Source organism: Yersinia rohdei ATCC 43380, assembly GCF_000173775.1.
Taxonomy (GTDB): Bacteria; Pseudomonadota; Gammaproteobacteria; order Enterobacterales; family Enterobacteriaceae; genus Yersinia; species Yersinia rohdei.
In genome coordinates, this window is sequence record NZ_ACCD01000003.1 from 57,672 (window position 1) to 115,342 (window position 57,671).

Consider the following 57,671-nt stretch of genomic DNA (forward strand, 5'->3'; position numbering starts at 1 on the left):
TGAAAACGGCCAGGCATGGAAGGAAGAATGCGGCAGGCGCAAGCAAATTCAGGTGCGCGATGCATTGCCGCCACTGGTGGTGGTGAGCCGCTCTCACACCGATGCAGAGCTGGAAGATTATTTATCACAACTGGGTGAACATCAAACCGTCGCGGTGGGGTCATCACTTAAATTTTGCTTAGTGGCGGAGGGCAGTGCGCAGTTATATCCGCGTTTCGGGCCAACCAATGTGTGGGATACCGCTGCGGGGCATGCTGTGGCCATTGCTGCCGGGGCGCAGGTTCATGATTGGCAAGGTAAACCGCTGTGCTATACCCCACGTGAATCTTTCCTAAACCCCGGTTTTAGAGTGTCGCTGTTTTAAGGTTGCAACAATTGGTGCAGTTGGGCGATGACCTGCTGCACCTCTTCAGGGGTCAGCGCCCCATCTTTGACAAATTTCACATTGCCTTGCTTATCCAGCACCACAATCGCCGAACCCTTCTCCGCTAATCCCCAAGCCTTCTGGACACTGCCATTACTGTCGACCACAAATTGTGACCAAGGGAATTCGCGCTTGTTACTTTCAATGCTATTACGGACAAAAACGGCGGTGCCGATAATCGCGTCATCGGTATTGACGATTGTCGTCGTTTGGTAATCTTCGTGTGGCAGATTGGCGTGCTTGATGGCCTCCACCAGTGGTGCATTCAGCTCTTTTGCCGAGCTGCGACCGGCAATATGCTGGACGACTCGCACTTTGCCGGGCAATTGCGAGCTATTCCAGTTTTTATAGCTAAACTGATCAGTAGCCTTATCGTAATTTAACTCGCCTTTATCGCTGACACCCACGGGCGGCACCCGCTGTTCAATTTGGAGGCTATGAGCGCTGGCAATGAAGGGGGTGAACAGCAGTGATAGTATTAGCAGGCTATTTTTTATCATGGGATGTCCTTGTGGATCTTATGAGTAATGTCGGGCACTTATTCCTGCAACCCTTCCAGTCTGCAGCTAAGTTTTCCAATAATAGGTGCTGATCAGAGGTCTGTCCTGTTTGTCTCTAAATAATTATTTCTGCCATTTACTAGAAGGTTATTCTGATCTAACCTCACATTTCCTGATTGTGACTCTGTAATATTATGTAAATGCAGCATCAATGACTAGTTTTAGCGGAACTTAAGCCCATACTCTAGGTCTACTACTCTGCAATTAACTTACGCTACCTGTGATCTTGGTCGCGAAGGCGGCAGAGGGGGCGTACTGGTGTCATGGGAGGAAAGTAAAACAATGAGGATCTTCCAGCGTTACAACCCGGCAAAAATCGCGATGTATGTCAAAACGTTATTTCGTGGTCGGTTGTATATCAAAGATATGGGGGCTTTTGAGTTTGATAAAGGCAAGATTTTAATCCCGAAAGTTAGGGATAAACGCCATTTTGAGGTGATGTCAGAAATTAACCGGCAGGTGATGCGTTTGCAAACAGAGAGCTAACATCCCTTGGATTTGATGTTATAGCTCGGGTGGTATTATCACCAGACTGATTTAATTACGGCCCCTTTATAGGGGCCGTTAATGTTTAAAACGTTAATTAATTCAAATGGTGCTGATGCGGACTATGCATCACTGCTTTCATGCGGCGCTTTTGGCAGTATTGGGGCCGGTTGGTCACTAAGCCGGGTAACCAGTAATTGATCGATTTTGTAGCTATCGATATCAACCACTTCAAACTTGTAACCGGCATATTTGACGAAATCGGTGCGTTTAGGAATTTTACGCAGCATATACATCATAAAACCGCCGATGGTTTCATAATTGCCCGACTGAGGGAATTCGTCGATATGCAACACGCGCATGACGTCCTCAATTGGTGTACCGCCCTCAATCAACCATGAGTTTTCATCACGGGCAACAATTTGTTCTTCTTGGCCCTGGCCGACTAAATCACCCATCAATGTGGTCATCACGTCATTTAAGGTAATTATCCCAACCACCAAAGCATATTCATTGAGGATAACTGCAAAGTCTTCACCGGCGGTTTTAAAGCTTTCCAGCGCCTCTGAGAGTGTCAGTGTGTCCGGCACAATCAGCGCCGAGCGAATCTGTACGCCACTGCTCAGCACCAAGCTCTGGTTACCCAACACCCGGTTCAGCAGGTCTTTGGAGTCAACATAGCCCACGACTTGATCAATATGTCCATCGCAGACCAAAAATTTGGAATGCGGATGAGTCGAAATCTTTTCTTTTATGCTGTCTTCACTTTCTCGCAGATCAAAGAAAATCACACTTTCGCGCGATGTCATCGAAGAAGGAACAGTACGAGATTCCAATTCAAAAACGTTTTCAATCAGTTCATGTTCTTGCTTACGTAGCACCCCAGCCAGAGCACCGGCTTCCACCACCGCGTAGATATCATCCGATGTTATATCGTCATTCCGAACCATTGGTAACTTAAATAGCCGGAAGATGAGATTAGCCATCCCATTGAAGAACCAAACTAATGGGCGACAAATCATCAGACAGAAGCGCATCGGATTAACAATTCGCAGGGCAACAGCTTCAGGTGAAATCATTCCGATGCGTTTCGGGGTTAAATCTGCAAACAGAATAAATAAGCTGGTTACCAGCACAAATGAGCAAATAAAGCTGATTTGATCAGCCATCTCCGGTGACATAAAACGTTCAAATATCACTCTGAAAGAAGGAGAGAACGCGGCGTCGCCGACAATCCCGCCGAGGATGGCGACGGCATTTAAGCCAATCTGAACCACGGTGAAGAAAATCCCCGGGGTCTCTTGTAATTTAAGTACCCGTAAGGCGTTGATGTCGCCGTCGTCGGCCAAAAGTTTTAACTTAATTTTGCGCGATGCTGCCAGTGAAATCTCGGATAACGAGAAAAAGGCACTCACGGCAATTAAAAAAAGAATCAGTAAAATACTGTTTAACATAATCTATCCGTGTCGTACCGACCATAGTGTCGGCGATCATAAGGAAGGGCCATTCTATTAGTTCACATTGATTATTAAGAGACGGCAGAAAACCGTCATCGGGCTGAATGAACAGCCCGGCTAGTATAGCAGCAGCGATAAGAGTGCCGCTAGCCTTACAGGTTTGGCGGCATACAAACGCCAATGCCACCTAAACCGCAATAACCGTGCGGATTTTTATATAAATATTGCTGGTGGTCATCTTCGGCGTAGTAAAACGGCAGCGCGGTTGCCAGTTCACTGGTAATCACCCGGCGGTCACCGGCTTTATCCATTGCTTGCTGGAACAGGTTTTTGCTCTCTGTTGCTTGTACTTCCTGCTCGGGTGTTAGCAGGTAAATGGCTGAACGGTATTGTGTTCCGACATCACCGCCCTGACGCATTCCCTGTGCCGGATCGTGATTTTCCCAGAAAATCTGTAATAGTTGCTTATAACTAATGATGGCAGGGTCGAAAACCACACGAACCACTTCCGTATGCGCAGTGCGACCGCTACAGACTTCGTGATAGGTAGGATTTGGCGTATAACCGCCACTGTAGCCTGCTGCGGTGCTGTAGACCCCCGCTTGTTGCCAAAACAGGCGCTCGACCCCCCAGAAGCAGCCCATGGCGAAGAGGGCAATTTCCATGCCTTCAGGAACATGTGTCATGGAATGCCCATTAACCACATGGAGAGTAGCGACCGGCATCGGTGTTAGTCGCCCCGGTAGAGCATTTGCCGCATCAATGACGGCGGTTTTATCAAAATTTTGCACCACGATAGACTCCGATGTTGACAGTGAACCCTAAGTTTACAGTAAATTACTAACAAGATGTTTACAGTGAATAGCGTTAGACAGTTGTATCTGATGGCGAGTTTGCACACAATAAGAACTATTCCGCGTTAATATCGCGGCTTAAGGGAGAGTTTTAGGGGGAGCTGGCTTAAATTGGCCTTTGAATGCGGGATGATAGTGTGAATATCACCACTTTCCCTTGGTTATTTGTTATTGCAGCAGTGTTGGCGGCACTTATTCACCCCGAATCATTGAACGGGTGTTAGCCCAGCGGAGTTTATCCGTTCGTTTGCTGCCTGGCTGCGACACCAATGACTTTGGGTATATTTTTCAACTGCCCGTAGAACGTTTTACAGGAAAGTAAAATTAATTAGGAGTACGCGTGCCACGATACCCTATTCTTTGTTTTTTGTGTGTATTGCTCGCCACACCTATCGCCTATGCTGCCAATGTACGGTTGCAAGTCGAAGGTCTTAGCGGGGATTTAGAGAGAAACGTCAGGGCGCGTTTATCAACAATTGATACTGATGAAGTCAGTGCTGATGGGCGTTTCCGGTCAAGGGTGGATGAAGCTATCCGTCAGGGGCTGCGTGCCTTGGGCTATTATGACCCGACCATCACCTTTGAATTGCAACCGCGCCCGGCACCTGCCCGCTCAATTTTAATCGCCAAGGTGGTGCCAGGCGAACCCGTCTTGATTGCGGGGGTGGATATTGTGCTGCAAGGCGGGGCAAAAACTGATCCCGATTATCTGGCATTGGTTCGTCGGGATACCCCAAAAATCGGCTCCATCCTTAATCATGGCGCTTTTGATGATTTTAAAAGCTCGCTGACCGGGCTGGCATTACGCCGTGGTTATTTTGATGCCAATATGATCAAAAGCCAGTTAGGTGTTGCCGCTGAATTGCGCCAGGCTTTCTGGGATATTGATTTTGACAGCGGGGAACGCTACCGCTTCGGTAAAGTTATCTTTCAGGGGGCACAAATCCGTGAGGATTTCCTGCAAAATTTGGTGCCATTCCACGAAGGGCAGCTGTACTCCGCAGATGATTTAGCCGAACTGAACCGGCGTTTGTCAGCCACTAACTGGTTTAACTCGGTGGTGGTTTCGCCGGATTTCCACGATGCCAAAAAGACCAAAATCTTACCACTGGATGCGGTCGTGACCCCTCGAACAGAAAATACGGTTGAGCTGGGGGGCGGCTACGCCACGGATGTCGGCCCGCGCCTGACGGCCAGTTGGCGTAAGCCCAGGATTAACTCTTACGGGCACAGCCTGACCACCAGCACCACATTGTCGGCCCCCGAGCAGACCCTGGATTTCAGCTATCGCATTCCCCTATTAAAGAATCCGCTTGAGCAGTATTACTTGTTGCAAGGCGGGTTTAGACGCACCGATTTAAATGACACTAAATCAGACACCACGACACTCAATGTTGCTCGATTCTGGGATCTTTCCAGTGGCTGGCAGCGGGCGATAAACCTGCGCTGGAGTCTGGATCACTTTACTCAGGGTAGCGTAACTGACACCACCATGTTGCTGTATCCGGGGGTGAGTATTAACCGCACCCGTCAGCGCGGTGGGGCCATGCCGGTCTGGGGGGATAGCCAACGTTATTCTATTGATGTGTCGGATACTACCTGGGGTTCGGATGTGGATTTTGGTATCTTCCAGGCGCAAAACGTGTGGATTCGTACCCTGGCTGAGAAAAACCGCTTTGTCGTGCGCGGCAATTTGGGCTGGATTGAAACCAATGATTTTGACCGTGTTCCGCCGTCACTGCGCTTCTTTGCGGGCGGTGACCGCAGCATTCGTGGCTATAAATTCCGCGATATTTCCCCGCGCGACAGTGAAGGCAAGTTAACCGGGGCCTCTAAATTGGCCACCGGTTCTCTCGAATATCAATATAACGTTACTGGCCGATGGTGGGGGGCGGTATTCATCGATACTGGTGAAGCTGTAAATGATATTCGTAAGAGTAATTTTAAAACCGGTGCTGGATTTGGTGTGCGCTGGGCATCTCCGGTTGGCCCTATTAAGTTGGATATCGCGCGGCCGATTGGCGATAACGAAGAACATGGCGTGCAATTTTACATCGGTTTGGGGCCTGAACTATGAGGTGGATAAAGAGATTATGTATCGCATTTCTGCTCATTATCCTGCTGCTGTTAGGGGCTCTGGCGGGGTTGCTTGGCACCACCAGCGGTTTGCATTTTGTTATCAACAGTGCCGCCCGTTGGGTGCCGGGGCTGGATATTGCCAGTGTCAGCGGTGGCTGGCGTAACCTCACCTTGCAAGGTATTCAGTATCAAATGCCGGGTGTCACCGTCAAAGCCGGGCAATTTCATTTGTCATTGCAGCTCTCTTGTTTGAAACGCAGTGAATTGTGTATTAATGCGCTGACGGCCCAAGATGTGGATGTGGTGGTGGACACCAAAGCTATGGCCCCCGCAGCCCCGGCACCTGCCAACTCGGAACCTATGGGTGAGTTAAGTACCCCATACCCCATCACCCTGAGAATGTTGTCACTTAATAATGTCAAAGTGACAGTCGATGACACGGCGATTTCACTGGCTGAATTTCGCACCGGTGCACATTGGCAGCAGCGGGCTTTAGATTTGATGCCCACTAAAATCAGTGGGTTACTGATAGCATTGCCCAAAACTGTCCCGGCCATCGTTCCGGATGCGGCGAAGCCGGTAGTCGAAACCGCCATCGCCGCCAAAGAAGCGGTTGAACAATCAGCAGCGGCGCCAGTGGAACCAGAAACTCCGCTCGGCGAGACGTTAAAAGCCATGTTTGCCAAGCCGTTGCTACCCGAGTTGCCCGACTTCCGTTTGCCACTGGATATCCAAATTAATGAGATTTCAGGGCAGCAACTCCGGTTAACCGGTGATACTGATGTGCTGGTCAGCAGTGTCTTGCTGCGCGCTAATATCCAGGAAAACCACATAACACTCGATACGCTGGATATTAAATCGCCACAGGGTGGGTTGTCAGCCCGTGGAGAGGCAAAGTTGGCGGATAAGTGGCCACTGACTATGGTGGTCAACAGTGCGTTGAACATAGAGCCGCTGAAAGGCGAGAAAGTAAAGCTAACTGTCGGTGGCGCGCTGCGCGAGCAACTCAAGGTGGCAATCAATTTATCCGGCCCGGTCACCGCCCAGTTAGAGGCAGAAACAGCACTGGCGCAGGCGGGTTTACCGCTCGCCTTAACCCTGCAAAGTAAGCAACTGCGCTGGCCATTGAGTGGCGAGCCTCAGTTCCAACTTGATAATCTAAGAATGCGGCTTAACGGGCAAGCCACTGATTTTGCACTATCAATTCGGTCTGATTTCAAAGGCACTGACCTGCCGCCGGCAGTATTTACTCTGGATGGCAAAGGGAATGTCGAGCAATTCAATTTGACGCGCTTACGTCTGGCGGCATTGCAAGGTAACACTGACCTGACCGGCGTGGTTGATTGGAGCAAAGCCATCAGTTGGAATTCGGTATTAACGCTATCAGGGATTAATACCGCTAAGCAATGGCCAGAGTGGCCAGCCAAACTGGATGGCAAGATTGTGACTCGCGGCAGTCTCCACGGCGGCAGCTGGCAATTGCAGGTACCGGAGCTGATGCTGGACGGTAATGTAAAACAGAACCGTGTCATCGCGCGTGGGTCATTGACCGGGAATGCTGCGGGTCAGTGGAATATTCCGAGCATCAATCTGGCATTAGGCCGTAATAAGCTGGATGTGAAAGGCAGTCTGGCCGACAACTGGCAGTTAGATGCCAATGTCGATGCGCCGCAGCTTGATGGCGCGTTACCGGGCTTGGGCGGGGTGGTTAAAGGGACGCTGAAGTTACGTGGCAACCTGAAAGCACCGCAATTGCTGGCAGATCTCACCGCTAACCGCCTGCAATGGCAAGAATTGACGATTAATCGAGTCAAGGTCGATGGTGATGTTCGCTCGACTGATCAAATTCAGGGCCAACTGGCCATTAGGGTCGAGCAGCTTAAACAAGCTGATTTGCTTATTAGCCTCCTGACACTGGATGCGCGCGGCAGTGAAAAACAGCATCAGTTGCGCCTAAATATGCAGGGTGAGCCGGTTTCTGGGCAGTTAGCGCTGGAAGGCAGCTTTGACCGGCAGCAGGAGCGCTGGCGCGGTACGCTGAATAATACGCGCTTTGATACTCCAGTTGGTGAATGGCGTGTAAACCGCGCGGTTGCATTGGATTACCAAAATACCCTGCAACGAGTCACTATTGGGCCACATTGTTGGCTGAATCCGAATGCCGAACTCTGTGTTCCGCGCGCCATAGAAGCTGGCCCAAGTGGGCAGGCGACAGTGGTACTCAATCGTTTTGATTTGGCTATGATTAAACCTTTCCTTGGCCCGGATACCACCATGAGCGGTGTGTTCACCGGGCGGGCGGATGTCAGTTGGAAAGCGGGGGGTAAATTGCCGGATGTGAAGGTTTCACTTGCTGGCAATGGGGTGAAAGTGCAGCAGATGGTGCAGGGCAACCCGCTGCCAGTGGCTTTTGAAACCTTAAATCTGAATGGTGGCCTGACCAATGGGCAAGTGCGGGCTGATTGGTTGATTAAGCTGGTCAATAACGGCCAGTTCTCCGGACAGGTGCAAGTGGCTGATCCAGAAGGGCGGCGTAATTTATCCGGTAATATTGCTATCAGTAATTTCTCGCTGGCAATGATTAACCCGATTATGAGTGATGGCGAAAAAGCCTCTGGCCTGTTAAATGCCAATTTGCGTTTAGGGGGGAATGCGAAAAGCCCATTAGTCTTTGGTCGCCTGGCGCTGGACAATGTGGATGTTGATGGCAGTTGGATGCCATTTGATATCACTGAAGGGCGGCTGGTGATGAATTTCGACGGAATGAGCTCGACCCTGGAGGGTTTGATCCGCACATCTCAAGGCCAACTCAATCTTTCTGGCGATGCGGATTGGCGTGATATTAATGCCTGGCGCGCCAGAATTGCGGCTAAAGGGAATAAGTTGCGGATCACCGTGCCGCCGATGGTGCGAATGGATGTGTCACCGGACATCGTCTTTGAAGCCACACCGCAGTTGTTTACCCTTAATGGCTCGGTGGATATTCCTTGGGCGCGTATCACGGTACAAGAAGTGCCAGAAAGTGCCGTTGGTGTCTCGCCTGATGAAGTGATGCTCAATAACGAGCTAAAACCTATCTCGCCACGCAGCGCCAGTATCCCGATTAACAGTAATCTGGTGATTCACATTGGCAATAATGTTCGTCTGAATGCCTTTGGTCTGAAAGCGCGTTTGCAGGGCGATTTGAAAATGGTGCAGGATCAGCGCGGCTTGGGGCTCAATGGGCAAATTAATATTCCGTCCGGTAGCTTCCGTGCTTATGGTCAGGACTTGATAGTCAATAAAGGTGTATTGCTGTTCTCCGGCCCGCCGGATCAACCGCTACTTAATATTGAAGCTATTCGAAATCCAGATGCCACTGCGGATGGTGTGACTGCAGGGGTGCGGGTGACGGGGATGGCTGATTCACCACGGCTGGAAATCTTCTCAGATCCGGCTATGTCCCAGCAGGAAGCATTATCCTACTTGCTGCGAGGTCAAGGATTGGGCAGCTCAGGGGCAGACAGTGGCCTGATGACCTCAATGCTGGTTGGCATGGGGGTGGCGCAAAGCGGCAAACTGGTGGGTAAAATCGGCGAGGCATTTGGTGTCAGTAATCTGGCGCTGGATACTCAAGGGGTTGGTGATAGCTCACAAGTGGTGGTGAGCGGCTATGTCACAAAAGATCTGCAAGTAAAATACGGTGTAGGTATATTTGACTCGCTAGCTACGTTAACATTACGTTATCGGTTGATGCCCAGGTTGTATCTGGAAGCGGTGTCTGGTATTGATCAGGCACTAGATGTGCTTTATCAGTTTGAGTTCTAACAATGCGAATTATTGTCTACGGCAGTTTACGGCGCAAGCAAGGTAATAGTCACTGGATGACGGACGCCCAGATGTTGGGCGAATATGACCTTGAAGGTTATGATATGTACAACTTAGGTCATTATCCGGCAGTTGTCCCCGGAGATGGCACTGTGCATTGCGAAGTTTATCGAATTAACTCATCAATTCTCAATGAGTTAGATGAACTAAAAAGCAATACCAAGGATTACCGGCGTGAGTTGATCCAAACGCCTTATGGCAGCGCATGGATATACCTTTATCGTTTGCCGATTGAAGGGCTACCACGTATTCGCTGTGGTGATTGGTTAAAACGCCATGAAGAAAACGAGAAGCCGTAAAATAATATAGCCATAAAAAAACACCGCGCGGTGGCGGTGTTTTTGCTTCTCGTGCAAAAAGCAGATCTTCAAGAGATGCTTTTTGTCACGCGAGATAAAAAATTACTTTTTCGCGCGCTCGAAAGAGGACACAATCTCGGCTTTAGCCGCAGCTGCATCTTCCCAACCGTCAACTTTCACCCACTTGCCAGTTTCCAGATCTTTGTAATGCTCAAAGAAGTGTTTGATCTGAGCTTTCAGCAGTTCTGGCAGATCCTGCACGTCTTTAACATGATCGTATTCTTTGGTCAGCTTGCTGTGTGGAACCGCAACCAGCTTGGCATCTTCACCCGCTTCGTCGGTCATTTTCAGCACGCCAACTGGGCGGCAACGAATTACTGAACCCGGCTGCAACGGATAGGGAGTTGGCACCAGCACATCAACAGGATCCCCATCTAAAGACAAGGTGTTATTGATGTAGCCGTAGTTGCATGGATAAAACATTGCGGTGGACATGAAACGGTCGACAAACAAAGAACCCGTCTCTTTATCAATTTCATATTTGATAGGGTCTGCATTTGCAGGGATTTCAATCACAACATAAATATCTTCTGGCAGGTCTTTACCTGCGGGTACTTGGTTCAAGCTCATGTCGGTTTCCTTTTATCAAACCAGAAATGGAGTGACGGCTATTATAGCCAAGTCTTATGTGAATTCCTGTCCTTTTCACTGCTTGATGGCGGTGAGATTGCCTGAAAGCAGGCTATTTCATTGAGATAAAATACTGTCATTATTTAAATGTATCTATTTTAAGCTGTTTTTCCGGTACGGGTTCAAGACGACATTTCTACAGCCGATAACATAATTAAACAATAAGACCGTCCGCTGTAATGCTAACGATTTGTAATCTTAACCATTTGCACACAACCGGGACAAACCGATGTTAAAAAAGATTACCATTAAAAATGGGCTTATTGCTCAACTCAGCCTTATGTCATTGATTTTATTAATTGTCAGTGTGATTGGATTTAATTCAATTCAGGAGAGTTCGCGTTCGTTACACATAATAAATCAAATCCAAGGAGAGGAACTGGGGTCGCTCTCAAATAGCTTTAATGCCACATTGAGCGCCAGAACTGAGGCCGCGCTGGCAATCCATCAATTAGAAATAGGTTTGATTGATGAGTCCCTGCAAACTGCAAAGCAGGCTGAGGCTATGCTGGCATTATCGCAAACAGAAATGGCACATTTTGTCAGTGCTGTATCTGAACAGGGAGAGGGTCAGGAGCTGGCCGATAATATCCAAAAAAGTTATAAAAATTATGTTGATAAGGGCGTAATTCCTATGCTGGCAGCCATTAAGGCTGGGTATGCAGATGAATATTACGAGGTGCTGGAAAAAAGCATAACCGATATCAGCACCGCTTTTAATAATGATGTCGCGGCGTTTCGCAGTTATGCACTGAATGCGGGTCAGCTGAAAATTGCAGAGGCCAACAGTGCCGCCAAAATCAAATTGGCAATTATTGTGATTGCAGGGGTTATCACCTTACTTTCTGCGGTATTAGCCTGGTTTGCGCTTAAATACATTATCTTGCAGCCGCTTGAAGAATCCATTCATCAACTTGAATATATCGCTGATGGTGATTTAACTCACAATATCAATAGTGAGGGAAATACGGAATTGGCTCGGCTGGCAAAAGCATTGCAAACCATGCAGCAATCACTGGTGGTATCCGTCAGTAATGTGCGAGATGTCGGTGGGCAAATTGGGGTCGGTTCGCGGGAGTTGGCGGCAGGAAACCATCATTTAGCTGCACGTACCGAAGAATCGGCATCTTCATTGGAGCAGACTGCGGCCAGTATGGAACAGTTAACCGCGACAGTAAAAATGAATGCCGAAAATTCGGATCAGGCAAATCGTCTGGCGATGAGTGTTTCGGACATCGCCAACAAAGGAAGTAAGGCCGTCAGTCATGTGGTCGATAAGATGCAGGCCATCACCACCAGTTCACGGCGTATTTCTGACATTATTGCAGTGATTGACGGCATTGCGTTTCAGACAAATATTCTGGCACTTAATGCTGCGGTTGAAGCCGCCAGAGCCGGTGAACAGGGGCGTGGGTTTGCTGTGGTCGCCGGTGAAGTCCGCAATCTGGCACAGCGCAGTGCGCAGTCAGCAAAAGAAATCAAAGATTTGATTGTGGAATCACAGCTTAGGGTGCGAGAAGGCGCGGATATGGCTGAATCCGCAGGGAAAACCATGAATGAAATTGCCAGTGAAGTGAGTCATGTCACCGCTTTAATGCGCGAGATATCAGCTGCGACTTATGAGCAAAGTAGTGGAATCGAGCAAGTGAATGTGGCGATTGCTCAAATGGATCAGGTTGCTCAGCAGAATGCGGCATTGGTTGAACAGGCCGCAGCCGCGACACATTCATTAGAGGAACAAGCCGATGCCCTGTCTGCCAGTGTGGCGGTGTTCAAATTGCAAGGGGATAAACTGGCCGGGTTAGCATAATAGAAACAGTGGGTTAGCAGCCGGTTCTGTTTGCTGACAAAGCATTTATGGTGAGAGAAAAGTATCTGCTACTAGAGAAAAGTGGGTATAGCGGAGAAAACAGGCAGAGAGTAAAGGCGCTGTAAATAGGTATTGCCAGCTCGTTCCGCGCCATTCCAGGCGCGGACACTTTACTCTTTATTGGTAGTTACTTAGCGGCGTCATCCGGGAATTGGGCAATAAAGTCTTCTGCTTTCTCAACCATAGATTTTGTCCCGACGAAGAAAGGTGCGCGCTGATGCAGTTTCTCCGGCACAATCTCCAGAATGCGGTTAACCCCATCCGTTGCTTTCCCACCTGCTTGTTCTGCCAGGAAGGCCATTGGGTTGCATTCGTACAGCAAACGCAGTTTCCCTTGTGGATGGCTAGCAGTACTTGGATAAATATAAATACCGCCTTTCAACAGGTTGCGGTGGAAATCGGCAACCAGTGAACCAATATAGCGCGAGGTATAGGGGCGCTTGGTGGCTTCATCTTGCTCTTGGCAATACTTGATGTATTTCTTCACACCCAGTGGGAATTTAATGTAGTTCCCTTCGTTGATGGAATACATGCAACCGGTTGCGGGATAGCGAACCTTTTCATGGGATAAACAGAAAACACCCAGGGAGGGATCGTAGGTGAAAGCATGGACACCAAAACCTGTGGTATACACCAGCATGGTTGACGAGCCGTAAACTACATAACCTGCTGCAACTTGTTTGGTGCCCGGTTGCAGGAAGTCAGCTTCGGTAATTGGGGTGCCAAATGGAGTAATACGACGATAGATAGAGAAAATAGTCCCAACGGACACATTCACGTCAATATTTGAAGAACCGTCCAGCGGATCCATCAAAACTACATACTTAGCATTTTCTGCACGCCCACCATCAAAGATAACAATGTCATCTTCTTCTTCAGAGGCGATACCCGCAACTTCACCGCGTGCTTTTAGGGCCGCTTTCAATTTTTCATTGGCGAACAAGTCCAGTTTCATCTGGTCTTCGCCCTGAATATTAGAAACACCGCTAGCACCTAAAATATCAACCAGGCCGGCTTTATTGATATCGCGATGAATGATTTTTGCGCCGAGCTTGATTGCTGAAAGTAATGCAGTTAATTCGCCGGTAGCGTGAGAGAAATCTAGTTGTTTCTCGACGATGAATTCGCCTAACGTTTTCATGACACAATCCCTGAATCTACGGTTAAATATCGAGTTAATAGGACACAAAATACTTTATGCTCGCAGTGTAGCCCAAAGCCGAGAATGATTCATAGGCAATTCCATTTCTTCTCTTTGATTCTGAGCGGTAGAATGGTTACAAACTCGAAGCTTATTAATACGGAAAATTTATGCGCATTCATATATTAGGTATCTGCGGCACCTTTATGGGCGGCCTTGCGATGCTTGCCCGCTCATTAGGTCATGAAGTGACAGGTTCGGATGCTAATGTGTATCCACCGATGAGCACGTTGTTGGAGAATCAAGGGATCGACTTGATCCAGGGATATGATCCCGCGCAACTCAATCCGGCACCGGACTTGGTCATTATTGGTAACGCCATGACCCGTGGTAATCCATGCGTTGAAGCCGTATTAGAACAAGGAATCCCTTACGTTTCCGGCCCGCAATGGTTGCATGACCATGTGTTGCCAGAGCGCTGGGTACTGGCGGTTGCCGGCACCCACGGTAAAACAACCACTGCTGGAATGGTTGCCTGGATATTAGAAGCTTGCGGTTATGAACCCGGTTTTGTGATTGGTGGCGTGCCGGGGAACTTTAATGTTTCTGCCCGTTTAGGTAATAGCCCTTTCTTTGTGATTGAAGCTGATGAATATGATTGCGCCTTCTTTGATAAGCGCTCTAAATTTGTTCACTACAGCCCAAGAACATTGATCATGAATAATCTTGAGTTTGATCATGCAGATATCTTTGACGATCTTAAGGCTATCCAGAAGCAATTCCACCATCTCGTGCGCATTGTCCCAGGGAAAGGCAAAATCATTGTTCCGGATAATGACAATCATCTTAAGCAAGTGATGGCGATGGGGTGCTGGAGTGAGCAGGAGTTGGTGGGTGAAACGGGCAGCTGGCTGGCGCGCAAAGTGTCAACCGATGCCAGTGTCTTTGAAGTGCTGCTCGATAATGAATTAGTCGGCGAGGTGAGTTGGTCACTGGTGGGCGAACATAACATGCATAATGGCTTAATGGCCATTGCGGCTGCCCGCCATGTCGGTGTTTTACCCGCTGATGCTTGCCGGGTGCTGGGTGATTTTATCAATGCCCGTCGCCGGTTGGAATTACGTGGCGAAGCCCATGGTGTCACGGTTTATGATGATTTTGCTCATCATCCCACCGCGATTCTGGCCACATTGGCCGCGCTGCGCAGTAAAGTTGGTGGAACTGCCCGAATTTTAGCGGTGCTGGAACCCCGCTCTAACACGATGAAGTTAGGGATGTGTAAGAATGAATTGGCACCTTCACTGGGTCGCGCAGACGAAGTCTTTTTATTCCAGCCGCAGCATATTCCTTGGCAAGTCGTCGAAGTAGCTGAAGCCTGTATTCAGCCAGCACATTGGAGTGCTGATATTGATACGCTAGTAGATATGGTTGTGAAAACGGCTCAACCAAGCGACCACATTCTGGTGATGAGTAACGGCGGTTTTGGTGGTATTCATGACAAGCTTTTAGCTGCTCTAAGTAAAAAAGCTGAAAAAGAAGCGGAATCTCAGGACTGAGTGGCATAAAAAAAGCCCCCGCAGAGCGGGGGAAAAGGTTCGTCGGATAGACGACGAGGGATTATTTTGTTGTGGTACTGACGTAAGTCAGCAATTCAATCAATACTCTATTCAATATGCTGAAAATTAATGTTTTAACTAATTAGTGTTTTAACGAACTAATATTTCAACCGATTGGATAAACCATCGAGCTGGAAAGCATGCCCCTGTGAGTGGGGCATCGGCTTTCAGGTTATCGCTTTATCTTATTTGTAAATCTGCGCAGTAGCGTACCAGCCGTTATTATCATTTATACCAATGATTTTATAAGCGGTTGCGCCTTTACTTTCTGCTTTATTGGCAATTGCCTGTTCAATATCTGAAGGAGAGCCCGTGATCCGGCTAACACTAACAGTCCCCAAATCAGTCATTTTGCTTGCTTGAGCTGCATCAACTGATTCGGCTGCTGATGCACCGAAAGCAACAACAGAAAGTAAACTAAGCGCTGTCAGAGTCGTTTTGATTTTCATGATTTTTCCTCAATAATATTCAACAAGCCAAAAGCGCTTCTTATGGATTCTTGCGCTTTTATTTTGTTGTTTTTACAGTTTATTTGATTTTAAATTCGATTTTTTATGCAGTTATAATGGACTGCGGCCACTCAGAACTTACTGATAAATTTTAGCGGTGGCGTGCCAGTTATTGTCTGCACGAGCTTCAATCACTTTGTAAGCTTTAGCACCCATAGCATCAGCTTTATCAGACAGTGCCTGACGAATATCAGAAGGTGCGCCATTCAGGCCACTGACGGTAATTGTGCCCATTGGCTGTAAGCTGGCTGCTTGATTTTCGTTAATGGAATCAGCTGCAAAAACACCAAATGACAGTGCAGATAGGATGCTCATAGTCGCGATAGTAGTTTTAACGTTCATGTTACTCCCTCTATTTATTATTTTATCACTTCGAAAGAAGTGTGACTCACATCACGGAAATGAGTATACATCTAGTAACTTAAAATATTAATAGCTGACTAATAATATTTAATGTCACTTTATCGGGGGTTACTACTTTTTAAGAACCAAAAGGAATAAAAAAAGATTAAAAAATAGTCAGTTTGAGTGAAAATGTAATGTTTTCAAATTGATAAGTTTTTTTAACTAAAAGTGCGAAATACCATGGTGTCTTTGACCAATGGCTAAATAAAAGCAGTGTTATCAGGAGGTTTTTAAAATAAAAAGCAGTGGTATGCCCTATTTATTGTGGGGCAGGGCGAAAGGATATTTGCGGGGGATTCAAAAAAGAATGCGGCACTGATATGACCGCATCTTATAGGTATCAGACATTAAAACCTGGGATTAAAGCTCTTGTTCAAATAGCCCGAGAATTGCCTCGTGCAGCTGTTTAACCGTAAAACCTCTCGCCGGGGTAGTGAAAATCGTATCATCACCGGCAATGCTTCCAAGAATACCTTCTGCTTTACCTAATGAGTCCAGCAGTCGAGCAATAAGCTGGGCCGCTCCTGGGCTGGTATTAATTACGACGACTGAATCATTATAATCGACATCTAATACCAGATTTTTCAGCGGGCTACTGGTCGTTGGCACACCCAGTTCTGCAGGTAAGCAATACACCATCTCCATTTTTGCATTGCGCGTTCTGACTGCACCAAACTTGGTCAACATACGCGAAACTTTGGATTGGTTAATATTTTCAAAGCCTTCTTCCTGCAAGGCCAAAACGATCTCACCTTGAGAACTGAATTTCTCTTCTTTCAATAACGCTTTAAACGCCTTGATAAGATCTTCTTGTTTTGCGGGATTACGCATATTTATGACCTGAGCAGTAAAGAGTGAATAAGATTATTATGCATATAAATGAATTTTTATTCAACATGACTGTGAGGGATTGGCGATGAAAGCACTGATATCAAGGATCGATAGAATTTTAACATTACCAGACTGTTACGATTATGCTAAATCAACCTTTATTGGCACCCGGCTGTAAGTAACGAAAATGTTATTAAAATGATGTTGTTCTGATGTGATGGAAGGGTGTAATGTAACCGCCGATTAACCTGTCGTGAATACGCCAGGAAATTTTAGAATAATGTGCGCTATATCATTAATGAATAAGCGATTTACTCTAAAATAGATGCGCATTATGCGCCTTTTTGATGCGTGATATCTCAATCTGACTGTTAATAGATTGTGTTTAAAATCGCAATAAATTAAGGTGCGTAAATAGATGAATTCACGGCAAATTTAAATTAAATATAATAAGGAGTATAGGATGAAAGTTGCAGTTCTCGGTGCTGCTGGTGGTATCGGCCAGGCCCTCGCTCTTCTACTCAAGACCCAGCTTCCTTCAGGTTCAGACCTCTCATTATATGATATCGCGCCAGTGACTCCAGGTGTCGCGGTTGACCTGAGCCATATCCCGACTGCTGTTAATATTAAAGGCTTTAGCGGCGAAGATGCTACTCCAGCCCTGCAAGGAGCAGATATTGTTCTGATTTCTGCCGGTGTTGCACGTAAGCCAGGTATGGATCGTTCAGACCTGTTTAATGTTAATGCGGGTATTGTTCGTAATTTAGTTGAGCAAATCGCGCGTACTTGCCCGAAAGCATTAATCGGTATCATCACTAACCCAGTTAATACGACTGTTGCTATCGCGGCAGAAGTGCTGAAAAAAGCCGGTGTGTACGATAAAAACAAATTATTTGGTATTACTACACTGGATACCATTCGCTCTAATACCTTCGTTGCTGAATTAAAAGGCAAGCAGCCACAGGATATCGAAGTACCGGTAATTGGTGGCCACTCTGGCGTAACCATCCTGCCATTGCTTTCACAGATTCCAGGTATCAGCTTTACCGAGCAAGAAGTTGCTGATCTGACTAAGCGTATTCAGAATGCCGGGACTGAAGTTGTTGAAGCGAAAGCCGGTGGCGGCTCAGCAACTCTGTCTATGGGGCAGGCAGCAGCGCGCTTTGGCCTTTCTTTGGTTCGTGCTCTGCAAGGCGAAAGCAATGTTGTTGAGTGCTCTTATGTTGAAGGTGATGGCAAATATGCCCGTTTCTTTGCTCAACCTATTCTGTTGGGTAAAGAGGGTGTTGCTGAGCGTAAAGACATTGGCAAATTGAGTGCTTTTGAACAAAAAGCGCTGGAAAGCATGCTTGATGTACTGCACAAAGATATTGAGTTGGGTGAAGAGTTCGTCAAATAACTCATATACCCTGGTTGATTGATGTTGCAGTAACCTGAATCACTGTCTTAAGGTAGTGATTCAGGTGTTGTAGCGCTATGACTACTTGGTTTATACCTGTAAACCAAGTTATTGGCCGCCATCGCTTGCCTAACTCATTGATTATTCTCAACGTATTGGGCTCACTTGGCTACTGCCTACCTGTAACTCAACATCTTTAGGTATCCAACAGATAGACAGCCATTACAGAATGCTAAAGTGCTTTCTGAAATGACATCATTAACCGCCGACGTTATTCATCGGCGGTTTTTTTATGCCGAAACAATGGCCTGCCGTATCCTTACTTTTCGGTCAAGAAGAGCTCCTGTTTTTGCATCAAAATAGCGTGTCGGCCAAATTTCGGCAGGATGAATGTCCAGACACTCCGCAATCAACCACTCCCCTTTGGGCCAAGGGCGCGTTAACGCATTAGCAAGTGTGGACGAGCTTAGCCCCGATTTTCGAGAGAGCGCCGCCAGTGTGGTGTCTTTCTTACGTAGTGCAGCAATGATGTCGGCTGGATGCCAATCAGATTTCCTTAAAATCATCTTTAATCCTTTTTTTTCTAAGCAGCTGACGTGTTAGTGATATAAATAACGGTACACTGTTAGTCTTACGGTGAATATAAAGTAATCATTTAGAACTATAGTAGCATTTATTTTTCTGAAAAATTTTAAATGTTTTCTAAATATTCCTTTTTTGTGTCACAACGCATATTAGGAAGCAACACCATGAAAAAAGAGTGGTTTGCCGCTAAGGAGTTGGCAGGTCTTGATGGGTTACCGTCATCACCACAAGGAGTCAACCTCATGGCAAAACGTGAGGGATGGGAACAGCGTCGGCGGCGTGGTGTTCAGGGAAAGGCAGTTGAATATCATATTGAGAGCTTGCCTGCTACCATACTGAATTCATTGCATTTAAGAGAGGAGCCCGCAAAATATACGCCGACACGACAAGACCCGTTAGCCCTATGGGTAGAGGCGTATTATCGTTTTACCGAGGCTGAGCGGGAGCAAGTGATTGCTTTTATTTTTCGTGAGGGCGCGAAAAGCCTGATAGAGCGACTGACCACGGATAAAGCCGAGTAACTGTTGGCTAGTCACGCATTCCTGGGGATTTATGTGAGCAGGGCGTGTAAAGAGAAAAGTCTTTCTATATGAAGTGGTTGTGAGTGAGTGAGACTGTTTGTTGCTCCCAGAAGGAAAACTCAGGCAATTATGCCGGAGTTTCCTAATGGTTTCTTAAAATACGCGTTGTACAGCAATATGTGCAAGTCCTTCCAGAGCCTGGCGATAATTGCTTTCAGGTAAAATCTGTAAGGAAGCAATCGCTTTATCGGCTTCTGCCTCAGCACGTTGGCGGGTGTAATCCAGAGATTTACACTGTTGCATTGCAAAGAGTACAGGTTCGAGTAAATGGCGACCATTGCCCTGTTCAATAGCTTGCCGGATCATGGCCGCCTGCTCAGGTGTCCCGTTACGCATTGCATGCAGTAATGGAAGCGTTGGCTTACCTTCGTTCAGGTCATCACCGGTATTTTTACCTAAGGTGACGCCATCGGAACTGTAATCCAGCAGGTCATCAATTAGCTGGAAAGCGGTGCCCAGATAACGACCATAATTCTGCAATGCAACTTCCTGTTCTTCACTGGCATTTGCCAGTACGGCAGCGGACTGTGACGCGGCCTCAAACAAGCGAGCTGTTTTGCTATAGATAACCTGCATATAGTTTTCTTCAGTAATGTCAGGATTATTGCAGTTCATTAACTGCAAAACTTCCCCTTCAGCAATCACGTTGGTTGCATCTGACATCAATGTTAGAACACGCAATGATTCAAGACTTGTCATCATTTGGAATGAGCGCGTATAGATATAGTCGCCCACCAATACGCTGGCAGCATTGCCAAATGCAGCATTGGCAGTGGCTTTACCCCGGCGCATATCTGATTCGTCGACAACGTCATCATGCAGCAGAGTCGCTGTATGGATAAATTCAATCAATGCTGCGACTGTTATATGTTTGTTGCCTTGATAGTTCAGCGCTCGGGCCACTAAAATAGCAATCATTGGACGGATGCGTTTGCCGCCGCCACTGATAATGTAATGGCCCAATTGATTGATAAGGACAACATCAGAGTTCAACTGGTCGAGAATTGTTGTGTTTACTGCCGCCATATCCGGCGCGGTTAACTCTATAATCTTTTCTAGGTTCATTGTTATATTCAGCTGTTTTTCTCTTTAACTGCGATGAGATTACCGCCCACATTATTACATGACGTTCCCTGAGACTATGATTGTACTTGAAAAATCCATCAAATAAACGAGATGAAAGAAACTGTGCTTTTTTTCTTCTCTCGTACTGATTATATACTTGTCATTCACTACATTTTTGCGTAGAATTCGCGCCCTATTGTGAATATTTATAGTGCGCTCTGGACTACAAAAGTGGAGTGCACGGAAAGCGGAGTTTTATATGTACGCGGTTTTCCAAAGTGGTGGTAAACAACACCGAGTCAGCGAAGGTCAAACCATTCGCCTGGAAAAGCTGGACATCGCAACTGGTGAGACTGTTGAGTTTGACCAAGTTCTGATGATTGCTAACGGTGAAGAAATTAGTATCGGCGCTCCTTTAGTCGATGGTGGCAAGATCAAGGCTGAAGTAATAGCTCACGGTCGCGGCGAGAAGATTAAGATTGTTAAATTCCGTCGTCGTAAGCATTACCGTAAACAGCAAGGTCATCGTCAGTGGTTCACTGATGTTAAAATCACCGGCATCAGCGCTTAAGATTTAGGAGAGCGGACAAATGGCACATAAAAAGGCTGGTGGCTCGACCCGTAACGGTCGTGACTCCGAAAGTAAACGTCTTGGCGTAAAACGTTTTGGCGGCGAAGCAGTACTGGCAGGCAGCATCATCGTTCGTCAGCGTGGCACTAAGTTCCATGCAGGCATCAACGTAGGTTGCGGCAAAGACCATACTCTGTTTGCTTTGGCTGACGGTAAAGTCAAGTTCGAAGTTAAAGGCCCGAAAAACCGTAAATTTATCAGCATCGAAGCTGAATAAGTTTTTCGCGTCCTGTAAATAGATGTAAGCCCTGCAATTTCGTTGCGGGGCTTTTTACATTTCTGGGTTATAACCCTGAGTAAAAAATGGATACGAAGCAGCAGGCTGGCTTAGGTATTTTTTTGGCACTGACCACTGCCGTATTCTGGGGTGCTTTGCCGATAGCAATGAAGCAAGTGCTTGAGGTTATGGAGCCTTATACCATTGTCTGGTATCGCTTTATGATGGCGACTATCGGCTTGGGGATTATTCTGGCCTCGCGGCGCCAGTTGCCTTCTCTTAAACTTTTTCGCCAACGTCGCTGGCTGATATTACTGATAGTAGCGACCTGTGGCTTGCTGGGGAATTTCATCTTCTTCAGCTCATCATTACAATATCTAAGTCCGACGACATCTCAGGTTATCGGGCAACTTTCACCGGTTGGGATGATGGTTGCCAGTGTACTGATTTTAAAAGAGCGGATGCGCATCACCCAAGTTATTGGGGCGGGTATGCTGATTTGTGGCCTGCTGTTATTTTTTAACACCAGTTTGCATGAAATCTTTACTCGTCTGACTGACTACACGCTTGGCGTGGCATTAGGTGTCTGTGCAGCAGTTGTCTGGGTCAGTTATGGTGTCGCCCAGAAGGTGCTATTAAGGCGTATGGCATCGCAACAAATCTTATTATTGTTGTACACTTTATGTGCAATAACATTATTCCCACTAGCGAAACCAGCCGTTATTTTTCAGCTAAATGGGTGGCAATTTGCCTGTTTACTGTTTTGTGGGGTTAACACCCTGGTTGGCTACGGTGCTTTGGCTGAAGCCATGGCGCGCTGGCAGGCAGCGCAGGTAAGCGCGCTCGTCACATTGACGCCGCTGTTTACCTTGTTTTTTTCAATTTTATTGGCGCTGGCCTGGCCAGATATGTTCGCCGCACCATCTCTCAACTTTGTGGGATACGTAGGCGCATTCGTGGTGGTGGCAGGTGCAATGTTTTCCGCAATTGGGCACCGTTGGTGGCCACGTCGGACAGAAATAAACTTGGTTGCTGTGAAAAAACAGCAGCCTGGTGAATGATTTACGGAGAAAGTAAATGAAGTTTGTAGATGAAGCTACGATTCTGGTTGTAGCCGGTGACGGTGGGAATGGTTGTGTGAGTTTCCGTCGCGAAAAATATATTCCTAATGGTGGCCCTGACGGTGGTGATGGCGGCGATGGCGGTGATATTTACCTGCTGGCTGATGAGAACCTCAACACGCTAATCGACTATCGGTTTGTGAAATCTTTCCGCGCAGAACGTGGGCAGAATGGTCAGAGCCGTGACTGTACCGGTAAGCGCGGTAAAGATATCACCATTAAAGTCCCGGTCGGCACACGAATTCTTGATCAAGGTACTGGCGAGATTTTAGGCGATATGACTCGTCATGGTCAGCGCTTGATGGTCGCTAAAGGCGGTTTCCACGGTTTAGGTAACACCCGTTTTAAATCCTCGGTTAACCGCGCTCCTCGCCAAAAGACGATGGGCACAGAAGGCGAGACTCGCGAGCTGGCGTTAGAGCTGCTGTTGCTGGCAGACGTTGGGATGTTGGGCTTACCGAATGCCGGTAAATCCACCTTTATCCGTGCTGTTTCTGCGGCTAAACCGAAAGTGGCTGATTATCCATTTACGACCCTGATCCCAAGCTTGGGTGTGGTACGTATGGATCACGAGCAGAGCTTTGTGGTCGCTGATATTCCTGGTTTGATTGAAGGTGCTTCAGACGGCGCTGGCTTGGGTATTCGCTTCCTGAAACATCTGGAACGTTGCCGCGTATTGTTGCATTTAGTGGATTTGGCACCGATTGATGAATCTGATCCGGTCGAAAATGCCAAAATCATTATTAATGAGTTGCAGCAGTACAGCGAGAATCTTGCTGAGAAGCCACGCTGGCTTGTTTTCAATAAGATTGACCTGGTAGACCCAGAAGAAGCTGAAGCACGTGCTAAGGCCATTGTGGACGCTCTGGGATGGGAAGGTAAGTATTATATGATCTCGGCTGCAAATCGTGAAAACGTGAATGCATTATGCTGGGATGTAATGAACTTCCTTAATACGCAACCCAAAGCGATGGCTATTGTCGAAAGCGCACCAGAAAAAGTTGAATTCATGTGGGATGATTATCACCGTGAACAACTGGCTGAAGTGGAAGCAGAAGCTGAAGAAGATGATGACGACGATTGGGATGAAGAAGACGATGACGGTATCGAGTTTATCTACGAACGTTAAGTCTTAGCGCGGTTATTCATCGCTAAAGTAAGTTTTGAACAAGGGCTGCCATTCGTGGTGGCCCTTTTGTTTGAATTATCAATATCTGATATTGGAACGGCCAGGATTTAGAGATGAGTGGCGGTCGGTATCCAGCATTGCGCGATTAACCCGGAGCGGTCAGGGCGGTTTTCTAGTGTGAGTCTGCCTTGGTGTAGCTGGACTATGCGAATAACAATATTTAATCCTAAGCCACTGCCTCCATAGCGCTGATCCATACGGCGGAACGCCTGCGTCAATTCACCCGCCTGTTCTGGTTTTATTCCCGGCCCTTCATCAATGATTTGTAATACTGTCCCTTGCTCTTGCGCGAAAAGATTAACAGAAATTTGGCTGCCAACCGGGCTATAGCGATGGGCATTTTCAACCAGATTACGCAGCATCAAACGCAGCAGGGTAGCATCGCCCTGTGTTTGGGCATGAGGAGGGAGTTCCCATTGCAAGGTTTGTTGGCGCAGAGCGCACATTTCCTCCAACTCTTCTTGCAGTGGCAGCACCACATTTTCAATCCAGTCCAGAGTTTGATAGAGACCACTGGCAAAATTATGCCCTGCTCTGGACAACATCAATAACTGCTCAATGGTATGTATCAATAAATCAATGCGGCTGATAAGAGGCTTACTTTCCGCAATACCCTGCTGTTCCATCAATTCAAGATGCAGCCTGATACCGGCAAGAGGCGTGCGCAACTCATGCGCCGCATCGGCAGTGAACAAGCGCTCCTGCTGAATAGTATTGGCGAGCCGAGATAACAGCTGATTGAGGGTCGAGGTGACAGAGACTATTTCTTGCATGTCGCTGTTAACAACCACCGGGGTGAGATTATCTGCCGAGCGCTCAGCCAGTTTCTGCTGTAATTGATCCAGTGGCCGGATAATCCAGCTAATCGCCCAGAAAGAGAGTAATAGGGTGATGGCCATCATGATGAGTGACGGGGCAAGCAGTGAGGCTATGGCCTCTGCTATTTCGGTATTAACTCGCTCATTACGCACTTTGGCGCTGAGAGTTTCATCAACCAAAAAACTGATTTGTTCTTGGCTTTCATGCCATAGCCAAAATGCACTGATCAACTGGGTGACCAGCAATATCAGCGCTAGCATTAAAATCAGGCGACGCCGCATACTGATCATTAGAGTGTTTCCAGCCGGTAGCCGATACCACGTATTGTCCGGATTCGATCTTTACCTAACTTACGCCGAAGGTTGTGGATATGCACTTCCAGTGTGTTAGAACCGAGATCATCATTCCAGGTATAAAGATCCTGTTGCAATATTTCACGATTGACCGTTTGGCCTGCTCGCATAATTAGCCGGGAGAGAATGGCAAATTCTTTAGGCGTCACTTCCAGCGGCTGGTCCTGCAAACAGACCTGTTGTGTAGATAAATTAAGGCTCAGGTCATCTTGTTGCACGAGATTGTCACTTTGCCCTTGATAGCGGCGAATTAATGCTCGGACACGGGCCAATAACTCAGCTAACGCAAAAGGTTTTATCAGGTAGTCGTCAGCACCGGCATCTAATCCATCGACCCTATCTTCAAGTGCATCACGGGCTGTCAGGATAAGTACCGGTAGCGTGACATGTTGGCGTCGCCATTGACGTAATAAGGCGGTGCCATCTTGGTCTGGCAAACCGAGATCGAGAATAATCATGGTGTACTGGCTGGTCAGCAACAAACTTTGTGCTTGGGCGGCACTACCCGCACAATCACAGGCATAGCCTCCGTTGGTTAGCGCCATTGCTATCCCTCGTTGCAGTAGTTCATCATCTTCAACAATCAGTAGTTTCATGGTTTTTATTCTTTCTAATAACAGTCTCAGTTATTTTGATAAATATCTTTGTATAGCCGGCTTTCGAAACGCACTAATGGCGCTCGACGATTTTTATGGTCTTCAGGCGGCACAGCATAACCCGACAAGAATTGCACAAAGGCCATACGCTGCCCACTGGCTGTGGTAATAAATCCGGCCAGATTGTATACACCTTGTAATGCCCCGGTTTTAGCTGAAACCTTACCATCAACCCCGGCTTCATGTAGCCCACCACGATAACGTAATGTGCCGTCATAGCCTGATAATGGCAGCATTGAAATAAAGTTAAGCTCTTGATCATTCTGAGCTATATATTGCAATGCCTGCATCATGGTTGCGGGTGAAATAAGGTTATGGCGTGAGAGTCCTGAGCCATCCACGACAATACTATTCCCCAGATCAATACCGGCTTTCTGACGTAAAACCTGACGCACAGCATCAGCCCCAGCGCGCCATGTACCCGGTACGCCGAAGCGCTGATGGCCGATAGTGCGAAACACCGTATCGGCAATCATGTTGTCAGACTTCTTCAACATAATTTTCAGCAAGTCATGTAGTGGCGCTGATTGGGCTTGCGCTAATACGTTTCCTGCCGCGTTGGGGGTAGTTTGGCGACGTAAACTGCCCTCAATTTGGATATCGGCTTTTTTCAACTCGTCTTTGAGGATTGCCCCAGCATAGCTGGCACCATTCTGTACGGCGAATGCCAGTGGCAAAGGTTCGCTACGCTGTGTTAGGCAACCGGTGAGGGTGAACCGATTTAATTCGCCCGGCACCACGTCTAATTCGCAATATTGGGCATCAGGCGAACCTTTAGCTAAGGTTCTAACTTCACTGAACATTTGCACTGGATAATAGGATGCAACCCGGATAAATGCCATATCACCGGGTTTCGGGGCACTATAAAGAGAGACCGAAAAACAGTTACGATCGACTATAGCCGCGGCCGGTGGCGCACTAAAGCATTGCGTCATGTCGTTCCACGGCCATCCTGGGGCTTTGTCATGACTGGCAAAAACCGAGGTATCGATAATCAAATCGCCCGCAACTTGTTTCACACCAGCTTTTCTTAGTGTTGCTACCATATTACGCAGTTGTTGGCGTGTTAAAGTGGGGTCACCATCAAAACGTGCAATTAAATTGCCGCGTAATACGCCATCGGTGATCGTACCTTGGCTTTCCAATGTAGTATTGAAGCGAAAATCTGGCCCCAGTTGTAATAATGCAGCTAATGCCGTCAGGACTTTTTGCGTACTGGCAGGCAGCGCCATTTGCTGGGCGTGATAGTCTATCGCCGGGGTGGTTGCCCCGATTTTCTGTACAACTAACGCAAGATTTGCCCCATCAGGCAGATATTGCGTGTAATTTTCGACCTGAGCCGCATTGGCGTTAGATATGCTGATATTGATCGCAATAGTGCAGGCCAATCCACTGACAATTCGTGAAAAATGCATAATTTCGGTATAACTGCTGAATAACGTGCTGCCATACTACGGTGCAACGAGGGCGAAAGTAAACGATGACCCTAAAGGAACTCTACGTTAAAATGCATATCAAAATGCAAAATTGATCCTGACTTGGGGTTTTGTCTCCGGGGGTGGTTTTTTATTTATCGCCAGGAGGCCAGTGGGATATCAGGCTAATCGCATTTTCATTCGAAGACGTTAGGATGACGGTTTTTTGAACAGGATAGATTTAGAGGTATTTAAAAGATGAAACAGATTCCGATGACGGTAGGTGGCGCGGATAAACTGCGTGAAGAATTAGATTATTTAAAAGGCGTTCGTCGGCCTAAAATTATTTCTGATATCGCTGATGCCCGTGAACATGGCGACTTAAAAGAAAATGCAGAATACCATGCAGCTCGTGAGCAACAGGGGTTCTGTGAAGGTCGTATTCAAGAAATAGAAGCCAAGTTATCCAATGCGCAAGTAATTGATATCAGTAAAATGCCAAATAATGGGCGTGTTATTTTTGGTGCTACTGTGCGTGTATTAAATGTGGATTCTGAAGAAGAGCAGCAATACCGGATTGTGGGTGATGACGAGGCAGATTTTAAACAAAATCTTATTTCAGTTAACTCACCTATTGCGCGTGGCCTGATTGGTAAAGAAGTCGATGACGTGGTTGTTATTCGTACTCCAGGCGGCGAAGTAGAATATGAAATTCTTAAAGTAGATTATGTGTAATACTTGTTCATCTGAATAGTAAATACACATTGTTTATAAAAAATGAAGTTGTAAAGAAAAGTAAAAGGCCGCTCGCGGCCTTTTATCAGAACAAAGTGCATGGCACCTTTTCTATAAAACAAGCGTCATTAACGCGGTAAAATAATTTTGCGTTCTTTCGCTGGGCGATAGAGCACTAAAATATTACCGATGATTTGGACGTTAACGGCACCGGTCTCACGCACGATGGCATCAGCAATTAGGGCTTTGGTTTCACGCTCTTCAGCAGTGATCTTCACCTTAATAAGTTCATGATGTTCCAGCGTTTGTTCGATTTCAGCCAGCACCCCTTCGGTTAACCCGTTATTGCCCAGCATCACTACTGGTTTTAACGGATGGGCCAAGCTTTTCAGGTGCTGTTTTTGTTTGTTATTCAGATTCATCGTCTTTTTTGCTTAAGTTGGGATTGAAAACGGTTCATTCTACCGCCATCTCATGTGTATCACCAAATCGGTCTGCACCGATAGGGAGTTTACGCAAGCTAAGTAACAGATGCGCGGGCTCTTAATTAAGATAGTTGGAAAAATAGATGTCTAAAAAAAAGCGTTCGGCTAGCTCCAGTCGCTGGTTACAAGAACACTTTAGCGATAAATACGTCATTCAGGCACAGAAAAAGGGGCTACGCTCCCGTGCCTGGTTTAAACTTGATGAAATACAACAGGGCGATAAACTTTTTAAACCGGGCATGACAGTGGTCGATTTAGGCGCTGCACCTGGTGGTTGGTCCCAATATGTTGTAACCCAGATAGGCGGTAAAGGACGAATTATCGCCTGTGATCTTCTACCAATGGATCCCATCGTTGGTGTTGATTTCCTTCAGGGTGATTTTACTGATGAACAGGTTCTGAAAGCTTTACTCGAGCGTGTTGGGGATAAAAAAGTTCAGGTGGTCATGTCTGACATGGCCCCGAATATGAGTGGTACTCCGGCAGTCGATATACCTAAATCAATGTATCTGGTTGAATTAGCGTTAGATATGTGTCGTGATGTATTAGCACCAGGAGGTAGTTTCTTGGTGAAAGTGTTCCAGGGAGATGGCTTTGATGAATACCTACGGGAAATTCGCTCCCTGTTTACGAAAGTTAAGATTCGTAAGCCAGACGCTTCTCGTGCGCGATCGCGTGAAGTGTACATTGTAGCGACAGGGCGGAAAGTGTAGTACCCTAACGCTGTTTGTTAACACAGTTGTAATATGAGGTTAATCCCTTGAGTGACATGGCGAAAAACCTAATTCTCTGGTTAGTTATTGCAGTCGTATTGATGTCTGTATTCCAGAGCTTTGGACCCAGCGAATCGAATGGTCGTAGAGTGGATTACTCTACTTTCATGTCCGATGTAACCCAAGAACAGGTTCGTGAAGCACGTATCAATGGACGTGAAATTAACGTTAGTAAAAAAGATAACAGCAAATACACGACTTATATTCCGGTCAGCGATCCAAAGCTGTTAGACACTTTATTGACTAAAAATGTGAAAGTTGTTGGCGAGCCACCGGAAGAACCGAGCTTGCTGGCCTCTATCTTTATTTCCTGGTTCCCAATGCTGTTGTTAATTGGGGTCTGGATCTTCTTTATGCGTCAAATGCAGGGCGGCGGCGGCAAAGGGGCAATGTCCTTTGGCAAGAGCAAAGCTCGCATGCTGACAGAAGACCAGATAAAAACCTCTTTTGCTGATGTCGCCGGTTGTGACGAAGCAAAAGAAGAAGTAAGTGAACTGGTTGAATACCTACGCGAGCCAAGCCGTTTCCAGAAGTTGGGCGGTAAAATTCCGAAAGGCGTGTTGATGGTCGGCCCTCCGGGGACAGGTAAAACCTTGCTGGCGAAAGCCATTGCAGGTGAAGCTAAAGTGCCATTCTTCACTATTTCTGGTTCTGACTTCGTAGAAATGTTCGTTGGTGTGGGTGCATCCCGTGTCCGTGACATGTTTGAACAGGCTAAGAAAGCCGCGCCTTGTATCATCTTTATCGATGAGATTGATGCGGTAGGCCGTCAGCGTGGAGCCGGTTTGGGTGGTGGCCATGACGAACGTGAGCAGACACTGAACCAAATGCTGGTTGAGATGGATGGCTTTGAAGGTAATGAAGGCATCATCGTGATCGCAGCGACTAACCGTCCTGACGTTCTTGACCCAGCGTTACTGCGTCCAGGCCGTTTTGACCGTCAGGTTGTAGTGGGTCTGCCGGATGTCCGTGGTCGTGAGCAGATTCTGAAAGTCCACATGCGCCGCGTACCATTAGATACCGATATTGATGCTTCAGTTATTGCTCGTGGTACACCAGGTTTCTCTGGTGCTGACCTGGCTAACTTAGTCAACGAAGCCGCACTGTTTGCCGCTCGCGGTAACAAACGTGTCGTATCAATGGTTGAGTTTGAAAAAGCGAAAGACAAAATTATGATGGGTGCGGAACGTCGCTCCATGGTAATGACAGAAGCACAGAAAGAATCTACGGCATACCATGAAGCAGGGCATGCGATTATTGGTCGCTTAGTTCCTGAGCATGACCCGGTGCATAAAGTGACCATTATTCCACGTGGTCGCGCATTGGGTGTGACATTCTTCCTACCGGAAGGTGATGCCATCAGTGCGAGTCGTCAGAAACTGGAAAGCCAGATCTCTACTTTGTATGGTGGTCGTCTTGCTGAAGAAATCATTTATGGCCCGGAAAAAGTCTCTACCGGCGCTTCAAATGATATCAAAGTGGCGACGTCTATTGCGCGTAACATGGTGACACAGTGGGGCTTCTCCGAGAAGTTAGGGCCGTTACTGTATGCTGAAGAAGAGGGCGAGGTATTCCTTGGCCGTTCTGTGGCGAAAGCCAAGCATATGTCTGATGAAACCGCGCGTATTATCGATCAAGAAGTTAAATTACTTATCGAGCGTAACTATCAGCGTGCACGTAAGTTGCTGTTAGAAAACATGGATGTCTTGCACACCATGAAAGATGCGCTGATGAAGTATGAAACTATTGATGCACCGCAGATTGATGACTTAATGAATCGCAAAGAAGTTCGCCCGCCAGCGGGTTGGGATGATGCGAACAAAAATAAATCATCTGATAGCGATAATACGCCAAAGGCACCTACGCCGGTTGATGAACCGCGTAATCCAACGCCAGGCAACACCATGTCAGAGCAGTTGGGCGATAAGTAAGCCTGCTGACTATTGGCATCTAAAAGCGTTGTGATTAATATAAACCTCGGGCTTGCCCGGGGTTTTTCTTTTTCTGTTGCTTAGATTGAAAGTGAATTGCCACTTTAAGGCGCTATTGCATGCATTTAACTGCCAGAGATCTCGATTTGGATCTCACTCATCCACAGGTTATGGGTATCCTGAATGTCACACCGGATTCATTTTCGGATGGCGGACATCACAATAATCTAGATAAAGCACTACAACATGCTCAACTGATGTTGGCAGCAGGTGCTACGCTGATTGATATTGGTGGTGAATCTACTCGCCCAGGCGCTGCTGAAGTCAGTGAACAAGAAGAGCTTGACCGGGTAGTGCCGGTGGTTGAAGCACTGGCGAAACGTTTTGATGTTTGGCTCTCTGTCGATACCTCCAAAGCGGCGGTCATTACAGAGTCTGCCCGTGCTGGCGCTCACTTAATTAATGATATTCGTTCGTTGCAAGAACCCGGAGCGCTTGAAGCCGCAGCAAAAACTGGGTTGCCGGTATGCTTGATGCATATGCAAGGGCAACCACAAAGTATGCAGCAGTCTCCCCATTACGATGACTTAATGGCTGATATAAATCAGTTCTTTGAGTACCATATTGAGCGTTGTGTTGCGGCCGGTATCGCAAAAAGTAAATTGTTACTCGACCCGGGCTTCGGTTTCGGTAAAAATCTGGCGCATAATTATCAGCTACTGGCACGTCTGGCTGAACTTCACCACTTTGGGTTGCCACTGCTGGTGGGAATGTCGCGCAAATCGATGGTGGGGCAGCTATTGAATGTTCCGCCACAACAGCGGGTTATCGGCAGTGTTGCTTGCGCTGTTATTGCAGCAATGCAAGGCGCACAAATTATCAGAGTGCATGATGTCAAAGAAACTGTCGAGGCGATGCTTGTCGTCGAGGCAACACTTTCAGCGAAGGGATAAACAAAAATTATGAGTAACCGTAAATACTTTGGTACAGATGGCATTCGCGGCAAAGTGGGTGACAGTCCGATTACGCCAGATTTTGTATTAAAGCTTGGCTGGGCCGCCGGTAAGGTTCTGGCTCGACATGGTTCTCGTAAAATTATTATTGGCAAGGATACGCGCATTTCTGGCTACATGCTGGAGTCAGCATTAGAAGCTGGGCTTGCCGCGGCTGGGCTATCTGCCTCATTCACCGGCCCTATGCCGACACCTGCGGTTGCTTATCTGACCCGCACTTTCCGTGCAGAAGCCGGTATTGTTATTTCGGCATCTCATAATCCTTTCTATGACAATGGCATCAAATTCTTCTCAATTGATGGCACTAAGCTGCCGGATGATGTGGAAGAAGCCATTGAAGCCGAAATGGAAAAACCCTTAACTTGTGTTGAATCAGCCGAATTGGGTAAAGCAAACCGCATTGTTGATGCCGCGGGGCGTTATATTGAGTTCTGCAAAGGGACATTCCCAAGCGAACTCAGTCTGAATGAACTGAAAATTGTGGTCGATTGCGCCAACGGAGCAACTTATCACATCGCACCAAGTGTATTACGTGAACTGGGCGCAAACGTTATTACCATTGGCTGCGAACCTGATGGCATGAACATTAACGAAGAATGCGGTGCTACAGATGTGCGTATGTTGCAAAAACGCGTACTCGAAGAAGGTGCCCATGTTGGTTTGGCCTTTGACGGTGACGGCGATCGGCTGATGATGGTCGATCACTTGGGTAACAAGGTTGATGGCGACCAGATTCTTTATATTATCGCTCGCGAAGGGCTTCGTCAGGGGCAGCTGAAAGGCGGTGCTGTCGGCACCTTGATGAGCAATATGGGGCTGCAATTAGCTTTAAAAGAGCTGGGTATTCCTTTTATTCGCGCCAAAGTAGGCGATCGCTATGTACTGGAAGCCATGCAAGAAAAAGGCTGGCGTATTGGTGCTGAAAACTCAGGGCATGTGATTTTATTGGATAAAACCACTACTGGTGATGGGATCGTAGCTGGTTTGCAAGTGCTTACTGCTATGGTACGTAACCATATGAGTCTGCATGATCTCTGTAGTGGCATGAAATTATTACCACAGATTCTGGTGAATGTGCGTTTCTCTGGCGAGCATAACCCACTGAAATCAGAAGAAGTTGAAGCTGTTACCCGCCAAGTTGAAAAAGAACTGGGTGACCGTGGTCGAGTGCTGTTGCGTAAATCCGGTACTGAGCCATTAATCCGCGTCATGGTTGAAGGTGATGCTGAAGAATCGCTAATTGCTGAGATGGCTAACCGAATTGCTGATGCAGTCAAAGCGGCAGGTTAATTATTTTTGACCGGGGAAGAGGCGACTCTTCCCCGGCAAATTGTGCTGAAGTTGAATAACTTGACGATTTTTTCCGCAAATGAACTCGAGTGATGAAATTGCCCTTGCGTGTACTAGACGCTTTGGTTAGTATTCACACCCGCTTAAGTGGGTGAATAATTCCCCGCTTGATGGGTGAGAAGCATTTTTGCATGCGGTGAACCCGCAAGGATACAGGTACAACTATGTACGAAGCTCTTCTGGTTATTTTCTTGCTGATTTCGATTGGGCTAGTCGCTCTGATCATGTTACAGCAAGGCAAAGGCGCGGATATGGGAGCCTCATTCGGAGCAGGTGCTTCTGCAACTCTGTTCGGTTCGAATGGTTCCGGTAACTTCATGACTCGCATGACGGCTGTATTGGCGACGCTGTTTTTCGTCATTAGCTTGATTTTGGGTAACATGAGCACCAACCAGGGCAATAAAGGTAGTGAATGGGAAAATCTGGGTCAGCCAGCAAAAACTGAGCAGACTGCAGCGCCTGTAGCTCCGACTAAGCCGAGTAGTGATATCCCGCAGTAATGTTTCGAAAGAAGTTGTAAGTAAGTAAGAGAAAAAAGTTTTACAATGATTGTTAATACTTAAATAGTAAAAACAATCAGTTAAATCAGTGCCGGGGTGGTGGAATTGGTAGACACGCTACCTTGAGGTGGTAGTGCCCGATTGGGCTTACGGGTTCAAGTCCCGTCCTCGGTACCAAGTCAGACAGATAACTTGCTTTTTTGTCGTTATCGACGTAATATTTGCCACGTTTTCGGACGCGGGGTGGAGCAGCCTGGTAGCTCGTCGGGCTCATAACCCGAAGGTCGTCGGTTCAAATCCGGCCCCCGCAACCACTTTCCTAAAGTGTTTTTTTTCAAATGTTGTATTCGGTAGACCTCAGATACTTTCGATTTCAATTTGAAAAAAATACTTGTCAGAAAGTTGTACCGAAGAGCCGCTTTGCGGCAAACAGGGTCCAGTTGCTTAAAGCCCCGAATTTCGGGGTTTTTTGTTATTTGACAGCAGAATCACTGGGCTATTAGGCCCTTTTTTTATGTCTTGGGGGTGGGCTTGTCCACATTAGAACAAAAGTTAACAGAGATAATTTCAGCACCGGTTGAGGCCTTAGGCTACGAATTAGTCGGCATCGAGTTCATCCGGGGGCGCCAATCGACGCTACGAATCTATATTGATAGTGACGACGGGATCACTGTTGATGCTTGTGCTGATGTCAGCCACCAGGTCAGCGCTGTATTGGACGTAGAAGATCCCATTACGGTCGCTTACAACTTAGAAGTTTCCTCTCCGGGTCTTGAGCGCCCAATGTTCACTGCTGAACACTATACTCGCTACCTTGGTGAAGAAGTCACTTTGGTTTTGCGTATGGCAATGCAGAATCGCCGTAAATGGCAGGGCATTATCAAAGCCGTTGATGGTGAAATGATCACGGTGACTGTGGATGGAAAAGATGAAGTGTTCGCGCTGAGCAACATCCAGAAAGCGAATCTGGTACCCCACTTTTAAAGTTTGGATGAGGCAACTAGGATGAACAAAGAGATTCTGGCTGTTGTAGAAGCAGTTTCCAATGAGAAATCCCTTCCGCGCGAGAAGATTTTTGAGGCGTTGGAAACCGCTCTAGCGACAGCGACTAAGAAAAAATACGAACAAGAAATTGAAGTTCGCGTCAGCATCGACCGTAAAACCGGTGATTTTGATACTTTCCGTCGTTGGGTTGCTGTTGACGAAGTCACTATGCCAACACGCGAAATTACGATAGAAGCAGCTCAGTTTGAAGATCCTTCGCTCCAGTTGGGCGATTATGTTGAAGATCAGATTGAATCTGTTACTTTTGACCGCATTACTACTCAAACTGCCAAGCAAGTTATCGTACAAAAAGTACGCGAAGCTGAACGTGCAATGGTGGTTGAGCAATTCCGTCAGTATTTAGGCGAGATTGTTACCGGTACAGTTAAAAAAGTTAACCGCGACAGTATTGCACTGGATTTGGGTAACAATGCTGAAGCCGTTATTGGCCGTGAAGACATGCTACCGCGTGAAAACTTCCGTCCGGGCGACCGTATCCGTGGTGTTCTGTATGATGTGCGTCCAGAAGCTCGCGGTGCTCAGTTGTTTGTCAGCCGTTCACGTCCTGAAATGCTGATTGAACTGTTCCGAATTGAAGTGCCAGAAATTGGCGAAGAATTGATTGAAATTAAAGCTGCTGCCCGTGATCCGGGTTCGCGTGCTAAAATTGCGGTTAAAACCAACGACAAACGTATCGATCCAGTAGGTGCTTGTGTTGGTATGCGTGGTGCCCGTGTTCAAGCTGTTTCCAGCGAACTTGGCGGCGAGCGCATTGATATTGTATTGTGGGATGATAATCCAGCCCAGTTTGTTATTAATGCCATGGCGCCAGCTGATGTTGCGTCAATTGTGGTTGATGAAGACAAACACACAATGGATGTTGCCGTTGAAGCCAGTAATCTGGCACAGGCAATCGGTCGTAATGGCCAGAACGTACGTTTAGCTGCACAGCTGAGTGGCTGGGAACTGAACGTAATGACGGCGGACGATCTTCAGGCGAAGCATCAGGCCGAGGCTCATGCCGCCATTGATACCTTCACCAAATATCTTGATATCGATGAGGACTTTGCCACCATTTTGGTAGAGGAAGGTTTCTCTTCTCTGGAAGAATTGGCTTACGTGCCAGTAAAAGAACTTCTGGAAATCGATGGTCTTGACGAAGATACGGTTGAAGCGCTGCGTGACCGCGCCAAAGCTGCATTGACCACGCTGGCCCTGGCACAAGAAGAAAGTCTTGGCGACCAAAAACCCGCCGATGATCTGCTGAATCTGGCGGGTCTGGAACGTAGCATGGCATTCAAATTAGCTGCGCGCGGTGTGTGTACGCTGGAAGATCTTGCCGAGCAGGGTATCGACGATCTGGCAGATATTGAAGGGCTTAGCGATGAGCAAGCTGGCGAGCTGATTATGGCCGCACGTAATATCTGTTGGTTTGGCGATAACGCGTAATAAACTGTAGCAGGAAGGAACAGCATGACAGATGTAACCGTAAAATCGCTGGCAGCTGAGATTCAGACTCCGGTTGATCGCCTGGTACAGCAATTTGCTGATGCAGGGATCAAGAAGTCTGAAGTAGACTCAGTTACCCAGCAAGAAAAAGAAACATTGCTGGCACACTTGAACCGTGAACACGGTAGTGCGCCTAACAAACTCACGCTGCAACGCAAAACGCGTAGCACCTTGAATATTCCGAGCACCGGCGGAAAGAGTAAATCGGTGCAAATCGAGGTCCGCAAGAAACGCACTTATGTAAATACGCCGGAAGCTGAACAAGCTAAAGCGGAAGAGCAGGCACAGCGTGAAGCGGAAGAGCAGGCACAACGTGAAGCGGAAGCAGCAGCGCAGAAAATCGCTGAAGAAAAAGCTAAACGTGCGGCCGAAGAACAAGCCAAACGTGAGGCCGCTGAAAAAGCTAAACGCCAAGCAGCGGAAAAAGAAAAAGTGACGAATCAACAAACCGACGAAAAAACCAAGCCAGCTCAGACTGATAAAGCACGCCGTGAAGCTGAAGCTGCCGAGCTGAAACGCTCAGTAGAAGAAGAAACACGCCGTAAGGTCGAGGAAGACGCGAAACGCGTTGCTGAGGAAGCCCGTAAAATGGCAGCCGAAAATGAAGGTAAATGGCCAGCACCTGTGGCTGAGCAGACAGAATCTGCTGACTACCATGTTACCACCTCACAACATGCACGCGCCGCGGAAGATGAAAACGACGCCAAAGTTGAAGGTGATCGCCGTAGCCGCACTCGTGGTGGTAAAGCCACTAAACAGAAGAAAGGCAATAAACTCTCTGAGTCTAAAGCTGATCGCGAAGAAGCACGTGCTGTTGGCCGTAAAGGCAAACGTAAACCAAGCACATTGCAGCAGAGCTTCAATAAGCCTGTTGTCGCAGTTAACCGTGATGTCATCATTGGCGAGACGGTAACTGTTGCTGAACTGGCAAACAAAATGGCTGTTAAAGGCTCTCAGGTCATCAAAGCCATGATGAAACTGGGTGCAATGGCAACCATTAACCAGGTTATCGATCAGGAAACAGCTCAGCTGGTTGCTGAAGAGATGGGCCACAAAGTGATTCTTCGCCGTGAAAACGAGCTGGAAGAAGCACTGATGAGCGACCGTGATACTGGCGCTGAAGCCGCAGCTGAGCACCGCGCTCCAGTTGTGACCATCATGGGCCACGTTGACCACGGTAAAACCTCTCTGCTGGATTACATCCGCTCCACGAAAGTGGCGTCAGGTGAAGCCGGTGGCATTACCCAGCACATCGGTGCTTATCACGTTGAAACTGAAAACGGCATGATCACCTTCCTGGATACCCCAGGACACGCCGCGTTTACTTCAATGCGTGCTCGTGGTGCTCAGGCGACTGATATCGTGGTGCTGGTTGTTGCAGCCGACGATGGCGTGATGCCGCAAACTATCGAAGCTATTCAGCATGCCAAAGCGGCGAACGTGCCAGTTGTGGTTGCAGTGAACAAAATCGATAAGCCAGCCGCTGACCCAAGCCGTGTTAAAACTGAATTGATTCAACACGGTATTATATCTGAAGACTTTGGCGGCGATGTTCCATTCATCGAAGTATCTGCGAAAGTCGGTACCGGTATTGATAATTTGCTGCAAGCAATTTTGCTGCAAGCTGAAGTCATGGAACTGAAAGCCGTTCGTACTGGTATGGCAAGCGGTGTGGTTATCGAATCCTTCTTGGATAAAGGCCGTGGCCCTGTAGCTACCGTGCTGGTTCAACAAGGTACGCTGAACAAAGGCGATATCGTACTGTGTGGCTTTGAGTATGGCCGTGTGCGTGCGATGCGTGACGAGCTGGGCCGTGATATCACGTCTGCTGGCCCGTCTATCCCAGTTGAAATTCTGGGCTTGTCCAGTGTTCCGGCTGCCGGTGACGAAGTGACCGTGGTTCGTGATGAGAAGAAAGCACGTGAAGTTGCACTGTATCGTCAGGGCAAATTCCGTGAAGTTAAACTTGCTCGTCAGCAGAAATCTAAACTGGAAAACATGTTTGCGAACATGACCGAAGGCGAAGTTTCTGAACTGAACATCGTAATCAAGTCTGACGTACAGGGTTCTTGTGAAGCTATCTGTGATTCACTGGAAAAACTGTCTACCGATGAAGTGAAAGTGCGTATTGTTGGCTCAGGCGTTGGTGGTATTACCGAAACTGATGCAACACTGGCAGCAGCATCTGGCGCAATCATCCTTGGCTTTAACGTCCGTGCTGATGCTTCAGCGCGTCGTGTAGTTGAAAGCGAAGGCTTGGATTTGCGTTACTACTCAGTCATTTATAGCCTGATCGACGAAGTGAAACAGGCGATGAGTGGTATGTTGGCGCCTGAATACAAACAGCAAATCATTGGTCTGGCTGAAGTTCGTGATGTGTTTAAATCACCGAAATTTGGCGCCATTGCTGGTTGTATGGTTACTGAAGGTGTGATTAAGCGTAACAACCCAATCCGTGTTCTGCGCGACAACGTGGTTATTTATGAAGGCGAGCTGGAATCTCTGCGCCGCTTCAAAGATGACGTTAACGAAGTTCGTAATGGTATGGAATGTGGTATCGGCGTTAAGAACTACAATGACGTCCGTGCTGGTGATGTGATCGAAGTATTCGAAATTATCGAAATCAAACGTACCATCGCTTAACCACTTCTGATTTGCTTATATCCATTTGGGGGGCCTTGGCCCCCCAAATTGTCTGGAGAATCCAAATGGCAAAAGAATTCAGCCGTTCTCAGCGTGTTTCACAGGAAATGCAAAAAGAGATCGCCCTTATCCTACAGCGTGAAATCAAAGACCCTCGTGTTGGCATGGCTACTGTGTCCGGCATCGAGCTGTCCCGTGATTTAGCTTACGCTAAAGTCTTTGTGACCTTCCTGAATGTGTTAACCGATAACGCTGATCCGGATACGGTTAAAAATGGCATTAAAGCACTACAAGATGCCTCTGGTTATATCCGAACTCTGCTAGGTAAAGCGATGCGTTTGCGTATCGTGCCAGAACTGACCTTCGCTTATGATAACTCCCTGATTGAAGGGATGCGGATGTCTAACCTGGTGACTAACGTCATCAAAAATGATGTAGAACGTCAGGTTAATCCAGGTAACGACGAGGAGAAGTAATGGGGCGTCCACGTCGTCGCGGCCGTGACATTAACGGCATTCTGTTATTGGATAAGCCGCTGGGCCTCTCCTCTAATGACGTTTTACAAAAAGTAAAACGCCTCTTTAGCGCTAACCGCGCAGGCCATACTGGTGCGCTCGATCCTCTGGCGACCGGTATGTTGCCTATTTGTCTGGGTGAAGCGACCAAGTTTTCCCAATTTTTGCTAGATTCAGATAAACGCTATCGTGTTGTTGCTCGTTTAGGGCAACGAACTGATACTTCGGATGCCGAAGGTGCGTTAATCAGTGAGCGGGAAATTAACTTTACTCAGGCTCAGTTAGATGCAGCTTTGGACAGTTTCCGTGGCGAGAGCCAACAGGTGCCGTCCATGTATTCTGCACTGAAGCATCAGGGTAAGCCGCTGTATGAATATGCCCGTCAGGGAATTGAAGTAGAACGCGAAGCGCGCAGTATTACCGTTTACGAACTGCTTTTTATCCGCTGGGAAGGCGATTCTCTTGAGCTGGAAATCCATTGCTCTAAGGGAACGTATATTCGCACTATTATTGATGATTTGGGTGAGTTACTGGGTTGCGGCGCACATGTGAGTTATTTGCGTCGGTTACAGGTGGCTACTTATCCAAGTGATCGCATGGTGACTTTAGAGCAACTGACTGCCATGGTCGAAACGGCACAGGCAGAAAATCGCTCACCTAATCCTGAACTGGATTTACTGTTATTACCGATGGACAGTGCAGTCTTGAACTTCCCTGAAGTTAATCTGTTACCGGCAGTCGCTGCGTATGTGAAGCAAGGGCAACCAGTACATGTCGCCAGTGCGCCAAGCGAAGGCATGGTGCGTATCACTGAAGGTGAAGAGCATAATTTCATTGGTATTGGGACAATTGCAGAAGATGGCCGGGTCGCACCTAAACGTTTGGTCGTTGAAAGTGTGGATGTGGAAAACACCGCTGTCGCGAAGGTTGTAGCAGGAAACATGGGGTAGGTTACAAGGCCTACCTTGCGATCCCAAGGTTCAAAGAGTAGAATAGTGCGGCTTACATATTGGGTTGCTGAATTAGAGATCGGCGCCTGTCTTAATTTATCTATATATTTGGAGTTGTATCATGTCTCTAAGTGTTGAAGCGAAAGCTAAAATCGTTGCTGACTTCGGTCGCGGTGCCAATGACACCGGTTCAAGCGAAGTTCAGGTTGCTCTGTTGACTGCTCAAATTAACCATTTGCAAGGTCACTTCTCCGAGCACAAAAAAGATCACCACAGCCGTCGTGGTCTGCTGCGTATGGTATCCACGCGTCGTAAGCTGCTGGACTACCTGAAGCGTGAAGATGTAGCACGTTATGCTTCTCTGATCGAACGTCTTGGTCTGCGTCGCTAAGTCTACGAGTTTCGGGAGAAAGGGGCCAAATTGGCCCCTTTTTTCTAAGAAGCAATGATAAAATACGCTAGTATATTATTGTTGTTTGGTATTTGTTTAAAATAGAGTCTTCCGGTGCAGAGGTTCGCGCGGCTAATGAGAGACTTTAACTCAATGGGAGTTAAGGATTGTCATTAGTCGCGAGGATGCAGTGTGAAGGTATAAGTAACAGGTGGATGAGGTCGTCAATACGATCCGGCACCGCATAGTATAAGGATACTATTTTGCTGACTCCGATTATTCGTAAATTCCAGTACGGCCAACATACTGTCACTCTTGAAACCGGCATGATGGCTCGCCAGGCAACTGCTGCTGTAATGGTAAGCATGGATGACACCGCAGTATTCGTTACTGTTGTTGGCCAAAAGAAAGCTAAACCAGGCCAGAGCTTCTTCCCTCTGACTGTTAACTACCAAGAGCGTACTTACGCAGCTGGCCGTATCCCAGGCAGTTTCTTCCGTCGTGAAGGCCGCCCAAGTGAAGGCGAAACACTGACCTCACGTCTGATTGACCGCCCAATTCGTCCACTGTTCCCAGACAGTTTCCTGAACGAAGTTCAGGTTATCGCTACCGTTGTTTCTGTTAATCCACAAATTAACCCAGACATCGTGGCACTGATTGGCGCATCAGCTGCGCTGAGCCTGTCAGGTATCCCATTCAACGGCCCAATTGGTGCTGCTCGCGTTGGTTTCATCAATGACCAATACGTGCTGAACCCAACTACCGACGAGCTGAAAGAAAGCCGCCTGGACTTGGTTGTTGCCGGTACTGCGGGTGCAGTATTGATGGTTGAATCAGAAGCAGACATCTTGTCTGAAGATCAAATGTTAGGCGCGGTTGTCTTCGGCCACGAACAACAGCAAATTGTGATTGAAAACATTAATGCTCTGGTTGCTGAAGCTGGCAAACCTAAGTGGGATTGGCATGCTGAGCCAGTAAACGAAGCGCTGCGCGCACGCGTTGCTGAGCTGGCAACTGCTCGTCTGGGTGACGCGTATCGCATCACCGAGAAACAAGAGCGTTATACTCAAGTTGATGCTATCAAAGCTGACGTGACTGAAGCGCTGTTAGCGCAAGACGACACTTTAGATGCTTCAGAAATTCAGGACATCCTGGGCAGCGTTGAGAAAGATGTTGTTCGTAGCCGTGTATTACGTGGTGAGCCGCGTATTGATGGCCGCGAAAAAGACATGATCCGTGGCCTGGATGTACGTACTGGTGTCTTGCCACGTACCCATGGTTCTGCGTTGTTCACCCGTGGTGAAACTCAGGCATTGGTTACAGCAACACTGGGTACGGCACGTGACGCGCAAAATATTGATGAGCTGATGGGTGAGCGTACTGACTCATTCCTGCTACACTATAATTTCCCTCCATATTGTGTTGGTGAAACAGGTATGGTGGGTTCACCGAAGCGTCGTGAGATTGGTCATGGCCGTCTGGCGAAACGCGGTGTGTTGGCAGTAATGCCAAATGCAGCTGATTTCCCTTACACTGTTCGTGTAGTTTCTGAAATCACTGAATCTAATGGTTCTTCATCAATGGCTTCTGTTTGTGGTGCTTCTCTGGCCCTGATGGATGCAGGTGTACCAATTAAAGCCGCTGTTGCAGGTATCGCAATGGGTCTGGTTAAAGAAGACGAAAACTTTGTCGTCCTGTCTGATATTCTGGGTGATGAAGATCACTTGGGCGACATGGACTTTAAAGTAGCAGGTAGCCGTGAAGGTATCACTGCACTGCAAATGGACATTAAAATTGAAGGTATCACCCGCGAAATCATGCAGGTGGCTCTGAACCAGGCTAAGGGTGCGCGTCTGCACATTCTGGGTGTTATGGAACAGGCTATCAGCACACCACGTGGCGATATCTCTGAGTTTGCTCCACGTATCTACACCATGAAGATCAACCCTGAGAAAATCAAGGATGTGATCGGTAAAGGTGGTTCTGTGATTCGTGCGCTGACTGATGAAACTGGCACCACCATTGAAATCGAAGATGATGGCACCATTAAGATTGCAGCAACTGACGGCGATAAAGCAAAACATGCTATCCGTCGTATTGAAGAAATTACTGCTGAAATCGAAGTGGGCCGTATCTATGCGGGTAAAGTGACTCGTATCGTTGATTTCGGTGCATTTGTTGCCATCGGCGGCGGTAAAGAAGGTTTGGTACATATTTCTCAAATCGCTGACAAGCGTGTAGAGAAAGTGACTGATTACCTGCAAATGGGCCAAGAAGTGCCAGTGAAAGTAATGGAAGTTGATCGCCAGGGCCGTATCCGCCTGAGCATCAAAGAAGCTACGACTCCTGACGCAGAAACCGCGGCACCAGAAGCAGCAGCAGAGTAATTTAGTATTGCACGGCTCCTGGCTCATTAGTGAGGAGCCGTGTTATCTCGAGAGTAGGATGCTCTCGTGTTAAACAAATGGATGAAAGGATATTTATCCAATGTTTGTCTTCGGGAGTAGGAAATGAAGCCTTTCTTGCGCTGGTGTTACGTTGTGACAGCACTCATGCTGGCAGGATGCAGCAACCATGATTGGCGTAAAGACGAGGTATTGGCAATCCCGTTGCAACCTACGTTGCAGCAGGAAGTGATTCTGGCGCGCATGGAACAAATCCTTGCAAGTCGGGCACTTACGGATGATGAGCGCGCACAGCTTTTATATGAGCGCGGAGTGCTGTATGATAGCCTCGGGCTACGGGCACTAGCGCGAAATGATTTTTCGCAAGCGTTAGCTATTCGTCCTGACATGCCAGAAGTTTTCAACTATCTGGGCATTTATTTAACGCAGGCAGGCAATTTTGATGCTGCCTATGAAGCGTTTGATTCTGTACTAGAGCTTGATCCAACTTACAATTACGCGCGTTTAAACCGGGGTATCGCTCTGTATTATGGCGGTCGACTCCCGTTGGCGCAGGATGATCTGCAGGCGTTTTATCAAGACGACCCAAATGATCCCTTCCGTTCGTTGTGGCTGTATCTGGTGGAAAGAGAAATCGATCCTAAGGCAGCGACAGTAGCGTTACAACAACGCTATGAAAAATCGGACAGAGGGCAATGGGGATGGAATATTGTCGAATTCTACCTAGGCACAATCAGCGAAAAAACGCTGATGGAAAGGCTTAAGGCAGATGCAACGGATAACTCTTCGCTCGCTGAGCATCTCAGTGAAACTGACTTCTATTTAGGTAAACATTACCTAAGTCTGGGGGACAAGGACACCGCTTCGGCGCTGTTCAAACTGACGGTAGCTAACAACGTTCATAACTTTGTTGAGCACCGCTATGCATTGTTGGAATTGGCGCTTTTGGGCCAAGAACAAGACGACCTATCGGAATCGGACCAGCAATAGCTGACGAGCAACTATCAGCCTGATATACCTTGGTTTTTACCAAAGTTAATCACCCTAACAGGTGATGGCCTTTTTGTTCGTTTTATAATCTAATTTGAGCCGGTTCACACTTTTCAATGAAAATGACTGAAAATTTTCTCGACGAGTTATGTAGACTGGCTGCCATTATTAATGAGGCACGTGTACATGACTACTGAGCTTGAAACCTCTTTTGCTGATCTGGGGCTGTCCGCTCCAATTCTTTCCGCCCTTACTGCTTTGGGCTATGAAAAACCATCTCCAATTCAATTGGAATGTATTCCACACCTGTTGAACGGTCGTGATGTTCTTGGTATGGCGCAAACCGGTAGTGGTAAAACCGCTGCATTCGGGCTTCCGCTGTTGCACAACATTGACCCAGCACTGAAAGCACCACAGGTGCTGGTACTGGCTCCAACCCGTGAGTTGGCGATCCAAGTTGCTGAAGCATTAACCAGCTTCTCTAAAGATATTAAAGGCGTTAACGTGGTGGCCTTGTACGGCGGCCAGCGTTATGACGTTCAATTACGCGCTTTGCGTGAGGGGCCACAAGTTGTTGTTGGTACCCCAGGTCGTCTGTTAGACCACCTGAAACGCGGTACCCTTAAGCTGTCCAACCTGAAAGGTTTAGTGTTGGATGAAGCAGATGAAATGCTGCGCATGGGCTTTATTGAAGATGTCGAAAACATTCTGGCGCAGATCCCGGCTGAACATCAGACCGCGCTGTTCTCTGCAACCATGCCAGAAGCGATTCGTCGTATAACCCGTCGCTTTATGAAAGAGCCACAGGAAGTTCGTATTCAGTCTAGCGTGACTACTCGCCCTGACATTAGCCAGGTCTATTGGAAAGTGGGTGGCGGTTACCGCAAAAACGAAGCACTGGTACGTTTCTTGGAAGCTGAAGATTTCGATGCTGCCATCATCTTCGTGCGCACCAAAAATGCAACGCTGGAAGTGGCAGAAACTCTGGAGCGTAGCGGTTATAGCAGCGCTGCATTGAACGGCGACATGAACCAGGCCCTGCGTGAGCAGACTCTGGAACGTCTGAAAGATGGCCGTTTGGATATTCTGATTGCAACTGATGTTGCTGCACGTGGTTTGGACGTTGAGCGTATCAGCCTGGTTGTAAACTATGATATCCCTATGGATTCAGAGTCTTATGTTCACCGTATCGGCCGTACTGGTCGTGCCGGTCGTGCTGGCCGTGCGTTACTGTTTGTTGAGAACCGTGAACGTCGCCTGTTGCAGAACATTGAACGCACCATGAAGTTGACTATTCCAGAAGTTGAGCTGCCAAACGCAGAACTGCTGAGCGAACGCCGTTTAGCTAAATTTGCGGCTAAAGTTAGCCAACAGCTGGAAAGCAGTGATTTGGACTTGTACCGTGCATTGCTGACTAAACTGCAACCAGAAGAAGAGTTTGATATCGAAGCGCTGGCAGCTGCATTGCTGAAGATGGCACAGGGCGAACGTCCTTTGATCCTGCCACCAGAAGCACCACGTCGCCCACAGCGTGAATTTAATTCTCGTGATGATCGTAGCAACGACCGTGGCCGTGACCGTGACCGTTCTGACAGCCGTCGCGACAGTCGTCCTGACAGCCGCGCTGACAGCCGTGATGGTGGCGAACGTCCAGCACGTCGCGAACGTCGTGATGTTGGCGAGATGGAACTGTATCGCATTGAAGTTGGCCGTGATGATGGTGTTGAAGTTCGTCATATCGTTGGCGCTATTGCTAACGAAGGTGATATCAGCAGCCGTTATATCGGTAACATCAAGCTGTTTGCGTCCCACTCAACTATCGAATTGCCAAAAGGCATGCCGGGCGAAATGTTATCTCACTTCACCCGCACCCGTATCCTGAACAAGCCGCTGAACATGCAGCTGTTGGGTGATGCACAGCCGCATGAGCGCCGTGAGCGTCCAGCTGGCGGTAACGGTGGTGAGCGTCGTGGTGGTGGCCGTTCATTCGGTGGCGAACGTCGTGACGGTGCCGGTGCACCTCCTCGCCGTTCATTCGGTAGCGACCGTGCTCCAGCCGGTGGTGGCGAACGTCGTGGTGGCAACCGTGATGGTCAGCGCTCAGCTGCACCACGTCGCGATGATGCCGCAGCACCTGCTGCATCAGCAGCACCAGCATCAGCACCTACTCGTCGTCGTTTCGGTGATGCATAAGTCTTAGTCATCTCTGATGATTAAACATAAAAACCAGCCCTCGGGCTGGTTTTTTTATAAGTAGAAAACAGCGGTTCCCTAAAATGTCACATTAAAGTAACCCTATGTAATGGTGACTTAATTAATAAAAATAGAATTTAAGATTTTACTTTTTAATTAAAAATAGCGATAAGAAAAACTCAGCTTATATCGTTTTATTTTAATGGGATTTAATATTTGCATATTATGTAGCATCATAATTTCTTCACAATTGCTAATTTATTTACATATGTTTTCGTTGAAATAAAAAATAGTGGATATCATTGTGCTAAAATTGTTTTTGAAATAGAAAAACAATTATTTGTCACAAGGACCATTAAAATGAAAGCTTATATGATTATTCCTTTTTTTTCTTTTATCCTCACCGCATGCTCAACACCGGCAACTTCACTAAGTAATGAAGACCTTTGTGCCAAATTAGCCGAGGGTGAGTATTTTAAAAACAACTTTATTTGGGATCCTTCTTATAAAGAATACCAACAGAGAAAAGCGAAAGGGACTATTTCTGTCGATCAATGTGAAACCATCAAGGCAAAAAATATCGCTATTTTCACCCAGAAAGATGCTGAAGCGGAAGTGGAGTCAGACTAACCAGAGCAGCGCCGCTACTGAGCTTTCTCTCTAAGGCTGAGGCATTGCCATCATATGCATTGAAGTACCACCAGTGAGGATTAGGCCGTTTAAGCATACCCCCCAGGGGTAGTTGTCAGCTTAACTATGATTCACGCCAACTATCAGATTTTATTATTCTTAATAAAGAGAAGGAGTAGGAATAGACATTCAAAGATCTAAGTGAAGTTTACTTGATTAGAAAGTTTTTATTTTTATTATATGGTGATTGTTATATTACCAGCCGTTTTTTTTGCTAAGAAATTCAATAAGTTTTTTTGCGTGGAATGAAATATGCGAATTATAGGTTCGTCGCTGTTGTCTGCTTAAAATTAAAACCAGCCTTTGGGCTGGTTTTTTATATTGTCAGTATCCAGGTTGTAAATATATTACCGGTATTCGGCAGCCTGTAAATCCTGTTGTAAGCTGGCGACTATCTCAAATGAATACAAACGCGCCTGATGATCAAAAATCTGCCCATTTATCATTAATTCATCGGCTTGAGTTTCGCGTAATAATGACTGAAGCCCGTGCCGGACTTTATTTTTATCACCAATGATGGATAACCGCAGTGCCTGGTCGACACCAAACTGTTCGGCTGGCGAACAGATTTTCTCCATATCTGCCACTGGTGGCGGTAGCTGACCTGGTGTGCCTCGGTGCAGGCTGACAAACTGCTGCTGCATGGAGGTAAACAGGAAGCGGGCATCAGAATCACTGTCTGCGGCGACGACATTTACGCAAACAATGGCATAAGGTTTTGGCCACTGGGCGGAGGGTTGATAGTTTTCTCGGTACAGTTTGAGGGCCTGGAATAACATATCCGGCGCAAAATGTGAGGCAAAAGCAAAGGGCAGCCCCATTGCGGCCGCCAGTTGCGCGCTATACAGGCTGGAACCCAGCAACCATAGCGGAACATGTAAACCTTGCCCTGGGACGGCTTGTACTGCTTGCCCCGGTTGCGCGTTCGCAAAATAGTTTTGCAGTTCGCGAACATCAGAAGGGAAGTTATCTACCTCGCCAGACAGGTGGCGGCGTAGCGCCATCATGGTGCGCTGGTCACTGCCCGGGGCGCGCCCAAGGCCAAGGTCAATGCGGTCAGGATAAAGTGAGGCGAGGGTGCCAAACTGTTCGGCAATCACCAGCGGGGAATGGTTCGGTAGCATCACCCCCCCGGAGCCGACGCGAATGCGGTGGGTGCCGCCAGCAATGTAGCCAATCAACACCGAGGTCGCGGCGCTGGCAATACCGGTCATATTATGATGTTCAGCCAGCCAGTAGCGGTGATATCCCCACTTTTCAGCATGTTGAGCTAAGTCTAGCGAAGCATGAAATGCATCTCGCGGCGTTTTACCTTGTGCTATTGGTGATAAATCGAGAACCGAAAGCGGCACTGTCGTTTTGTCAGTTATAGGCATGTTGTTGTCATTCATAGAGTCGTCCATCTTAATATCATGTCGAGTCGCTTGAAGGGCGAACGCATTATCCCCTTACTGATTGAAGCTAATGGGATTATTCAGTTATAGCTGCATTAACCTATTCACAATGCAAAGCTATACCTATGAAAGCATAATCTAAATAGCTGTTACTGAAGGGGGAATAAATGCGGCGACAGCGGGATGGGGCGGTGCATGAGTCTGGGAATGCGGTTTAAGTAGCAGGGAGGGCGGTGCTGCTCTCCCTGTTTATGGGGTTACTGGCCAGTTATGGTACTAATTCCAATCCGGCAATTTGCTGCCAATAGCCGTTGCAATCTGCTTTATCGGCCAGAGTCAGTGGCTTCAACCCCGACTCATTCGCGCGGAACTGATCCATGACCGCCAAGGTTTCTTTGCTTTGCGGTGAAAGGCGCACAATATCCACCAACCCCTGCATGGACGTCAGCGAATTACCCAAGTTATAGCAATAGCCACTTTGGGTTTGAATGCCATTGAGGATAAAGACCTGCTGGTTTTCTTGTGACAGTACCGGGCGACCTTGCGGGTACTTAATGCAACAGGTTTCACACTCATCTTTGGCCCGATCTTCTGACCGCGCAGTGAAGCAGCGGGCAGAATATGCCAGCGGCAGATGGCCGTAACCCATGACCTCAACTTCAAACTGATGGCGAAATCCCAGTTCTTCACACTGTAGCAGCACATTTGCCAGCCAATCGCGTGAGAGTTCAACTGGCATACACCAACGCATCATGCCCTGACGATGTAAAATTCGCAGCGTATAGGCGTTGTAGCAGTTCAGCGCATGGCCAGCAACAAAGGGCAAACCGCGTTCAGCTGCCATATTTACCGCGCCCAAGTCATTGGCTTCCAACAAGAACTCGCCATTTTCCACGTAGCGCTTGAGTTCATTTAACTCTGATGGCGCTTGCAGCAGTGCCAGTGTGGATATCACCACCTGCTTGCCGCTGGTGGCGACTTCTTTGGCCAGCGCCAGCCAATCACCGACTTTCATTTCACGGCGTTTGGTACACACGTTCTCACCAAGATAAATGATGTCGGCGCTGCTGTTGGCGGCGGCCTGATAAAAATCTTCAATATCAGTTTTTGGCCAGTAATAGAGTACTGCGCCTAAGGCATACTTCATGTTTCCTCCGGCTACTGCCACTTACGATGATAAGCGCCCAGAGTGGTTTGGGTGCCTTCGGACATTGCGCCCAGTTGTGCCATCCACTCCGCTTTGGCGGAAAATTGCGTCGGATTGGCCAGATAGTGGTCAATTGCTTGTCGCCAGACTTTGGCAACCTGGCTGACATAAGCTGGACTGCGCTGGCGTCCTTCAATTTTCACCGAAGCAATATTGGCGGCAAATAATTCGGGTAGCAGTTCAAGGGTGTTAAGACTGGTCGGCTCCTCGAGTGCATGATAGCGCTGGTCATCGACCAGATAGCGGCCTTTGCACAATGTTGGGTAACCGGCATTTTCGTTATCTTCATAACGGTCGATTAGCACCTCATTGAGGCGAGATTCCATGCCTTGCGGGGTTTGTTGCCAGCGCACAAAGCGCGCCGGTGAGCAGGCACCGACGGTGTTGGGAGATTCGCCAGTCAAATAGGACGATAGATAGCAACGGCCTTCAGCCATAATGCACAAGCTGCCAAAGGCAAAGACTTCCAGGGGCACCGGGCTGGTACGTGACAGCTGTTTTACCTGATGCATGGACAGGACGCGCGGCAAAACCACCCGTGCCACATCAAAGTGGCGTTGATAGAAACGGATGGCTTCATCATTGGTGGCAGAGGCTTGCACCGAAACATGGCGCTCAACCTGTGGGTAACGTGTGGCTGCATATTCCAGCATGGCCAAATCAGCTAAAATTAGGGCATCCGCCCCCAGTTGCGCCGCCATATCCACTGCCCGTTGCCAGCGGGAATAGCCGCTAGGGTGGGCGAAGGTATTAATGGCGATATGTAATTTGCGCTTGCGGCTGTGTACGTAATTGACCGCTTCTTGTAGCTTTTTATCGGTGAAATTCAGTCCGGCAAAATGGCGGGCATTGGTATCATCTTTCAAGCCGATATAAACCGCATCAGCGCCGTTATCGATGGCAGCCTTTAAGGCGGGTAAATTGCCGGCAGGACACAGCAGCTCCATAGAATTTTCCCCATCCGAAGATGATATTGGCATGTTAGCTTTTGGTAGTTGAAGCTGCAGGAGATGGCCGGTGTTCATTTATTTGAATCACTTAACCTGAGTAAATTCATTAGGATTTATTCACGGCGGCCTATCTACAACGTCAATTACTTTGGGCATAGCGAGCGGCGATTTTAGTTAATCTGCTTTGAGCTGACCTTGATTTAAGGCAGTTTCTTTCGCATTGATGGCATTCTTCTGATATTTAGCCAATCTCTGATGCAAAATTTATTGATATAACGCGCTTTCCTATTTCACCAATGTGGCAAAATGCATTTATTCAGTATCACTTTTTATACCCTATAGCTTGAAAGATGATGGGTATATTGCCAAAAGGAGTCACAGCCTGTGTTGGAAAAACTACGAGCACATCTTGTGCGTCAAGGGCCGGCGCTGCTGCGGGGGCCGCTAAAATTGACGCCATTTGCCTTACAACGCCAGGTATTGGAACAAGTGCTGGGTTGGCAATTTCGCCAAGCACTGCTGGAGGGCGATCTGGAGTTTTTGGAGTCCCGCTGGCTAAAAATTGAAGTGCGCGACCTCGCATTGCAATGGTTTATGACGGTGGAAAACGGTAGGCTGGTGGTAAGCCAACAGGCTGAAGCTGATGTTAGCTTTAGTGGTGATGCCAACGATCTTATTTTGATCGCTGCCCGTAAAGAAGATCCGGATACGCTGTTTTTCCAGCGCCGGTTACGAATTGAAGGGGATACCGAATTGGGCCTGTATGTGAAAAACTTGATGGATGCTATCGAATTAGAATCTATGCCGACACTTTTGCGCGTTGGTCTGCAACAACTGGCTGAATTTATTGAAGCCGGTCAGCAAGAGGGTGCGGCGAGTCATTCCCGTACATTAGCATCGTGCTGATACGTGTAGAAATTCCAGTAGATGCGCCTGGGATAGACGCACTCTTGCGCCAAACATTCAAGCGCGATGATGAAGCCGAACTGGTGCAGCAATTGCGCGAAGACGGCTTACTGACGCTGGGGATAGTGGCGACAGATGATGAGGGCGGCGTGGTCGGTTATGCCGCTTTCAGCCCAGTTGAAGTGGGCGGAGAAGATCGTCAATGGGTCGCATTGGCTCCATTGGCGGTAGAAGAAAGCCTGCGCCGTCAGGGGCTGGCAGAGAAACTGGTGTATGAAGGTCTCGATTCTCTCAATGAATTTGGCTATGCCGCGGTGGTGGTATTAGGCGAACCTTCTTATTATCAGCGTTTTGGCTTTGTTCCCGCGGCGAGTCATCAATTAACTTGCCGGTGGCCGAATACTGAAGATGCTTTTCAGGTTTACGCGTTGGCAGAAGATGCACTGGCTGACACTGAGGGCGAAGTGGTATTTTCTGCCCCCTTTAATCGGTTTTAGTCAGTCACTTTTTATTGCTTATCGGCTTCTCGATGAGCAATGCTATCAATGAAGAAGGCTGGCTAATCACCAGCTGTTCTTTTTGTGGCTTACTGAGTTGTTTCACTCGATATTCCAGCTTCAATGCAGTGGAACGATCCCCGACCTCACAATGAAATACCAGCGCTAGCTCCCCTTTCCCTCTCAGGGCTTTGGCCCCTTTCCCGGCCTGATGCTGCATTAAGCGGCGGGTAACATCGGTGGTAATGCCGGTATACAGCATGCCAGTGGTGGTGCGCAGCAGATAGAGATGCCAAAGGCTATCCGACATAATTTTATTCCATTCCGGGGGTAGCGGTTCGGAACATTATTACTGGAATTCCATGTGGCATCCTGACTTTTTTATCTACTGGCACCTTATCTGGTTCAATCGCCCCGATTTTGCTCAATATAATGTTGAATAACATGAGCAAGTTGGCGGCTTATTTAGTCTTGGTTGCCAATTCGAAACGCGGTGAAACCAAGCCGTACAATGTCCATCCGAGGAAGGTCACAATAGCCCCCCAAGTCATGGCTTCCTGACCGGAGCTGTAGAGCGCATAGAAGCTATACATCGCGCCGATAAAGGCAATGATATTGGCTTTACGGGCTTTTGCTGGTGGCACATTGGCGGTCTTCTGAATAATCACCAGTGCGGCCATCGACAGAATATAAGGGATGATATTGGTCACAACGGCCAAATTGACCAGCACATTGAACTGTTTATTCAGTGATGGGCTAATGGTCATCAGGGACAGAACGCTCTGGATAACCACTATGGTTAGCATCCCTTTGATAGGGGCATCGGCTTTACTGACTTTAGCGAAAATTTTCGGGAAGAAACCTTCATCGGCAGAGGATTTAAACACCTGCGCGATGGTGAACTGCCAGCCCAGCAAAGAGCCAACACAGGACATAATCATCAATGCCATAATGATTTTACCCACTGCTGGGGTAAACATGTAGGCGAAGGCCAGGCCAAATGGCGCGGTAGAGTTAGCCAAATCCATATTAGGCACGATACCGGCGATGACATTGGTCGAAATGATGTAAATAACCGCAGCACCTAAAGTCCCACCCAATACCGCGATTGGAACATTACGTTCAGGGTTTTCTACGGTATCGGTGTTAGCACAGGCAGACTCAAGCCCCAGGAAAGCCCACAACGTCATGGAGATAGAAGATCCCACGGCTTCAAAAACGGGCAGGCCATGTGGGTTCCATGCGGCGATATAGGCTGAACCGCTAAACCAGAACCAACCAATAATAGAAATACCTACTACCGGGATAATGACCCCCCAGATAGTGACGCTACTTATTTGCCCGGTAATACGTGCGCCGCCGAAGTTAGCCACGGTGGCCAACCAGAGTACGCAGATGGTGGCAATTGAGATACCCAATGGGCTGAGGGTGGCACCTAATAATTCAGTCCCATACCCGACTGCCGAGATTGCAATGGCGATATTGGCAATAAGCAGTGACGCGCCATAGGTATAGTTGGCCATGAAGTTGCCGGATTTGCCGAAAGCATATTCTGCATAACCGCCCATCCCACCAGATTTACGGCTGAACATGCCGCATTGGGCAAAAGCATAAGCCAGTGCCATAGAACCGACTGCGGTGACTAACCATGAAACGATAGAAATCGTTCCAACTTCGGCGAGTTTGGTTGGCAGCATAATTATGCCCGACCCCATCATATTGACGGCGGTCAGAATAGTCAGCTGTACGACTCCCATCTTATTATTTTTTTTACTCATTTTTATTATCTCTTTTTAAATTTCAGAGACTGCGGGCGTAATTTACCCCCGCAGGTTTGAGTGTTATTTTTGGTGTTTTATAAATAAGTATTTATTATTGTTTCATCATATAGCCATATGCACGGTTCCATCCGTCTTCATCAACTTGTAAATAAACGCCTTGTAATTCAGGTGCAAATCCCGGTAATAAATTAATGCTTTCTTCAAGTGCCAGGAAATAACGTTGAGCCGCGCCGCCCCAAACTTCACCAGGGACAACACACAATACTCCCGGTGGATAAGGTAATGCGCCTTCTGCGGCAATACGACCTTCTGCTTTACACAATGGAACTAATTCGGCATGTCCACGGACGAATTCAATATTGGCATCCTGAGGATTCATCATGACTTTCGGGAAATATTGTTTACGGAACATTTCTTTTTGCAGCTGTTTAACATCATAGCTGACATAAAGGTCGTGCATTTCCTGACACAATTTCCCGATGGTATAACCTTGATAGCGAGTTTCATTATTACGATAAACTGTTGGTAATACATCGATGAGCAAAGCATCTTCTTTAATGAAACGTTCAAAACGGGCAATTTGCGCCACCAAATGTTGCATTTTCGCCAAGTCTTCTGCTGGCGTTAATAAGAACAGGATGGAGTTAAGGTCACATTTCTCTGGCACAATTCCATTTTCGCGCAGGAAATTAGCCAAAATAGTTGCTGGAATACCGGATGCAGTATATTCGCCAGTATTGGTATCAATGCCGGGTGTGGTTAATAATAACTTACAAGGGTCAACAAAATATTGTGATTCTTCATAGCCTTCGAAAGCATGCCATTTCTCACCGGGTATGAAATTAAAGAAACGCAAATCTTGAGCCATGACCTCGGTATCATATTCTTGCCAAGGTTTACCCTCCACAGTGACAGGAACAAAAGGTTTTATTAGGCTACAGGTATTTAAGAGCGTTTTGCGGGCTTCAATACCGGTTTTAACACAATCAAGCCACATACGTTGGCCGCTTTTACCCTCATGCATTTTCGCATTAATATCTAATGCGGCAAATAATGGATAAAATGGGCTGGTGGATGCATGTAGCATAAACGCATTATTAAAACGTTTGTGATTACAGTAACGATCCTGGCCTTTAATATGTTTATCTTTCTTATGAATTTGTGAGGTTTGTGAGAAACCGGCCTGTTGTTTATGTACTGATTGAGTAACGATAATACCGGGATCATTTTCATTCAGTTCAAGTAATAATGGTGAACAATCCTTCATCATTGGAATAAATTGCTCGTAACCCACCCATGCTGAGTCAAACAGAATATAGTCACAAAGATGGCCAATCTTATCCACCACTTGGCGGGCATTATAAATTGTGCCGTCATAGGTACCTAGTTGGATAATCGCCAGACGGAATGGACGTGCTTCGTTGGCACGTTCCGGAGCTACGCTACGTATTTGTTCTCGTAGGTATTTTTCTTCAAAACAGTGAGCATCAATTCCACCAATAAAGCCAAATGGGTTGCGGGCGGTTTCCAGATAGACTGGGGTAGCCCCGGCTTGAATCAGCGCGCCGTGGTGGTTGGATTTATGGTTGTTGCGGTCAAAGAGCACCAAGTCACCACGAGCTAATAGGGCATTGGTAGCAACTTTATTTGAAGCTGATGTTCCGTTCAGAACGAAATAGGTTTTATCGGCATTAAATACTTTCGCCGCATGTTTTTGCGCATCACAAGGTGCACCTTCGTGAATGAGTAAGTCACCTAATTTGACATCAGCATTACACATGTCAGAGCGGAAAATAGTTTCGCCATAGAAGTCAAAAAATTGACGGCCAGCGGGATGCTTACGGAAGAATTGTCCGCCCTGATGTCCTGGGCAAGCAAAGGTGGAATTACCCATTTCTACATATTTTTTTAATGTATTAAAGAAGGGTGGCAGCAACTCTTTTTCATATTTTTCTGCGGCTGATTCCAGTTGTTTACCATAAAAATCAGTATTATCACCACAAAGTTCAAATACCCCGTTTAATGAGGGTAATACATCAGTATTCAGTTCTTCTTCACAACAGACTGCGGCAAAAATAGGAATTTCAAGGCCCAAGGCATGAATGCTATCAATGACGCCATTATTGATATCTTGAACAGACAAAACGACAGCAGCAATATCTGTAAAATCCGTGTGTAAAACATCGACTATTTCTCGCTGCGATTCAAAGCAAGATATAGCTGATGTGCTTGCCGCAATATTCAACTTTTTCATTATAGGTTCTCTTTTATTTAGGATATATAAACCCGTCCAACATTTTCTACATTGGATTTAGTCGTTTAATAAATTTTATGTATAGCAGTCCATATCAATGAAATATTATTCATTAATAAATAGTCTGCTGTTCTGCGCAACACTATGGCCTAATTTTTAGGCGCAGTGATCCTTGTGTCATTCAGCATTGATGACAAAGGCGACATTAAATTTTTACGGGATAGCTATATTTCTGCTGAAAAACTAACAGCACCAGGTGATATCGATTGAGTAACAATCTGATAGTGTAAAATATTACCGAGTGTTAGTAGCTTTGGAAAAAGCAGATAATAGATAACATAACGCAAAGGCCAATAGCACTTTTCGTATCTGTTAAATATTATTTATAGACAATGACTATCCAATAAAAATGGATGTCATCGCAGGAAGGATATTATCTAAAGTGGAAATAGGAAAAGTTAAAATAACTACGGTGTGCGGGCATCATTAAATGTGTTGTCCGCCTTATATGCGCCATTTTCTTGTTGTTATTTTCCATTTGTGTAAGGTCTCTGTTTTTTTAAACAATTTTTTGTTTTAAACAAGATTTTCGTTTTAAACAGTAATTTAGAAAAACTAACTGATGGCGGCTATTTTAGTCATAACACTTATTCATTCCGTGACTTAGGTCATGTTTTTTGTCTCTTTTAAAATGCATCTTGACTAAAATATGAATAAATAGCCTGTTATATTCATAATTAACGGTATTTATTCAAAACTGTACTGTATATTATGCAAAACAGTTGGCGGGTATTTAACACGGCAGATACATTGGCAGGTTAATATAAGCAATGAGAGCGGATTCTTAATAGCGTTTGTATTTTATTTGTTAATCAAAAATCATTTGTTACATTCTCATTTATACGGAAATCTTGCATATAAATTCACATTTATCTTATGTGGTAAATGATAACTAAATCACATTATTAGGTGCTTTATCGCCATATTCACGATTATCAGGAAGGATATGCTGGGATTGTTCTCTTGATTAGATATAAGTGTGGTGAAAGAGGGGCAACAGGGTGCCCCAATATGAATAAAATCAACTGAAAAGCGGTAAGTCACTGCGGATTAAGGGAATTTCTACCTGTATAACCTGCTGCTGGCGGGTTAATTCGATAGATAATATCTCGCCATTATTTTCTACCCTGACCTGTGACAATGGGTTACTGCTGTTCATATCAAACACGCAGGTTACCTGGGTCTCCGGTTGGCGGTTACGTAAAATTAAATAGCTAATATCACGTACTGATGGGTTGGCGGGTGCCAATCCCTGAAATAACGTGCCCTCAGCGGCTAGCCATAGTGAAAGCGGGCGCGCAGCAGTTTGATAACCACACTGGGTTACCCCATTGAGCTGCCGGGCAGTAATTTGATGCAGATATTGCATTGGCCCATTGTCACTGA

54 protein-coding genes and 2 tRNA genes (2 of these 56 cut by a window edge) are annotated in these 57,671 nt (G+C 47.1%); 34 read left to right on the forward strand and 22 right to left on the reverse strand.

What is annotated here, in order from left to right; translation table 11 throughout:
* Positions 1–364, forward strand: the 3' portion of a protein-coding gene (cysQ, locus tag YROHD0001_RS13600; protein WP_032816232.1) for a 3'(2'),5'-bisphosphate nucleotidase CysQ. 377 nt of this gene lie to the left of the window's left edge; 364 of the gene's 741 nt are visible here — the last part of the coding sequence; its start codon lies beyond the left edge, outside the window; the stop codon is at positions 362–364.
* On the opposite strand, the gene YROHD0001_RS0117410 is transcribed toward cysQ, so the two are convergent.
* Positions 361–924 (reverse strand): YtfJ family protein, encoded by a 564-nt coding sequence (locus tag YROHD0001_RS0117410; RefSeq protein WP_032816233.1) that lies wholly within the window; start codon positions 922–924, stop codon positions 361–363. The two genes, cysQ and YROHD0001_RS0117410, sit on opposite strands and share 4 nt — an antisense overlap.
* 342 nt (positions 925–1,266) lie before the next feature.
* Between YROHD0001_RS0117410 and YROHD0001_RS13595 the strand changes: the two genes are divergently transcribed.
* Positions 1,267–1,470 carry a DUF1107 domain-containing protein gene (locus YROHD0001_RS13595; protein ID WP_004713679.1) on the forward strand — a complete coding sequence of 68 codons (204 nt, stop codon included), beginning with the start codon at positions 1,267–1,269 and terminating at the stop codon, positions 1,468–1,470.
* Between the two features lie 122 nt (positions 1,471–1,592).
* Here the strand turns inward: YROHD0001_RS13595 and paeA are convergent, their stop codons facing one another.
* Positions 1,593–2,924: a polyamine export protein PaeA gene (gene paeA / locus YROHD0001_RS13590; protein ID WP_004713680.1), complete on the reverse strand. Its 1,332-nt coding sequence runs from the start codon at positions 2,922–2,924 to the stop codon at positions 1,593–1,595.
* A 155-nt stretch (positions 2,925–3,079) separates the two neighbouring features.
* On the reverse strand, positions 3,080–3,718 hold the full coding sequence (gene msrA, locus YROHD0001_RS13585) for a peptide-methionine (S)-S-oxide reductase MsrA (protein WP_072086980.1): 639 nt from the start codon (positions 3,716–3,718) through the stop codon (positions 3,080–3,082).
* Positions 3,719–4,121: 403 nt separating this feature from the next.
* Between msrA and tamA the strand changes: the two genes are divergently transcribed.
* From tamA to YROHD0001_RS13570, 3 genes are read left to right on the forward strand one after another with little or no spacing between them, the layout of a single operon-like run.
* Positions 4,122–5,858: an autotransporter assembly complex protein TamA gene (gene tamA, locus YROHD0001_RS13580; protein WP_032816235.1), complete on the forward strand. Its 1,737-nt coding sequence runs from the start codon at positions 4,122–4,124 to the stop codon at positions 5,856–5,858.
* Positions 5,855–9,667 (forward strand): autotransporter assembly complex protein TamB, encoded by a 3,813-nt coding sequence (gene tamB, locus YROHD0001_RS13575; RefSeq protein ID WP_032816236.1) that lies wholly within the window; start codon positions 5,855–5,857, stop codon positions 9,665–9,667. Before tamA ends, tamB begins: the two co-directional genes overlap by 4 nt.
* Before the next feature lie 2 nt (positions 9,668–9,669).
* The gene (locus YROHD0001_RS13570; RefSeq protein WP_004713684.1) at positions 9,670–10,026 is read left to right on the forward strand and encodes a gamma-glutamylcyclotransferase family protein; all 357 of its coding nucleotides are present in this window, start codon (positions 9,670–9,672) and stop codon (positions 10,024–10,026) included.
* A gap of 102 nt (positions 10,027–10,128) precedes the next feature.
* Here the strand turns inward: YROHD0001_RS13570 and ppa are convergent, their stop codons facing one another.
* Positions 10,129–10,656, reverse strand: coding sequence for an inorganic diphosphatase (gene ppa / locus YROHD0001_RS13565; RefSeq protein WP_004713685.1), 528 nt, complete (start codon positions 10,654–10,656; stop codon positions 10,129–10,131).
* 289 nt (positions 10,657–10,945) lie between these two features.
* Between ppa and YROHD0001_RS13560 the strand changes: the two genes are divergently transcribed.
* Positions 10,946–12,526, forward strand: coding sequence for a methyl-accepting chemotaxis protein (locus tag YROHD0001_RS13560; RefSeq protein ID WP_004713686.1), 1,581 nt, complete (start codon positions 10,946–10,948; stop codon positions 12,524–12,526).
* A gap of 187 nt (positions 12,527–12,713) precedes the next feature.
* Here YROHD0001_RS13560 and fbp read toward each other — a convergent pair whose 3' ends face one another.
* Positions 12,714–13,727: a class 1 fructose-bisphosphatase gene (fbp, locus tag YROHD0001_RS13555; protein WP_004713687.1), complete on the reverse strand. Its 1,014-nt coding sequence runs from the start codon at positions 13,725–13,727 to the stop codon at positions 12,714–12,716.
* A 170-nt stretch (positions 13,728–13,897) separates the two neighbouring features.
* Between fbp and mpl the strand changes: the two genes are divergently transcribed.
* On the forward strand, positions 13,898–15,283 hold the full coding sequence (gene mpl / locus YROHD0001_RS13550) for a UDP-N-acetylmuramate:L-alanyl-gamma-D-glutamyl-meso-diaminopimelate ligase (protein WP_004713688.1): 1,386 nt from the start codon (positions 13,898–13,900) through the stop codon (positions 15,281–15,283).
* Positions 15,284–15,528: 245 nt separating this feature from the next.
* Here the strand turns inward: mpl and YROHD0001_RS13545 are convergent, their stop codons facing one another.
* The 3 genes from YROHD0001_RS13545 to argR form a co-directional block, all read right to left on the reverse strand.
* On the reverse strand, positions 15,529–15,792 hold the full coding sequence (locus YROHD0001_RS13545; protein WP_004713689.1) for a YdgH/BhsA/McbA-like domain containing protein: 264 nt from the start codon (positions 15,790–15,792) through the stop codon (positions 15,529–15,531).
* Between the two features lie 138 nt (positions 15,793–15,930).
* On the reverse strand, positions 15,931–16,194 hold the full coding sequence (yhcN, locus tag YROHD0001_RS13540; RefSeq protein ID WP_032816237.1) for a peroxide/acid stress response protein YhcN: 264 nt from the start codon (positions 16,192–16,194) through the stop codon (positions 15,931–15,933).
* 423 nt (positions 16,195–16,617) lie between these two features.
* On the reverse strand, positions 16,618–17,088 hold the full coding sequence (argR, locus tag YROHD0001_RS13535; protein WP_004707043.1) for a transcriptional regulator ArgR: 471 nt from the start codon (positions 17,086–17,088) through the stop codon (positions 16,618–16,620).
* A 463-nt stretch (positions 17,089–17,551) separates the two neighbouring features.
* Between argR and mdh the strand changes: the two genes are divergently transcribed.
* Entirely contained in the window at positions 17,552–18,487 is a 936-nt protein-coding gene (mdh, locus tag YROHD0001_RS13530) for a malate dehydrogenase (protein WP_004713691.1), read from the forward strand.
* 290 nt (positions 18,488–18,777) lie between these two features.
* Here the strand turns inward: mdh and YROHD0001_RS13525 are convergent, their stop codons facing one another.
* On the reverse strand, positions 18,778–19,053 hold the full coding sequence (locus YROHD0001_RS13525; protein WP_004713692.1) for a helix-turn-helix domain-containing protein: 276 nt from the start codon (positions 19,051–19,053) through the stop codon (positions 18,778–18,780).
* Positions 19,054–19,236: 183 nt separating this feature from the next.
* On the opposite strand from YROHD0001_RS13525, the gene YROHD0001_RS13520 reads away from it, so the two are divergent.
* Entirely contained in the window at positions 19,237–19,593 is a 357-nt protein-coding gene (locus tag YROHD0001_RS13520) for a DNA-binding protein (protein WP_004713693.1), read from the forward strand.
* A 153-nt stretch (positions 19,594–19,746) separates the two neighbouring features.
* Here YROHD0001_RS13520 and ispB read toward each other — a convergent pair whose 3' ends face one another.
* On the reverse strand, positions 19,747–20,718 hold the full coding sequence (ispB, locus tag YROHD0001_RS13515) for an octaprenyl diphosphate synthase (protein WP_004713694.1): 972 nt from the start codon (positions 20,716–20,718) through the stop codon (positions 19,747–19,749).
* Positions 20,719–20,977: 259 nt separating this feature from the next.
* Between ispB and rplU the strand changes: the two genes are divergently transcribed.
* The 4 genes from rplU to cgtA all read left to right on the forward strand — a co-directional run bounded on the left by rplU (position 20,978) and on the right by cgtA (position 23,816).
* Complete coding sequence (gene rplU / locus YROHD0001_RS13510) at positions 20,978–21,289, forward strand: 50S ribosomal protein L21 (RefSeq protein WP_004713695.1); 312 nt, start codon at positions 20,978–20,980, stop codon at positions 21,287–21,289.
* 19 nt (positions 21,290–21,308) lie between these two features.
* The gene (gene rpmA, locus YROHD0001_RS13505) at positions 21,309–21,566 is read left to right on the forward strand and encodes a 50S ribosomal protein L27 (protein WP_002210179.1); all 258 of its coding nucleotides are present in this window, start codon (positions 21,309–21,311) and stop codon (positions 21,564–21,566) included.
* 86 nt (positions 21,567–21,652) lie between these two features.
* Positions 21,653–22,627 (forward strand): DMT family transporter, encoded by a 975-nt coding sequence (locus YROHD0001_RS13500; protein ID WP_004713696.1) that lies wholly within the window; start codon positions 21,653–21,655, stop codon positions 22,625–22,627.
* A 16-nt stretch (positions 22,628–22,643) separates the two neighbouring features.
* Complete coding sequence (gene cgtA, locus YROHD0001_RS13495) at positions 22,644–23,816, forward strand: Obg family GTPase CgtA (protein ID WP_032816241.1); 1,173 nt, start codon at positions 22,644–22,646, stop codon at positions 23,814–23,816.
* Between the two features lie 107 nt (positions 23,817–23,923).
* Here cgtA and pmrB read toward each other — a convergent pair whose 3' ends face one another.
* From pmrB to dacB, 3 genes are read right to left on the reverse strand one after another with little or no spacing between them, the layout of a single operon-like run.
* Complete coding sequence (gene pmrB, locus YROHD0001_RS13490) at positions 23,924–24,985, reverse strand: two-component system sensor histidine kinase PmrB (RefSeq protein WP_004713698.1); 1,062 nt, start codon at positions 24,983–24,985, stop codon at positions 23,924–23,926.
* A complete protein-coding gene (gene pmrA / locus YROHD0001_RS0117415; RefSeq protein ID WP_032816243.1) occupies positions 24,985–25,644 on the reverse strand; it encodes a two-component system response regulator PmrA in 660 nt (219 codons plus the stop codon). The genes pmrB and pmrA overlap by 1 nt, the downstream gene beginning before the upstream one ends.
* A 26-nt stretch (positions 25,645–25,670) precedes the next feature.
* Positions 25,671–27,119 (reverse strand): serine-type D-Ala-D-Ala carboxypeptidase, encoded by a 1,449-nt coding sequence (gene dacB / locus YROHD0001_RS13485; RefSeq protein WP_004713700.1) that lies wholly within the window; start codon positions 27,117–27,119, stop codon positions 25,671–25,673.
* A gap of 258 nt (positions 27,120–27,377) precedes the next feature.
* Between dacB and greA the strand changes: the two genes are divergently transcribed.
* Complete coding sequence (gene greA, locus YROHD0001_RS13480; RefSeq protein ID WP_004713701.1) at positions 27,378–27,854, forward strand: transcription elongation factor GreA; 477 nt, start codon at positions 27,378–27,380, stop codon at positions 27,852–27,854.
* A 128-nt stretch (positions 27,855–27,982) separates the two neighbouring features.
* Here the strand turns inward: greA and yhbY are convergent, their stop codons facing one another.
* Positions 27,983–28,276, reverse strand: coding sequence for a ribosome assembly RNA-binding protein YhbY (yhbY, locus tag YROHD0001_RS13475; RefSeq protein ID WP_004389225.1), 294 nt, complete (start codon positions 28,274–28,276; stop codon positions 27,983–27,985).
* A gap of 146 nt (positions 28,277–28,422) precedes the next feature.
* Here yhbY and rlmE point away from each other — a divergent pair, with 146 nt between their 5' ends.
* The 18 genes from rlmE to YROHD0001_RS13395 all read left to right on the forward strand — a co-directional run bounded on the left by rlmE (position 28,423) and on the right by YROHD0001_RS13395 (position 47,176).
* On the forward strand, positions 28,423–29,052 hold the full coding sequence (gene rlmE, locus YROHD0001_RS13470; protein ID WP_004713702.1) for a 23S rRNA (uridine(2552)-2'-O)-methyltransferase RlmE: 630 nt from the start codon (positions 28,423–28,425) through the stop codon (positions 29,050–29,052).
* 56 nt (positions 29,053–29,108) lie between these two features.
* Positions 29,109–31,043, forward strand: a complete 1,935-nt coding sequence (gene ftsH / locus YROHD0001_RS13465) for an ATP-dependent zinc metalloprotease FtsH (protein WP_032816245.1) — start codon at positions 29,109–29,111, stop codon at positions 31,041–31,043.
* A 119-nt stretch (positions 31,044–31,162) separates the two neighbouring features.
* A complete protein-coding gene (folP, locus tag YROHD0001_RS13460) occupies positions 31,163–31,996 on the forward strand; it encodes a dihydropteroate synthase (RefSeq protein ID WP_004713704.1) in 834 nt (277 codons plus the stop codon).
* Positions 31,997–32,005: 9 nt separating this feature from the next.
* Complete coding sequence (gene glmM, locus YROHD0001_RS13455; RefSeq protein ID WP_004713706.1) at positions 32,006–33,346, forward strand: phosphoglucosamine mutase; 1,341 nt, start codon at positions 32,006–32,008, stop codon at positions 33,344–33,346.
* A gap of 224 nt (positions 33,347–33,570) precedes the next feature.
* On the forward strand, positions 33,571–33,906 hold the full coding sequence (gene secG, locus YROHD0001_RS13450; protein WP_032816246.1) for a preprotein translocase subunit SecG: 336 nt from the start codon (positions 33,571–33,573) through the stop codon (positions 33,904–33,906).
* Between the two features lie 90 nt (positions 33,907–33,996).
* Positions 33,997–34,083 (forward strand) — tRNA-Leu (locus YROHD0001_RS13445).
* 60 nt (positions 34,084–34,143) lie between these two features.
* A tRNA-Met gene (locus YROHD0001_RS13440) sits at positions 34,144–34,220 on the forward strand.
* A gap of 217 nt (positions 34,221–34,437) precedes the next feature.
* Entirely contained in the window at positions 34,438–34,890 is a 453-nt protein-coding gene (rimP, locus tag YROHD0001_RS13435; RefSeq protein WP_005156279.1) for a ribosome maturation factor RimP, read from the forward strand.
* Between the two features lie 21 nt (positions 34,891–34,911).
* Positions 34,912–36,399 (forward strand): transcription termination factor NusA, encoded by a 1,488-nt coding sequence (gene nusA, locus YROHD0001_RS13430; RefSeq protein ID WP_004713708.1) that lies wholly within the window; start codon positions 34,912–34,914, stop codon positions 36,397–36,399.
* Between the two features lie 24 nt (positions 36,400–36,423).
* Positions 36,424–39,102 (forward strand): translation initiation factor IF-2, encoded by a 2,679-nt coding sequence (infB, locus tag YROHD0001_RS13425; protein ID WP_004713709.1) that lies wholly within the window; start codon positions 36,424–36,426, stop codon positions 39,100–39,102.
* Between the two features lie 65 nt (positions 39,103–39,167).
* Positions 39,168–39,578 carry a 30S ribosome-binding factor RbfA gene (gene rbfA, locus YROHD0001_RS0117420; RefSeq protein ID WP_032816249.1) on the forward strand — a complete coding sequence of 137 codons (411 nt, stop codon included), beginning with the start codon at positions 39,168–39,170 and terminating at the stop codon, positions 39,576–39,578.
* Positions 39,578–40,567 (forward strand): tRNA pseudouridine(55) synthase TruB, encoded by a 990-nt coding sequence (truB, locus tag YROHD0001_RS13420; RefSeq protein WP_004713710.1) that lies wholly within the window; start codon positions 39,578–39,580, stop codon positions 40,565–40,567. The genes rbfA and truB overlap by 1 nt, the downstream gene beginning before the upstream one ends.
* A 121-nt stretch (positions 40,568–40,688) precedes the next feature.
* The gene (gene rpsO, locus YROHD0001_RS13415) at positions 40,689–40,958 is read left to right on the forward strand and encodes a 30S ribosomal protein S15 (protein ID WP_004707062.1); all 270 of its coding nucleotides are present in this window, start codon (positions 40,689–40,691) and stop codon (positions 40,956–40,958) included.
* Positions 40,959–41,221: 263 nt separating this feature from the next.
* A complete protein-coding gene (gene pnp, locus YROHD0001_RS13410) occupies positions 41,222–43,345 on the forward strand; it encodes a polyribonucleotide nucleotidyltransferase (protein ID WP_004713711.1) in 2,124 nt (707 codons plus the stop codon).
* A gap of 123 nt (positions 43,346–43,468) precedes the next feature.
* Positions 43,469–44,353: a lipoprotein NlpI gene (gene nlpI / locus YROHD0001_RS13405; RefSeq protein ID WP_032816250.1), complete on the forward strand. Its 885-nt coding sequence runs from the start codon at positions 43,469–43,471 to the stop codon at positions 44,351–44,353.
* A 122-nt stretch (positions 44,354–44,475) separates the two neighbouring features.
* Positions 44,476–44,550, forward strand: coding sequence for a protein YrbN (gene yrbN / locus YROHD0001_RS20930; RefSeq protein ID WP_223499600.1), 75 nt, complete (start codon positions 44,476–44,478; stop codon positions 44,548–44,550).
* Positions 44,540–46,546 (forward strand): DEAD/DEAH family ATP-dependent RNA helicase, encoded by a 2,007-nt coding sequence (locus tag YROHD0001_RS13400; protein WP_032816252.1) that lies wholly within the window; start codon positions 44,540–44,542, stop codon positions 46,544–46,546. Before yrbN ends, YROHD0001_RS13400 begins: the two co-directional genes overlap by 11 nt.
* 360 nt (positions 46,547–46,906) lie before the next feature.
* Positions 46,907–47,176: a hypothetical protein gene (locus YROHD0001_RS13395; RefSeq protein WP_004713714.1), complete on the forward strand. Its 270-nt coding sequence runs from the start codon at positions 46,907–46,909 to the stop codon at positions 47,174–47,176.
* 407 nt (positions 47,177–47,583) lie between these two features.
* Here YROHD0001_RS13395 and YROHD0001_RS13390 read toward each other — a convergent pair whose 3' ends face one another.
* From YROHD0001_RS13390 to ubiU, 3 genes are all read right to left on the reverse strand, one after another.
* Entirely contained in the window at positions 47,584–48,639 is a 1,056-nt protein-coding gene (locus YROHD0001_RS13390) for a luciferase-like monooxygenase (protein ID WP_032816254.1), read from the reverse strand.
* Between the two features lie 259 nt (positions 48,640–48,898).
* Positions 48,899–49,777, reverse strand: a complete 879-nt coding sequence (locus tag YROHD0001_RS13385; RefSeq protein WP_004713716.1) for a U32 family peptidase — start codon at positions 49,775–49,777, stop codon at positions 48,899–48,901.
* A gap of 11 nt (positions 49,778–49,788) precedes the next feature.
* Positions 49,789–50,784 (reverse strand): ubiquinone anaerobic biosynthesis protein UbiU, encoded by a 996-nt coding sequence (gene ubiU, locus YROHD0001_RS13380; protein ID WP_004713717.1) that lies wholly within the window; start codon positions 50,782–50,784, stop codon positions 49,789–49,791.
* Between the two features lie 387 nt (positions 50,785–51,171).
* Here ubiU and ubiT point away from each other — a divergent pair, with 387 nt between their 5' ends.
* Both ubiT and YROHD0001_RS13370 read left to right on the forward strand, forming a co-directional pair.
* Positions 51,172–51,693, forward strand: coding sequence for a ubiquinone anaerobic biosynthesis accessory factor UbiT (gene ubiT, locus YROHD0001_RS13375; protein ID WP_032816256.1), 522 nt, complete (start codon positions 51,172–51,174; stop codon positions 51,691–51,693).
* On the forward strand, positions 51,687–52,190 hold the full coding sequence (locus tag YROHD0001_RS13370) for a GNAT family N-acetyltransferase (RefSeq protein ID WP_032816258.1): 504 nt from the start codon (positions 51,687–51,689) through the stop codon (positions 52,188–52,190). The genes ubiT and YROHD0001_RS13370 overlap by 7 nt, the downstream gene beginning before the upstream one ends.
* 4 nt (positions 52,191–52,194) lie before the next feature.
* Here YROHD0001_RS13370 and YROHD0001_RS13365 read toward each other — a convergent pair whose 3' ends face one another.
* From YROHD0001_RS13365 to YROHD0001_RS13350, 5 genes are all read right to left on the reverse strand, one after another.
* The gene (locus YROHD0001_RS13365) at positions 52,195–52,500 is read right to left on the reverse strand and encodes a GIY-YIG nuclease family protein (RefSeq protein WP_004713721.1); all 306 of its coding nucleotides are present in this window, start codon (positions 52,498–52,500) and stop codon (positions 52,195–52,197) included.
* 151 nt (positions 52,501–52,651) lie between these two features.
* A complete protein-coding gene (gene potE / locus YROHD0001_RS13360) occupies positions 52,652–53,968 on the reverse strand; it encodes a putrescine-ornithine antiporter (RefSeq protein ID WP_004713722.1) in 1,317 nt (438 codons plus the stop codon).
* Between the two features lie 94 nt (positions 53,969–54,062).
* On the reverse strand, positions 54,063–56,225 hold the full coding sequence (speF, locus tag YROHD0001_RS13355; protein WP_004713723.1) for an ornithine decarboxylase SpeF: 2,163 nt from the start codon (positions 56,223–56,225) through the stop codon (positions 54,063–54,065).
* A 433-nt stretch (positions 56,226–56,658) separates the two neighbouring features.
* Complete coding sequence (speFL, locus tag YROHD0001_RS20415; protein WP_115155778.1) at positions 56,659–56,763, reverse strand: leader peptide SpeFL; 105 nt, start codon at positions 56,761–56,763, stop codon at positions 56,659–56,661.
* A gap of 543 nt (positions 56,764–57,306) precedes the next feature.
* Positions 57,307–57,671, reverse strand: partial view of a heparinase II/III domain-containing protein gene (locus tag YROHD0001_RS13350; protein WP_004713724.1) — the final stretch only. Its footprint extends 1,660 nt past the window's final position; 365 of the gene's 2,025 nt are visible here — the last part of the coding sequence; its start codon lies off the right edge, out of view — the gene reads right to left on this strand; the stop codon is at positions 57,307–57,309.

What these genes read in the sequence shown, in the direction of transcription:
- secG (WP_032816246.1), top strand. Translation starts at nt 33,571, where the DNA reads ATGTACGAAGCTCTTCTGGTTATTTTCTTGCTGATTTCGATTGGGCTA.
- YROHD0001_RS13500 (WP_004713696.1), top strand. Translation starts at nt 21,653, where the DNA reads ATGGATACGAAGCAGCAGGCTGGCTTAGGTATTTTTTTGGCACTGACC.
- yhbY (WP_004389225.1), bottom strand. Translation starts at nt 28,276, where the DNA reads ATGAATCTGAATAACAAACAAAAACAGCACCTGAAAAGCTTGGCCCAT.
- YROHD0001_RS13560 (WP_004713686.1), top strand. Translation starts at nt 10,946, where the DNA reads ATGTTAAAAAAGATTACCATTAAAAATGGGCTTATTGCTCAACTCAGC.
- truB (WP_004713710.1), top strand. Translation starts at nt 39,578, where the DNA reads ATGGGGCGTCCACGTCGTCGCGGCCGTGACATTAACGGCATTCTGTTA.
- pmrA (WP_032816243.1), bottom strand. Translation starts at nt 25,644, where the DNA reads ATGAAACTACTGATTGTTGAAGATGATGAACTACTGCAACGAGGGATA.
- YROHD0001_RS13525 (WP_004713692.1), bottom strand. Translation starts at nt 19,053, where the DNA reads ATGATTTTAAGGAAATCTGATTGGCATCCAGCCGACATCATTGCTGCA.
- rpsO (WP_004707062.1), top strand. Translation starts at nt 40,689, where the DNA reads ATGTCTCTAAGTGTTGAAGCGAAAGCTAAAATCGTTGCTGACTTCGGT.
- pmrB (WP_004713698.1), bottom strand. Translation starts at nt 24,985, where the DNA reads ATGATCAGTATGCGGCGTCGCCTGATTTTAATGCTAGCGCTGATATTG.
- mdh (WP_004713691.1), top strand. Translation starts at nt 17,552, where the DNA reads ATGAAAGTTGCAGTTCTCGGTGCTGCTGGTGGTATCGGCCAGGCCCTC.
- argR (WP_004707043.1), bottom strand. Translation starts at nt 17,088, where the DNA reads ATGCGTAATCCCGCAAAACAAGAAGATCTTATCAAGGCGTTTAAAGCG.
- YROHD0001_RS13595 (WP_004713679.1), top strand. Translation starts at nt 1,267, where the DNA reads ATGAGGATCTTCCAGCGTTACAACCCGGCAAAAATCGCGATGTATGTC.
- YROHD0001_RS13385 (WP_004713716.1), bottom strand. Translation starts at nt 49,777, where the DNA reads ATGAAGTATGCCTTAGGCGCAGTACTCTATTACTGGCCAAAAACTGAT.
- potE (WP_004713722.1), bottom strand. Translation starts at nt 53,968, where the DNA reads ATGAGTAAAAAAAATAATAAGATGGGAGTCGTACAGCTGACTATTCTG.
- ftsH (WP_032816245.1), top strand. Translation starts at nt 29,109, where the DNA reads ATGGCGAAAAACCTAATTCTCTGGTTAGTTATTGCAGTCGTATTGATG.
- mpl (WP_004713688.1), top strand. Translation starts at nt 13,898, where the DNA reads ATGCGCATTCATATATTAGGTATCTGCGGCACCTTTATGGGCGGCCTT.
- rplU (WP_004713695.1), top strand. Translation starts at nt 20,978, where the DNA reads ATGTACGCGGTTTTCCAAAGTGGTGGTAAACAACACCGAGTCAGCGAA.
- nlpI (WP_032816250.1), top strand. Translation starts at nt 43,469, where the DNA reads ATGAAGCCTTTCTTGCGCTGGTGTTACGTTGTGACAGCACTCATGCTG.
- rpmA (WP_002210179.1), top strand. Translation starts at nt 21,309, where the DNA reads ATGGCACATAAAAAGGCTGGTGGCTCGACCCGTAACGGTCGTGACTCC.
- tamB (WP_032816236.1), top strand. Translation starts at nt 5,855, where the DNA reads ATGAGGTGGATAAAGAGATTATGTATCGCATTTCTGCTCATTATCCTG.
- glmM (WP_004713706.1), top strand. Translation starts at nt 32,006, where the DNA reads ATGAGTAACCGTAAATACTTTGGTACAGATGGCATTCGCGGCAAAGTG.
- paeA (WP_004713680.1), bottom strand. Translation starts at nt 2,924, where the DNA reads ATGTTAAACAGTATTTTACTGATTCTTTTTTTAATTGCCGTGAGTGCC.
- dacB (WP_004713700.1), bottom strand. Translation starts at nt 27,119, where the DNA reads ATGCATTTTTCACGAATTGTCAGTGGATTGGCCTGCACTATTGCGATC.
- speF (WP_004713723.1), bottom strand. Translation starts at nt 56,225, where the DNA reads ATGAAAAAGTTGAATATTGCGGCAAGCACATCAGCTATATCTTGCTTT.
- infB (WP_004713709.1), top strand. Translation starts at nt 36,424, where the DNA reads ATGACAGATGTAACCGTAAAATCGCTGGCAGCTGAGATTCAGACTCCG.
- rbfA (WP_032816249.1), top strand. Translation starts at nt 39,168, where the DNA reads ATGGCAAAAGAATTCAGCCGTTCTCAGCGTGTTTCACAGGAAATGCAA.
- YROHD0001_RS13395 (WP_004713714.1), top strand. Translation starts at nt 46,907, where the DNA reads ATGAAAGCTTATATGATTATTCCTTTTTTTTCTTTTATCCTCACCGCA.
- YROHD0001_RS13520 (WP_004713693.1), top strand. Translation starts at nt 19,237, where the DNA reads ATGAAAAAAGAGTGGTTTGCCGCTAAGGAGTTGGCAGGTCTTGATGGG.
- YROHD0001_RS13400 (WP_032816252.1), top strand. Translation starts at nt 44,540, where the DNA reads ATGACTACTGAGCTTGAAACCTCTTTTGCTGATCTGGGGCTGTCCGCT.
- yhcN (WP_032816237.1), bottom strand. Translation starts at nt 16,194, where the DNA reads ATGAACGTTAAAACTACTATCGCGACTATGAGCATCCTATCTGCACTG.
- fbp (WP_004713687.1), bottom strand. Translation starts at nt 13,727, where the DNA reads ATGAAAACGTTAGGCGAATTCATCGTCGAGAAACAACTAGATTTCTCT.
- YROHD0001_RS13570 (WP_004713684.1), top strand. Translation starts at nt 9,670, where the DNA reads ATGCGAATTATTGTCTACGGCAGTTTACGGCGCAAGCAAGGTAATAGT.
- YROHD0001_RS13390 (WP_032816254.1), bottom strand. Translation starts at nt 48,639, where the DNA reads ATGGACGACTCTATGAATGACAACAACATGCCTATAACTGACAAAACG.
- cgtA (WP_032816241.1), top strand. Translation starts at nt 22,644, where the DNA reads ATGAAGTTTGTAGATGAAGCTACGATTCTGGTTGTAGCCGGTGACGGT.
- rlmE (WP_004713702.1), top strand. Translation starts at nt 28,423, where the DNA reads ATGTCTAAAAAAAAGCGTTCGGCTAGCTCCAGTCGCTGGTTACAAGAA.
- greA (WP_004713701.1), top strand. Translation starts at nt 27,378, where the DNA reads ATGAAACAGATTCCGATGACGGTAGGTGGCGCGGATAAACTGCGTGAA.
- ispB (WP_004713694.1), bottom strand. Translation starts at nt 20,718, where the DNA reads ATGAACCTAGAAAAGATTATAGAGTTAACCGCGCCGGATATGGCGGCA.
- ubiU (WP_004713717.1), bottom strand. Translation starts at nt 50,784, where the DNA reads ATGGAGCTGCTGTGTCCTGCCGGCAATTTACCCGCCTTAAAGGCTGCC.
- folP (WP_004713704.1), top strand. Translation starts at nt 31,163, where the DNA reads ATGCATTTAACTGCCAGAGATCTCGATTTGGATCTCACTCATCCACAG.
- YROHD0001_RS13365 (WP_004713721.1), bottom strand. Translation starts at nt 52,500, where the DNA reads ATGTCGGATAGCCTTTGGCATCTCTATCTGCTGCGCACCACCACTGGC.
- YROHD0001_RS13545 (WP_004713689.1), bottom strand. Translation starts at nt 15,792, where the DNA reads ATGAAAATCAAAACGACTCTGACAGCGCTTAGTTTACTTTCTGTTGTT.
- YROHD0001_RS0117410 (WP_032816233.1), bottom strand. Translation starts at nt 924, where the DNA reads ATGATAAAAAATAGCCTGCTAATACTATCACTGCTGTTCACCCCCTTC.
- speFL (WP_115155778.1), bottom strand. Translation starts at nt 56,763, where the DNA reads ATGGAAAATAACAACAAGAAAATGGCGCATATAAGGCGGACAACACAT.
- nusA (WP_004713708.1), top strand. Translation starts at nt 34,912, where the DNA reads ATGAACAAAGAGATTCTGGCTGTTGTAGAAGCAGTTTCCAATGAGAAA.
- ppa (WP_004713685.1), bottom strand. Translation starts at nt 10,656, where the DNA reads ATGAGCTTGAACCAAGTACCCGCAGGTAAAGACCTGCCAGAAGATATT.